The 57484-nt window shown below is 71.8% G+C and carries 47 protein-coding genes and 1 pseudogene (2 of these 48 only partly in view); 27 read left to right on the plus strand and 21 right to left on the minus strand.

Annotated elements, in window-relative coordinates; genetic code table 11:
- Positions 1-376 carry the final stretch of a Cof-type HAD-IIB family hydrolase gene (locus ABTZ17_RS01510; RefSeq protein WP_352193476.1) on the plus strand. 488 nt of this gene lie to the left of the window's left edge, so the window shows 376 of its 864 coding nt (coding positions 489-864); its start codon lies beyond the left edge, outside the window; the stop codon is at positions 374-376.
- 85 nt (positions 377-461) lie between these two features.
- Here the strand turns inward: ABTZ17_RS01510 and ABTZ17_RS01515 are convergent, their stop codons facing one another.
- The 4 genes from ABTZ17_RS01515 to ABTZ17_RS01530 all read right to left on the minus strand — a co-directional run bounded on the left by ABTZ17_RS01515 (position 462) and on the right by ABTZ17_RS01530 (position 8355).
- Positions 462-2177 (minus strand): GAF domain-containing sensor histidine kinase, encoded by a 1716-nt coding sequence (locus tag ABTZ17_RS01515; protein ID WP_352193477.1) that lies wholly within the window; start codon positions 2175-2177, stop codon positions 462-464.
- Positions 2178-2219: 42 nt separating this feature from the next.
- Positions 2220-5750: a thiol reductant ABC exporter subunit CydD gene (gene cydD / locus ABTZ17_RS01520; protein WP_352193478.1), complete on the minus strand. Its 3531-nt coding sequence runs from the start codon at positions 5748-5750 to the stop codon at positions 2220-2222.
- 79 nt (positions 5751-5829) lie between these two features.
- Entirely contained in the window at positions 5830-6831 is a 1002-nt protein-coding gene (gene cydB / locus ABTZ17_RS01525; protein ID WP_352193479.1) for a cytochrome d ubiquinol oxidase subunit II, read from the minus strand.
- Positions 6832-6849: 18 nt separating this feature from the next.
- Positions 6850-8355: a cytochrome ubiquinol oxidase subunit I gene (locus ABTZ17_RS01530; RefSeq protein ID WP_352193480.1), complete on the minus strand. Its 1506-nt coding sequence runs from the start codon at positions 8353-8355 to the stop codon at positions 6850-6852.
- A gap of 222 nt (positions 8356-8577) precedes the next feature.
- Between ABTZ17_RS01530 and ABTZ17_RS01535 the strand changes: the two genes are divergently transcribed.
- Complete coding sequence (locus ABTZ17_RS01535) at positions 8578-8946, plus strand: cyclophilin-like fold protein (RefSeq protein ID WP_352193481.1); 369 nt, start codon at positions 8578-8580, stop codon at positions 8944-8946.
- Between the two features lie 143 nt (positions 8947-9089).
- Here ABTZ17_RS01535 and hisC read toward each other — a convergent pair whose 3' ends face one another.
- Entirely contained in the window at positions 9090-10169 is a 1080-nt protein-coding gene (gene hisC / locus ABTZ17_RS01540; RefSeq protein WP_352193482.1) for a histidinol-phosphate transaminase, read from the minus strand.
- 348 nt (positions 10170-10517) lie between these two features.
- Here hisC and ABTZ17_RS01545 point away from each other — a divergent pair, with 348 nt between their 5' ends.
- The 3 genes from ABTZ17_RS01545 (at position 10518) to ABTZ17_RS01555 (ending at position 14182) form a co-directional block, all read left to right on the plus strand.
- The gene (locus tag ABTZ17_RS01545) at positions 10518-11630 is read left to right on the plus strand and encodes a LacI family DNA-binding transcriptional regulator (protein ID WP_352193483.1); all 1113 of its coding nucleotides are present in this window, start codon (positions 10518-10520) and stop codon (positions 11628-11630) included.
- Between the two features lie 181 nt (positions 11631-11811).
- Complete coding sequence (locus ABTZ17_RS01550) at positions 11812-13197, plus strand: metallophosphoesterase (RefSeq protein ID WP_352193534.1); 1386 nt, start codon at positions 11812-11814, stop codon at positions 13195-13197.
- Between the two features lie 148 nt (positions 13198-13345).
- Entirely contained in the window at positions 13346-14182 is an 837-nt protein-coding gene (locus ABTZ17_RS01555) for a hypothetical protein (protein WP_352193484.1), read from the plus strand.
- 190 nt (positions 14183-14372) lie between these two features.
- Here the strand turns inward: ABTZ17_RS01555 and thiC are convergent, their stop codons facing one another.
- Positions 14373-16160: a phosphomethylpyrimidine synthase ThiC gene (gene thiC / locus ABTZ17_RS01560; protein ID WP_352193485.1), complete on the minus strand. Its 1788-nt coding sequence runs from the start codon at positions 16158-16160 to the stop codon at positions 14373-14375.
- 212 nt (positions 16161-16372) lie between these two features.
- Here thiC and ABTZ17_RS01565 point away from each other — a divergent pair, with 212 nt between their 5' ends.
- A complete protein-coding gene (locus ABTZ17_RS01565) occupies positions 16373-18004 on the plus strand; it encodes a YibE/F family protein (RefSeq protein ID WP_352193486.1) in 1632 nt (543 codons plus the stop codon).
- A 40-nt stretch (positions 18005-18044) separates the two neighbouring features.
- Here the strand turns inward: ABTZ17_RS01565 and ABTZ17_RS01570 are convergent, their stop codons facing one another.
- The 4 genes from ABTZ17_RS01570 to ABTZ17_RS01585 form a co-directional block, all read right to left on the minus strand.
- The gene (locus tag ABTZ17_RS01570; RefSeq protein WP_352193487.1) at positions 18045-18494 is read right to left on the minus strand and encodes an SsgA family sporulation/cell division regulator; all 450 of its coding nucleotides are present in this window, start codon (positions 18492-18494) and stop codon (positions 18045-18047) included.
- A gap of 98 nt (positions 18495-18592) precedes the next feature.
- Positions 18593-19339, minus strand: a complete 747-nt coding sequence (locus ABTZ17_RS01575; protein ID WP_352193488.1) for an IclR family transcriptional regulator — start codon at positions 19337-19339, stop codon at positions 18593-18595.
- A 377-nt stretch (positions 19340-19716) separates the two neighbouring features.
- On the minus strand, positions 19717-19944 hold the full coding sequence (locus ABTZ17_RS01580) for a DUF5326 family protein (RefSeq protein WP_352193489.1): 228 nt from the start codon (positions 19942-19944) through the stop codon (positions 19717-19719).
- Between the two features lie 138 nt (positions 19945-20082).
- Complete coding sequence (locus ABTZ17_RS01585) at positions 20083-20403, minus strand: cupin domain-containing protein (protein ID WP_352193490.1); 321 nt, start codon at positions 20401-20403, stop codon at positions 20083-20085.
- Positions 20404-20506: 103 nt separating this feature from the next.
- On the opposite strand from ABTZ17_RS01585, the gene ABTZ17_RS01590 reads away from it, so the two are divergent.
- The 3 genes from ABTZ17_RS01590 (at position 20507) to ABTZ17_RS01600 (ending at position 22607) form a co-directional block, all read left to right on the plus strand.
- Entirely contained in the window at positions 20507-20887 is a 381-nt protein-coding gene (locus ABTZ17_RS01590) for a phage holin family protein (RefSeq protein WP_352193491.1), read from the plus strand.
- Positions 20888-20926: 39 nt separating this feature from the next.
- A complete protein-coding gene (locus ABTZ17_RS01595; protein ID WP_352193492.1) occupies positions 20927-22066 on the plus strand; it encodes a cystathionine gamma-lyase in 1140 nt (379 codons plus the stop codon).
- A 61-nt stretch (positions 22067-22127) separates the two neighbouring features.
- On the plus strand, positions 22128-22607 hold the full coding sequence (locus ABTZ17_RS01600; RefSeq protein ID WP_352193493.1) for an NUDIX domain-containing protein: 480 nt from the start codon (positions 22128-22130) through the stop codon (positions 22605-22607).
- A 43-nt stretch (positions 22608-22650) separates the two neighbouring features.
- On the opposite strand, the gene ABTZ17_RS01605 is transcribed toward ABTZ17_RS01600, so the two are convergent.
- A complete protein-coding gene (locus ABTZ17_RS01605; protein WP_502994573.1) occupies positions 22651-23988 on the minus strand; it encodes a globin domain-containing protein in 1338 nt (445 codons plus the stop codon).
- Between the two features lie 157 nt (positions 23989-24145).
- Complete coding sequence (locus ABTZ17_RS01610) at positions 24146-24805, minus strand: HAD family hydrolase (RefSeq protein WP_352193495.1); 660 nt, start codon at positions 24803-24805, stop codon at positions 24146-24148.
- Positions 24806-24997: 192 nt separating this feature from the next.
- Between ABTZ17_RS01610 and ABTZ17_RS01615 the strand changes: the two genes are divergently transcribed.
- Positions 24998-25891, plus strand: coding sequence for a GNAT family N-acetyltransferase (locus ABTZ17_RS01615; protein ID WP_352193496.1), 894 nt, complete (start codon positions 24998-25000; stop codon positions 25889-25891).
- A 93-nt stretch (positions 25892-25984) separates the two neighbouring features.
- Positions 25985-27157: a winged helix DNA-binding domain-containing protein gene (locus ABTZ17_RS01620; protein ID WP_352193497.1), complete on the plus strand. Its 1173-nt coding sequence runs from the start codon at positions 25985-25987 to the stop codon at positions 27155-27157.
- A gap of 71 nt (positions 27158-27228) precedes the next feature.
- Here ABTZ17_RS01620 and ABTZ17_RS01625 read toward each other — a convergent pair whose 3' ends face one another.
- Positions 27229-28623, minus strand: a complete 1395-nt coding sequence (locus ABTZ17_RS01625; protein ID WP_352193498.1) for a serine hydrolase domain-containing protein — start codon at positions 28621-28623, stop codon at positions 27229-27231.
- 225 nt (positions 28624-28848) lie between these two features.
- On the opposite strand from ABTZ17_RS01625, the gene ABTZ17_RS01630 reads away from it, so the two are divergent.
- Together ABTZ17_RS01630 and ABTZ17_RS01635 are read left to right on the plus strand one after the other, a co-directional pair.
- Complete coding sequence (locus ABTZ17_RS01630; RefSeq protein ID WP_352193499.1) at positions 28849-29217, plus strand: VOC family protein; 369 nt, start codon at positions 28849-28851, stop codon at positions 29215-29217.
- A 161-nt stretch (positions 29218-29378) separates the two neighbouring features.
- Entirely contained in the window at positions 29379-30707 is a 1329-nt protein-coding gene (locus tag ABTZ17_RS01635; protein ID WP_352193535.1) for a phosphatase PAP2 family protein, read from the plus strand.
- On the opposite strand, the gene dnaB is transcribed toward ABTZ17_RS01635, so the two are convergent.
- Complete coding sequence (gene dnaB, locus ABTZ17_RS01640; protein WP_352193500.1) at positions 30674-32149, minus strand: replicative DNA helicase; 1476 nt, start codon at positions 32147-32149, stop codon at positions 30674-30676. The genes ABTZ17_RS01635 and dnaB overlap by 34 nt on opposite strands.
- A gap of 424 nt (positions 32150-32573) precedes the next feature.
- Here dnaB and ABTZ17_RS01645 point away from each other — a divergent pair, with 424 nt between their 5' ends.
- Positions 32574-33914, plus strand: a complete 1341-nt coding sequence (locus ABTZ17_RS01645) for an MATE family efflux transporter (protein WP_352193501.1) — start codon at positions 32574-32576, stop codon at positions 33912-33914.
- A 124-nt stretch (positions 33915-34038) separates the two neighbouring features.
- Here ABTZ17_RS01645 and rplI read toward each other — a convergent pair whose 3' ends face one another.
- The 4 genes from rplI to rpsF form a co-directional block, all read right to left on the minus strand.
- The gene (rplI, locus tag ABTZ17_RS01650) at positions 34039-34485 is read right to left on the minus strand and encodes a 50S ribosomal protein L9 (RefSeq protein ID WP_352193502.1); all 447 of its coding nucleotides are present in this window, start codon (positions 34483-34485) and stop codon (positions 34039-34041) included.
- Between the two features lie 17 nt (positions 34486-34502).
- Positions 34503-34739 (minus strand): 30S ribosomal protein S18, encoded by a 237-nt coding sequence (gene rpsR, locus ABTZ17_RS01655; protein ID WP_005315025.1) that lies wholly within the window; start codon positions 34737-34739, stop codon positions 34503-34505.
- A gap of 43 nt (positions 34740-34782) precedes the next feature.
- Positions 34783-35391 (minus strand): single-stranded DNA-binding protein, encoded by a 609-nt coding sequence (locus tag ABTZ17_RS01660; protein ID WP_352193503.1) that lies wholly within the window; start codon positions 35389-35391, stop codon positions 34783-34785.
- 74 nt (positions 35392-35465) lie between these two features.
- Positions 35466-35756, minus strand: a complete 291-nt coding sequence (gene rpsF / locus ABTZ17_RS01665; protein WP_004950685.1) for a 30S ribosomal protein S6 — start codon at positions 35754-35756, stop codon at positions 35466-35468.
- A gap of 260 nt (positions 35757-36016) precedes the next feature.
- On the opposite strand from rpsF, the gene ABTZ17_RS01670 reads away from it, so the two are divergent.
- From ABTZ17_RS01670 to ABTZ17_RS01680, 3 genes are all read left to right on the plus strand, one after another.
- The gene (locus ABTZ17_RS01670; protein ID WP_352193504.1) at positions 36017-36331 is read left to right on the plus strand and encodes a hypothetical protein; all 315 of its coding nucleotides are present in this window, start codon (positions 36017-36019) and stop codon (positions 36329-36331) included.
- Positions 36332-36473: 142 nt separating this feature from the next.
- Positions 36474-37592 (plus strand): lipid II:glycine glycyltransferase FemX, encoded by a 1119-nt coding sequence (locus tag ABTZ17_RS01675; RefSeq protein ID WP_352193505.1) that lies wholly within the window; start codon positions 36474-36476, stop codon positions 37590-37592.
- A gap of 67 nt (positions 37593-37659) precedes the next feature.
- Complete coding sequence (locus ABTZ17_RS01680; protein ID WP_352193506.1) at positions 37660-38691, plus strand: alanine racemase; 1032 nt, start codon at positions 37660-37662, stop codon at positions 38689-38691.
- 37 nt (positions 38692-38728) lie between these two features.
- On the opposite strand, the gene ABTZ17_RS01685 is transcribed toward ABTZ17_RS01680, so the two are convergent.
- Both ABTZ17_RS01685 and ABTZ17_RS01690 read right to left on the minus strand, forming a co-directional pair.
- On the minus strand, positions 38729-40189 hold the full coding sequence (locus ABTZ17_RS01685; protein WP_352193507.1) for a glycosyltransferase family 87 protein: 1461 nt from the start codon (positions 40187-40189) through the stop codon (positions 38729-38731).
- 113 nt (positions 40190-40302) lie between these two features.
- Entirely contained in the window at positions 40303-42966 is a 2664-nt protein-coding gene (locus ABTZ17_RS01690) for a transglycosylase domain-containing protein (RefSeq protein WP_352193508.1), read from the minus strand.
- Between the two features lie 273 nt (positions 42967-43239).
- Between ABTZ17_RS01690 and ABTZ17_RS01695 the strand changes: the two are divergent.
- From ABTZ17_RS01695 to ABTZ17_RS01705, 3 genes and pseudogenes are all read left to right on the plus strand, one after another.
- Positions 43240-43839: pseudogene (locus tag ABTZ17_RS01695) on the plus strand (PadR family transcriptional regulator); the annotation flags it as partial.
- A 61-nt stretch (positions 43840-43900) separates the two neighbouring features.
- Complete coding sequence (locus ABTZ17_RS01700; RefSeq protein WP_352193510.1) at positions 43901-44983, plus strand: inositol-3-phosphate synthase; 1083 nt, start codon at positions 43901-43903, stop codon at positions 44981-44983.
- Positions 44984-45084: 101 nt separating this feature from the next.
- Positions 45085-46371 (plus strand): MFS transporter, encoded by a 1287-nt coding sequence (locus tag ABTZ17_RS01705; RefSeq protein WP_352193511.1) that lies wholly within the window; start codon positions 45085-45087, stop codon positions 46369-46371.
- A gap of 122 nt (positions 46372-46493) precedes the next feature.
- Here the strand turns inward: ABTZ17_RS01705 and ABTZ17_RS01710 are convergent, their stop codons facing one another.
- Complete coding sequence (locus ABTZ17_RS01710) at positions 46494-47939, minus strand: CCA tRNA nucleotidyltransferase (RefSeq protein WP_352193512.1); 1446 nt, start codon at positions 47937-47939, stop codon at positions 46494-46496.
- A 184-nt stretch (positions 47940-48123) separates the two neighbouring features.
- Here ABTZ17_RS01710 and ABTZ17_RS01715 point away from each other — a divergent pair, with 184 nt between their 5' ends.
- From ABTZ17_RS01715 to trxA, 7 genes are all read left to right on the plus strand, one after another.
- The gene (locus ABTZ17_RS01715) at positions 48124-50397 is read left to right on the plus strand and encodes a DUF6049 family protein (protein WP_352193513.1); all 2274 of its coding nucleotides are present in this window, start codon (positions 48124-48126) and stop codon (positions 50395-50397) included.
- 47 nt (positions 50398-50444) lie between these two features.
- Entirely contained in the window at positions 50445-52649 is a 2205-nt protein-coding gene (murJ, locus tag ABTZ17_RS01720; RefSeq protein ID WP_352193514.1) for a murein biosynthesis integral membrane protein MurJ, read from the plus strand.
- Positions 52650-52766: 117 nt separating this feature from the next.
- Positions 52767-54500 (plus strand): protein kinase family protein, encoded by a 1734-nt coding sequence (locus ABTZ17_RS01725; RefSeq protein WP_352193515.1) that lies wholly within the window; start codon positions 52767-52769, stop codon positions 54498-54500.
- A gap of 25 nt (positions 54501-54525) precedes the next feature.
- Entirely contained in the window at positions 54526-55215 is a 690-nt protein-coding gene (gene sigM, locus ABTZ17_RS01730) for an RNA polymerase sigma factor SigM (RefSeq protein WP_352193516.1), read from the plus strand.
- Positions 55216-55220: 5 nt separating this feature from the next.
- Positions 55221-56141 carry an RsmA family anti-sigma factor gene (locus tag ABTZ17_RS01735; RefSeq protein ID WP_352193517.1) on the plus strand — a complete coding sequence of 307 codons (921 nt, stop codon included), beginning with the start codon at positions 55221-55223 and terminating at the stop codon, positions 56139-56141.
- A 136-nt stretch (positions 56142-56277) separates the two neighbouring features.
- Entirely contained in the window at positions 56278-57237 is a 960-nt protein-coding gene (gene trxB, locus ABTZ17_RS01740; RefSeq protein WP_352193518.1) for a thioredoxin-disulfide reductase, read from the plus strand.
- Between the two features lie 40 nt (positions 57238-57277).
- A protein-coding gene (trxA, locus tag ABTZ17_RS01745; protein ID WP_352193519.1) for a thioredoxin crosses the window boundary here: on the plus strand, positions 57278-57484 show its 5' portion. 123 nt of this gene lie beyond the right edge of the window; 207 of the gene's 330 nt are visible here — the first part of the coding sequence; its start codon is at positions 57278-57280; its stop codon lies beyond the right edge, outside the window.

Below are 57484 nucleotides of genomic sequence, written 5' to 3' on the forward strand. Positions count from 1 at the left end.
GGTGCTGAAGCTCCTGGCGCACCACCCGGAGCTGTCCCCCGACGACTTCCTGGAGCTGGCCCGGTCCGCCGCCGGGGAGTTCGCCACGATCACCCGCTCCAGCCCGACCGCCCTGCTGGAGATCAGCGGCCCGGGGGTCTCCAAGGCCAGCACCCTGGCCCACTGCTGCGCGGAGCGCGGCATCTCCCCCGAGGAGGTCGTCGCCTTCGGGGACATGCCGAACGACGTGGAGATGCTGACCTGGGCGGGTACCTCGTACGCCATGGGCAACGCCCACCCGGCCGTGCTCGCCGCCGCCTCGGGTCGGACCGTGGCCAACAACGAAGACGGGGTCGCCGTGGTCATCGAGCAGATCCTCGCCGCCCGCACGGCCTGACCCCCAGCGGCTGACCCGCGCGCCCCGGCCCGCGGACCGCCCGGCGGACCGGCGCCGGGCCCGGCCCGCACCGCCCGGACGGGCCCTACAGCGGCGCCTCCCACACCAGGGTGGTGCCGCCGCCGTCCTCGCCCAGCCCCGGCCCGTACCAACTGGAGCCGCCCAGGGACTCGGCCCGCCGCTTGAGGTTCCGCAGGCCGCTGCGGCGACCGCCCTCGGGGATGCCCACCCCGTCGTCGGACACCTCCAGGCGCACCGCGGGCCGGCCGTCCGCGAGGGCCGCGGTGGCATCGAGCACCACCTCGATCCGGCCCGCCTCGGCGTGCCGGAAGGCATTGGACAGGGCCTCGCGCAGCGCCGCGATCAGGTTCTTGCCGACCAGCTCGCCCACCACGGCGTCCACGGCGCCCAGGAACCGGTGCGAGGGCTTGAAGCCCAGCGGCACCGCCGCCATGTTGATCTCCCGCAGGACGCGGGTCCGCAGGCCCGACGGGGCCTCCGCGGGCCCCTGTTGCAGGGCGAAGATCGCCGTGCGGATCTCCTGGATGGTCACGTCCAGCTCGTCCACGGCCTTGCCGACCCCGTCCCGCACCTCCGGAACGATGGACCGGCGCTGGGCCCCCTCCAGCATCATCCCGGTGGCGAACAGTCGCTGGATCACCAGGTCGTGCAGGTCGCGGGCGATCCGGTCGCGGTCCTCGAACACCGCCAGCCGCTCCCGGTCCCGCTGTGCCTCGGCCATCATCAGGGCCAGCGCCGCCTGGGAGGCGAACTGCGTGGCCAGGGTCCGCTCGGCCTCGCTGAAGGGGCGGGCGCCGCGGGCACGCGGGGTGACCAGGGCTCCCAGCACCCGGCCCCCGCTGTGCAGGGGCAGCATCATGCAGGGCCCGTAGCGGGCGGTGAGCCGTCCGAGCATGCGGGGATCGGTGGCGGCGTCGTCCACGAACAGCGGCTCGCCCTGCATGAGCCGGGCCACCACCGGGCTCTCGGCGGGGACGACCACCCCCAGGGAGGAAGCCGGGTCGTCCGAGGAGACCGCCACGATCTCCATCCCGCCCTCCTCGGCGGGCAGCATCACGATGCCGGCCGCCGAGTCCGCGAGGTGCCGCGCCTGCTCGGCGACGACCGACAGGGCGTCGTCGGCGTCCCCGCCCGAGAGCAGGGCGGTGGTCACCGCCACCGACCCGTCGATCCAGCGTTCGCGTTGGGTGGCCGCCTCGTAGAGCCGGGCGTTGCCGATGGCGATGCCGGCCTCGGTGGCCAGTACCCGGACCATGTGCACGTCGTAGTCGTTGAACTGCCCGCCGCCGTGCTTCTCCGCGAGGTACAGGTTGCCGAAGATCTCCCCCTGCACCCGGATGGGCACCCCGAGGAAGGTCTTCATCGGAGGGTGGTGCGCCGGGAAGCCCGCGGACCGCGGGTCCGCGGTCAGATCGGCCAGGCAGACCGGGTCCGGGTGCCGGATCAGGGCGCCGAGCAGGCCGCGCTTGCCGTCCGGCCGGTGCCCGATCAGCCGGGCCTGCTCGGCGCTGATCCCGTACGTGACGAAATCCGACAGGCCCCGGCCCTCGGTGTCGACCACTCCGATGGCCGCGTACCGGGCCCCGGCCAGCTCGGCGGCCGTCTCGCAGATCCGGTCGAGGGTGGAGTGCAGCTCCAGCCCGCTGCCCACCGACCGCATGGCCTCCAAGAGCTGTGGCACCCGGGCGGTGAGCTCGGTGGACAGCCCCTGGAGGCTCCTCGACGCCTGGGCGGCGGCGTCCAGCGGATCCGGGGACTCCTGCGACTCCTGCACTGACATGCCCTTGAGCCTAGTTAGTCCCTTTTACCAGGGAAAGTCGGCTCAGGAGGCGAGGGCCGGGGATTCGGCCGCCCGCTCCCGTTCCCGCATGTCCCGCAGCGGTCCCGGTACGGCCGCCAGCTCGGCGTACCCGCCGCGCTGGACCACCCGACCCCCGTCGAGGACCAGGACCTCGTCCACCGCCTCCAGACCCACCATCCGGTGCGTGATCAGCACGGTGGCGCGGCCTTCGGTGGCGGCCAGCAGGTCGGCGGTCAAGGCGTCTGCGGTCGCGGTGTCCAGGTGTTCTGCGGGCTCGTCGAGCACGAGCACCGGGAAGTCCGCGAGCAGGGCCCGGGCGAGGGCGAGCCGCTGGCGCTGACCGCCCGAGATCCGCTCCCCGTGTTCGCCGATCAGGGTGTCGAGCCCGTCCGGCAGCTCCTCGGCCCAGTCCAGGAGCCGGGCCCCGGCCAGGGCCCGACGCAGCTCCGCCTCGTCCGCTCCGGGGCGGGCCAGCAGCAGGTTCTCCCGGACCGAGCTGTCGAAGAGGTGGGCGTCCTGGGCGCAGAGCCCGACCAGGGCCCGTACGTCGTCCCCCGCGAGGGTGCTCGCGGGGGTGCCGGCGAGGCGGTAGGTGCCCTCCGCCGGGTCGAGGAAGCGCAGGAGCACTTGGGCCAGGGTGGTCTTGCCGGAGCCGGAGGGGCCGACGACGGCGATGCGGCGCCCGGCCTCCAGGGTGAGGTCCACGCCGGCCAGGGCGGGTGCCTCCTGGCCGGGGTGGCGGGCGGTGAGCCCGCGCAGCTCCAGGGGGAAGGGGTGCGCGGGGGCGGCGGCGGGGGTGGGGGGCTCGGTCACGGGGAGCGGGGTGTCGAGGACCTCGTGGACCCGCTCGGCGCTGCGCCGGACCCGTTGGCGGTACTGAACGGCGAGGGGGAGGCCCGCGACGGCCTCGAAGGCCGCGAGCGGGGTCAGGACCACCACGGCCAGGGCGACTCCGCGCAGCCGTCCGTCGTGGACGGCGGCGACGCCCGCGGCCGCGGACAGCACCACGGTGAGCCCGCAGACCAGGGCGGAGAGGCCGCTGCCGAGGCCGGTGGCGGCAGCGCCGCGGGAGGCGATGCGGGTGAGTTCGCGGTCGGCCCGCGCGGCCCGTTCGCGACGCTCCGGGAGGGCCCCGGCCACGGTCAGTTCGGCGGTGCCGGTGAGGAGGTCGGCGGTCCGGGTGGCCAGCAGGCCGCGTGCGGGGGCGAGCCGGCGTTCGGCCTGCCGGGCCACGGCCCCGCTGAGCAGAGGCACTCCGACGCCGGCGAGGAGCAGTCCGACGGCGAGGGCGGCGCCCGCCTCGGGCAGCAGCCAGGCGGTGAAGCCCACGGCTCCCGCGGAGACCAGGACCGCGGTGCCCACCGGGAGCAGCCAGCGCAGCCAGTAGTCCTGGAGGGCGTCGACGTCGGCGACCAGGCGGGAGAGGAGGTCTCCGCGCCGGGTGTGGCGCAGTCCGGCCGGGGCGATGCGCTCCAGGCGGCGGTAGACGGAGACCCGCAGGTCGGCGAGCATCCGCAGGACGGCGTCGTGGGAGACGAGGCGCTCCGCGTAGCGGAACACGGCCCGGCCGATGCCGAAGGCGCGGGTGGCCGTGACGGCCATCATCAGGTAGAGCACCGGGGGTTGTTCGGAGGCCCGGGAGATGAGCCAGCCGGAGACGGCCATGAGTCCGACGCTGCACCCGACCGCGAGGGAGCCGAGGAGCAGCCCCAGGCCGAAGCGGCCGCGGCGGGCCCGGCCGGTCTCGCGGACCCGGGCCAGGGCGCCTGCGGGGGCCGGTGCGGTGGTCGGGGTGGCCGGGGCCTCGTCCACGACGGGAGCACCGGCGGGACCGGGGCCGGTCGGGGTGCCGTACCGGGGGTCGGGGCGGCCGGGGCCGGTGAGGGGGGCCTGCCGTTCGGCGGGGAGGGCCCGGCCGGGGGCGAGGCGCACCACCCGGTCGGCGACCGCGAGCAGGGCGGGCCGGTGGACGACGAGGAGGACGGTGCGCCCCACGGCCAGTCGTCGGACGGCCTCGACGATGCCCGCTTCGGTCTCGCCGTCCAGGGCGGCGGTCGGCTCGTCCAGGAGGACGACCGGGCGGTCGGCGAGGAAGGCGCGGGCGAGGGCGAGGCGCTGGCGCTGGCCCGCGGAGAGTCCCAGTCCGCCCTCGCCGAGCTCGGTGGCGGCGCCGCGCGGCAGGTCCGCGACGAACTCGGCGGCTCCGGCCTCCCGCAGGGCGGCGGTCACGTCCTCGTCGTCGGCCTCGGGCCGGGCCAGCCGGACGTTCTCCGCGATGGTGCCCGCGAAGAGGTGGGGGCGCTGGGGGACCCAGGCGATCCGGCGCCGCCAGTCCGCGGGGGAGAGGTCGGCCAGTGCGGTGTCGCCGACCGACACCCGGCCCGTGGTCGGGGTCACGAAGCCGAGCAGGACGTGCAGGAGGGTGCTCTTGCCCGCTCCGCTGGGGCCGGTGAGGGCCGTGCAGGTGCCGGGTTCCAGGGTGAGCGAGACCGGGGCGAGGGCTTCGGTGCCGCGGCCGGGGTAGTGGACGGAGACCCCGTCCACCCGTACCGGCCAGGGTCCGTCCGGAACGGGTCGGGTGCCGGCGGGGGCCGGGTCCGGCGTCTCCAGGACCTCGAAGATCTCCTCGGCGGCCGCCAGTCCCTCGGCGGCGGCGTGGTACTGGGCGCCGACCTGGCGGAGCGGGAGGTACGCCTCCGGGGCCAGGATCAGGATGACGAGCCCGGTGTAGAGGTCCAGGTCCCCGTGGACCAGCCGCATGCCGATGGTGACGGCCACGAGGGCCACCGACAGGGTGGCCAGCAGTTCCAGGGCGAAGGAGGAGAGGAAGGCGATGCGCAGGGTGCGCAGGGTGGCCCGGCGGTAGTCGGCGGTGATGGCGCGGATGGACTCGGCCTGGGCCTTGGCCCGGCCGAAGACCTTGAGGGTGGGCAGGCCGGCCACCACGTCAAGGAAGTGGCCGGAGAGCCGGGAGAGCATCCGCCACTGCCGGTCCATCCGGGACTGGGTGGCCCAGCCGATGAGGACCATGAACAGCGGGATCAGCGGGAGGGTGCCCACGATGATGGCGGCGGAGACCCAGTCCTCGGTGACCACCCGGGCCAGCACCGCCACGGGGACCACCACGGCGAGGCCGAGTTGGGGGAGGTAGCGGGAGAAGTAGTCGTCGAGGGCGTCCACACCGCGGGTGGCCAGGGTGATCAGGGAGCCGGTGGAGCGGCTGCCGGGGTGGGCCGGTCCCAGGTCGGTGGCGCGGGCCAGGAGTCGGCCGCGGAGTTCGGACTTCACGGCGGCACTGGCGCGGTGGGCGGCCAGCTCGGTGAGCCAGGCCACCAGGGCGCGGCCCAGGGAGACGGCGACGAGGAGCAGCAGGGGGTCACGCAGGGCGGTGGTGTCCAGGTCCCGCTGGAAGGCTCCCACCACGATCTCGGCGATGAGCATGGCCTGGCCGACGACCAGCCCCGCCCCGAGGAGGCCGAGGACCACCACGGCGGCCAGGAAGCGGCGGGTGGAGCGGGCGTACCGGAGCAGACGCGGATCGATCGGTTTCACGTGAAACATGCCCCCTGGGCAGGGTCGGGCGTTCGGTCGGCCGGAGGCCCCGGGCGGACCCGGGGCGCTCCGGCGGCGCTCAGTGCGCCTCGGCGATGTGGTGGGTGCCGATGCGCTTGCGGAACACCCAGTAGGTCCAGCCCTGGTAGAGGAGGACGATCGGGGTGGCCACGCCCGCGCACCAGGTCATGATCTTGAGCGTGTAGGGGCTGGACGAGGCGTTGGTGACGGTGAGGTTCCAGGCGTCGTTCAGCGAGGAGGGCATGACGTTCGGGAAGAGCGTCAGGAACAGCATCGCGACCGCGGCCGCGATGGTGACCCCGGAGAGGGCGAAGGCCCAGCCCTCCCGGCCCTTGAGGTTGGTGGCGAGCGCCCCGAGCAGGGCGACCACCGCCACCACCATGGCGACCAGGCTCTTGCCGTCGCCCTTGGAGACCTGGGTCCAGATCAGGAAGACCAGCGCGAGCACGGCGGTGGCCGCGCCGAGCTTGAGGGCCAGGGCCCGCGAGCGGTCTCGGATCTCACCGACCGTCTTGAGCGAGGTGAAGACCGCGCCGTGGAAGGTGAACAGGGAGAGCGTGACCAGCCCGCCGAGGAGGGCGTAGGGGTTCAGCAGGTCGAAGAAGGTGCCGACGTACTCCTTGTCGGCGTCGATCTTGACCCCGCGGACGATGTTCGCGAAGGCCACGCCCCAGAGGAAGGCCGGGATCAGCGAGGTCCAGAAGATCGCGTGTTCCCAGTTGGTCTGCCAGTTCTCCTCCGGCCGCTTGGCCCGGTATTCGAAGGCCACGCCCCGGATGATCAGGCAGACCAGGATGATCAGCAGCGGCAGGTAGAACCCGGAGAACAGGGTGGCGTACCACTCGGGGAAGGCGGCGAAGGTGGCGCCGCCGGCGGTGAGCAGCCAGACCTCGTTGCCGTCCCAGACGGGCCCGATGGTGTTGATGAGGACCCGCTTCTCCTTGCGGTCCCGCGCCAGCAGCTTGGTCAGGACGCCGACGCCGAAGTCGAAGCCCTCCAGGAAGAAGTAGCCGATCCAGAGGACCGCGATGAGCACGAACCAGACGTTGGGGAGTTCCATGTGGCGTTCTCCTCGGCCTCAGTACGAGAAGGCCATGGGCCGGTCGGCGTCTTTGTCGTCGCCGCCGATCTTGGTGGGCGGGTTGAGATCGGACTCCGTGAGCTCGGGCGGTCCGGCCTTGACGTACTTCACGAGCAGCTTGACCTCGATCACCGCGAGGGTGGCGTAGAGCAGGGTGAAGACGGCCATGGAGGTGATGACCTCGCCCTGCGAGACACCGGGGGAGACGGCGTCCTTGGTGCGCAGGACTCCGTAGACCACCCAGGGCTGGCGGCCCATCTCGGTGAAGATCCAGCCCCAGGAGCTGGCGATCAGCGGGAAGCCGAGGGTCCACACGCCGAGCAGCCAGTACCAGCGGGTCAGGCGCGAGCCGAGGGGCTTCTTGAAGAGGACCAGGTGCGGTACCTCGTCCTCCCCGGTGCGCAGGCCCGGTGGCAGCATGAACTTCCTGCGGGTCAGCCACAGCCCCAGGAGTCCGATGGCGAGCGAGGCCATGCCGAAGCCGATCATCCAGCGGAAGCCCCAGTAGGCGACGGGGATGTTGGGCCGGTAGTCCCCGGGCCCGTACTTCTCCTGCTCGGCCTTGTTGACGTCGTTGATGCCGGGGACGAACGAGTCGAAGTCGTCGTTGGCGAGGAAGGACAGCAGGCCCGGAATCTCTATGGCCACCTTGTTGTGACCCTTGTCCACGTCCCCGTAGGCGAAGATCGAGAAGGGGGCGGGCGCCTCGCCGTCCCAGAGGGCCTCGGCGGCGGCCATCTTCATGGGCTGCTGCTTGAACATGACCTTGCCGAGCATGTCGCCGCTGATCGCGGTGAGGAGGCCGGCCACGGCCACCGTGACCAGGCCGACCCGCAGCGAGGTCCGCATCACCGTGATGTGCTTCTTGCGCATCAGGTGGAAGCAGGAGATGCCGACCATGAAGGCCCCGCCCGCGAGGAAGGCGGCCGTCAGGGTGTGGAAGACCTGGGTGAGGGTGGTGTTCTGGCTGAGCACGGCCCAGAAGTCGGTGAGCTCGGCGCGGCCGGACTCCTTGTTGATCCGGTAGCCGACCGGGTGCTGCATCCAGGAGTTCGCCGCCAGGATGAAGTAGGCGGAGAGGATGGTGCCGATCGACACCATCCAGATGCAGGCGAGGTGGACCTTCTTCGGCAGCTTGTCCCAGCCGAAGATCCACAGACCGATGAAGGTGGACTCGAAGAAGAAGGCGATGAGGGCCTCGAAGGCCAGCGGGGCGCCGAAGACGTCACCCACGAACCGCGAGTAGTCCGACCAGTTCATGCCGAACTGGAACTCCTGGACGATGCCGGTGACGACACCCATCGCGATGTTGATCAGGAAGAGCTTGCCCCAGAACTTCGTCGCCCTGAGGTACTTCTCCTTCCCGCTGCGCACCCACGCCGTCTGCAGACCGGCGGTCAGCGCCGCGAGCGAGATCGTCAGGGGCACGAAGAGGAAGTGGTAGACGGTGGTGATGCCGAACTGCCATCGCGCCAAGGTCTCCGGCGCCAAAGCTAGGTCCACGTCGTCTTCTCCTTCACATCGGCGTGGTCACATCGGCAGTTTGCCTGCTTCATCCAGGGCAATACGGGATGAAGCATGACACGCTTGTGAACGCGTTCACATTCACAAGCATTATGTCGTACCGGCTTTTCGATCTTCGAGGCGGGGTCCCCCTATCTCCTCCGCATCCACGGACAGGGGCACCCCTAGCCAAGGAATTCAACATCTTGTTGAATCCCGACCATGCAGATACGTATCTCCTGGCCCTCCGGCCATCTCACCGCCAGCCTCGGCGACACCCCCACCGCCTCGGCCCTGGCCGCTGCCCTCCCCCTGTCCGCCACCGCGCACACCTGGGGCGAGGAGGTGTACTTCGACACCGGGGTCTCCGTGGGCCTGGAGCCCGACGCCCGGCAGGTGGTCGAGCCGGGCACCGTGGCCTTCTGGACGGAGGGCGACGCCCTCGCCCTCCCCTACGGACCGACCCCCATCTCGCGCGGCGGCGAGAGCCGTCTGGCGAGCCCCTGCAACCTCCTCGGCTCCCTGGACGGCGACCCGCGCCTGCTCGCCACCGTCCGCGACGGGGACCCGATCCGCGTCGAACGCGCCTGACCCCGCCCCTCCTCCCCCTCCGTCCCTGGACCCGCACCACCCGCGTTCCCGCCGCGCCTCCCGCACGAGGTCCGGCCGGACACGACGAAGGGCCCGCCCCGCAGGACGGACCCTCCTCCTCGCGCCGCGGCTCACGCCACGGCTCACAGCTCCTTGCGGAACGCCTCCGCCGCGTGCAGGAACAGGTCGTTCGCCTCGGTCTCGCCGATCGTGACCCGCAGCCCCTCGCCCGCGAAGGGGCGCACCACGACCCCGGCCTTCTCACAGGCCGCCGCGAAGTCCAGGGTCCGCTCGCCCAGCCGCATCCAGACGAAGTTCGCCTGCGTGTCCGGCACCGTCCAGCCCTGCTTCAGCAGGGTCTCGTGGACCCGCGCGCGCTCGCCGACCAGGGAGCCGACCCGGCCCAGCAGCTCGTCCTCGGCCCGCAGCGAGGCCACGGCCGCGTCCTGCGCCAGCTGGCTGACACCGAAGGGGACGGCCGTCTTCCGCAGCGCCGCCGCCACCGGCTCGTGCGCCACGGCGAACCCGACCCGCAGCCCGGCCAGCCCGTACGCCTTGGAGAAGGTGCGCAGCACGGCGACGTTCGGCCGGTCCCGGTACAGCTCGATGCCGTCCGGCACGTCGGCGTCCCGGACGAACTCCCGGTACGCCTCGTCCAGCACCACGAGCACGTCGGAGGGGACCCGGTCCAGGAACCGCTCCAGCTCCGCCCGGCGCACCGCGGTGCCGGTGGGGTTGTTGGGGTTGCAGACGAAGATCAGGCGGGTCCGCTCGGTGATCGCCTCCGCCATCGCGTCCAGATCGTGCACGTCACCGGAGGTCAGCGGCACCTGCACGGAGGTCGCCCCGGAGATCTGGGTGATGATCGGGTACGCCTCGAAGGAACGCCAGGCGTACATGACCTCGTCGCCGGGGCCGGCCGTGGACTGGATCAGGGACTGGGCCACACCCACCGAGCCGGTGCCGGTCGCGACGTGCTCCACGGGCACCCCGAAGCGCTCCGCCAGCTCGTTGACCAGGCCGGTGCAGGCCATGTCGGGGTAGCGGTTGAAGTTCCCGGCCGCGGCCACCGCGCTCTCCAGCACGCCCGGCAGCGGGGGGTACGGGTTCTCGTTGGAGGACAGCTTGTAGGCCACCGGCCCCCCGGCGGCGGCCGGCTTGCCCGGCTTGTAGGTGGGGATGCCGTCCAGCTCGGCGCGCAGCTTCGGGCTCTTCTCGCTCACCGCAGGTCCTCCTCGACCGTTCCGCTCAACTCAATACTGCTCACCTTATGAGGATTCCGTCGCGCCGAGAATGGGTGCCGGAGGGAAAGAGGGGGCGTACGCATATATGCGCACGCCCCTGGCTCGCGCCGTGGCGCGCATCCCCCGTGAAGGTGAGTTGAGACCGGTTCGAGACCGGAGCACTTGGCATGCTCGTACCCATCGACAACTGACACCCCACGGCCGATCACCCAACTGGCCTTTATTTACAAGGCATTTGGGGGTGGCGAACCATGCAGAAACGTGCCTGTCAACGACTGCATATGCACACGGGCCTTCCCGGCCCCCGAGCCCTACTATCGGCTCGCCATGACAGCAGCAGGGAAGCATCAGGTGAGCCGGACGGAGACCCCCCGGCGGACCGGCCGGCAAGGACGGGCCGGTATCAGAGACGTGGCCGCGGCGGCCGGCGTCTCCATCACGACCGTCTCGGACGCGCTCAATGGCAAGGGGAGGCTGCCGGACGCCACCCGCCGCCACGTCCGCGAGGTGGCCGACCGGCTGGGCTACCGCCCCTCCGCCGCCGCCCGCACCCTCCGTACCGGCAAGTCCGGCCTCATCGGCCTGACCGTGACCACGTACGGGGATGAACCTTTCACCTTCACCGAATTCGCCTACTTCGCCGAGATGGCCAGAGCCGCCACCTCCGCCGCGCTCGCCCGCGGCTACGCCCTGGTCATCCTGCCCGCCACCTCCCGCCACGACGTCTGGTCCAACGTCGCCCTCGACGGCACCGTCGTGATCGACCCCTCCGACCACGATCCCGTGGTCACCGAGCTGGTCCGCCAGGGCCTCCCCGTGGTCTCCGACGGCCGCCCGGCGGGTTCCCTGCCGGTCACGGCCTGGGTGGACAACGACCACGAGGCGGCCGTCCTCGACCTCCTCGACCACCTGGCCGCCGCGGGCGCCCGCCGGATCGGCCTGCTCACCGGGACCACCACCGACACCTACACCCGGCTCTCCACCACCGCCTACCTCAACTGGTGCAAGCGCGTGGGCCAGGACCCGGTCTACGAGTCCTACCCCGCCCACGACCCGTGCGCGGGGGCCGTGGCCGCCGATCGGCTGCTGGCCCGCCCGGACCGCCCGGACGCGGTGTACGGCCTGTTCGACCCGAACGGCACCGACCTGCTCGCCGCCGCCCGCCGCTACGGGCTGCGCGTACCGGACGACCTCCTGCTCGTCTGCTGCAGCGAGTCGACGGTCTACGCCAACACCGAGCCCCCCATCACCACCCTCTCCCTGAAGCCGCGCCGCATCGGCACGGCCGTGGTCCAACTGCTCATCGACGCCATCGAGGGCGTGGACACCGGGCGCCCGGTCGAGCAGGTGATACCGACGGAACTCATCGTGCGGACCTCCTCGCAGCGCCGACAGCCCCGCACCACGGTGAGCCCGCCCCGCTCACCATCCCAGGACTGAGGCGAACAAACCGGGAGAAAGCACCGAGAACAGGCCGAGTCGGCTCGGGCCCGTCCAGGATTCACCACCCCTGGTGCGTCACAGAGCGCGAGCCGCATTCCTATGATGGGCGCACGACATCACGGACCCTCCGGTCAGGAGGGTCCGTGATGTGCGGCAGCGCGAGGTGGTGGAGGGGTCGATGACGCAGGGGGCCGGTCAGGGACCCGCGGTACGAACGGAAACGCTGCGGGACTTCCGCGTGCCCGCGGTCGAGCCCGCGCCGTACGGAGCCCCCAGCCCCGTGGCGTACGAGGACCACGCCGTCCTGCCGCACCAACACCCCGGCCCCGAGGCGGCACCGGCCCCGGTGACCGCCCACGAGCAGCCGCACGAACCGCCCCACGGTCACCCGCAGGGCCGTCCGCACCCGGCGCCCCACGAGGCCCCGTACCCCGGCGGCTACGAGCACCCCCACGCGAACCCGTACGGCGGCCCGCCCGACCCCCGGCAGGAACCCGCCGGGAGCGCGCCGGCCCCCGCGCCGGGCTTCGGAGCCGCGTACGAGGACCCCCGCCCGCACTCCCACGAGGCCGCCCACGGCGAGCCGCGTCCCGGCGGTGCCGGCGATTCCGGCGCGCCCGGCGAGTACGACGATTCGGACGAGCCCGAGGGCTACACCCCGACCCGCCGCGACCTGCCCGTCATAGGAGCGCGCGCCGGTGACACCGTCCAGGTCCAGCACGTCCCGGCCGACCGGCCCGGCGGCGGGCCCCTGTACGTGGTCGGCGACGTCCACGGCTACCTCGACGAACTCCTCACCGAGCTCCGCGCCCAGAACCTGATCGACGCGGACGGCCACTGGTCGGCCGGCAACGCCCGGCTCTGGTTCCTCGGCGACTTCACCGACCGGGGCCCCGACGGCATCGGCGTCATCGACCTCGTCATGCGGCTGTCCGCCGAGGCCGCGGCCTCCGGCGGCTACTGCAAGGCCCTCATGGGCAACCACGAGCTGCTGCTCATCGGCGCCAAGCGGTTCGGGGACACCCCCGTCTCCTCCGGCGCCGGCACCGCCACCTTCCAGGCCGCCTGGCTCCTCAACGGCGGCCAGCGCACCGACATGGAGCGCCTGGAGGACGTGCACCTCCAGTGGATGTCCCGGCTGGACGCGGCCGCCCTGGAGGACGGCCACCTGCTGCTGCACTCCGACACCACGGCCTACCTGGACTACGGCGACTCCATCGAGGACGTCAACGACCGGGTCCACGAACTGCTCAACCGGAACGACGCCAACGAGACCTGGGACCTGTTCCGGAAGTTCACCAAGCGCTTCGCCTTCCGCGACGAGGAGAGCGGCCCGGGCGCCGTCCGCGAACTGCTCTCCACCTACGGGGGCCATCGGATCGTGCACGGCCACAGCCCCATCCCGTACCTCCTCGGAGAGGTCGGCGGCGAGGACGACGAGGGCGGCGGCGGTCCGGTGGTCGAGGGCCCGCACGTCTACGCCGACGGCCTCGCCATCGCGATGGACGGCGGGGTCACCATGGCGGGCAAGCTGCTGGTCGTGCAACTTCCCCTGAGCGACTGAGCCTTCACGTTCCGGGGTATTTGAAGAATGCCCCTGTCACCGCGTGGCGTGGGCGCTCTACCATCGCTCTGTCCATAGCAGGCTCGCCTCCGTTTCCACCGTTTGTCCGGATCTACGCGGGCAAACCGGCCCGACGGAGTATCGGGGGATGCCCATGACAAGCGCTCCGCACCTGCTGAACGAGGACAAACCGGAGTTCGGACGCCTCCTCGACGAGGCATTGCGTACCGCGCACGAGCGACCGGAACTGTCCGCGGTCGGCGAAAGGCTCAATACCGAGCAATTGCGCACGATGGCCCTGAACGCCGGCGCGCTGCTGACGGCCGCCGCCTCGGCCGAGTACGAGCACTACGTGAAAGTACGGGCGGAATCCCGCGACGGGACCGCCGCCGTGCCCTTCCTGGAGACCGACGGGGAGGCGCACGGCGCGGGTGCCGGGGCCACCGCCGTGGTGGCGGTGCTCGCACCGGTGCTGGCGGGCACGGCCATGCTGATCTTCCTGTTGGTCGGCTACCTGCTCAAGCTCCTGGACCCGCCCCCGGCCTTCGCCGACACCATGCTGACGGCGGGCTGGTTCTTCGGGGCGCTGACCGCCGCCGCCATCCTCTGCGCCGCGATCGGGCTGCTCCTGACGGCCGTCCGCAACAGCGCCACCGAAGTGCCCGCGGACCGCGAGGAAACCGTGTCCGAGGAGATCCAGCGGGCCCGCGAGGCCTGGCGACACGCCCTCCTGGAGCGGGGCATCATGCCCTTCCTCCAGGACGCCCTCGCCGATCCCAGCGCCGACCCGAGCTCCACGGTCCCCCGGCGCCCGCCGGGACGACTGCCCCGGCCGGGCTACGAGAGCCCCGGTTTCACCAGCCCCGGCTCGCACTCCGGCAGTCAACGGCCGGGGTTCACCAGCCCGGCCTTCACGAGCCCCGACTTCGGCGGGCCCGCGGAGCGTTCCTCCGAGGAGGAGGGCCCGGCGACCGACCGGGACTGAGCGCGGCGCGTGTGGCGCAGCGCGTCTGGCGTGTGGCGCAGCGCGTCTGGCGTGTGGCGTGTGGCGTGTGGCGTGTGGCGTGTGGCGTGTGGCGTGTGGCGAAACGCGACGGACCGGTCGACGGCTCCCCCCAGAGGTCGTCGACCGGTCCCGTGCCGTGTCCGGCGGCCCCTCGGGCCGCCGGTGCGCGTCAGTCCGCCAGCGGCAGGTAGACGCGGCTGCCCTGCGCGGCGAACTCGGCCGACTTCTCGGCCATGCCCGCCGCGATCTCCTCGGCCTTCAGGTCCCCGCCGTGTTCGCGGCGGATGTCCTGGGAGATCTTCATCGAGCAGAACTTCGGACCGCACATGGAGCAGAAGTGCGCGGTCTTGGCGGGTTCGGCCGGCAGGGTCTCGTCGTGGAACTCGCGGGCCGTGTCCGGGTCGAGGGCCAGGTTGAACTGGTCCTCCCAGCGGAACTCGAAGCGGGCGTCGGAGAGGGCGTCGTCCCACTCCTGCGCGCCCGGGTGGCCCTTGGCCAGGTCCGCGGCGTGGGCGGCGATCTTGTAGGTGATCACGCCCGTCTTCACGTCGTCGCGGTTGGGCAGGCCCAGGTGCTCCTTGGGCGTGACGTAGCAGAGCATCGCCGTGCCCCACCAGGCGATCATGGCCGCGCCGATGCCCGAGGTGATGTGGTCGTAGGCGGGGGCCACGTCGGTGGTGAGCGGGCCGAGCGTGTAGAACGGCGCCTCCTCGCAGATCTCCTGCTGGAGGTCGATGTTCTCCTTGATCTTGTGCATCGGGACGTGGCCCGGGCCCTCGATCATGGTCTGCACGTTGTGCCGCTTGGCGATGGTGTTGAGCTCGCCGAGGGTCCGCAGCTCCGCGAACTGCGCCTCGTCGTTGGCGTCCGCGATGGAGCCCGGCCGCAGGCCGTCGCCCAGCGAGTACGTGACGTCGTACGCGGCGAGGATCTCGCAGAGCTCCTCGAAGTTCGTGTAGAGGAAGTTCTCCTTGTGGTGCGCGAGGCACCAGGCGGCCATGATCGAGCCGCCGCGGGAGACGATGCCGGTCTTGCGGCGCGCGGTCAGCGGGACGTACGGCAGCAGCACGCCGGCGTGGACGGTCATGTAGTCCACGCCCTGCTCGGCCTGCTCGATGACCGTGTCCTTGTAGATCTCCCAGGTCAGGTCCTCGGCGCGGCCGTCGACCTTCTCCAGGGCCTGGTACAGCGGCACGGTGCCGATCGGGACCGGGGAGTTGCGCAGCACCCACTCGCGGGTGGTGTGGATGTTGCGGCCGGTGGAGAGGTCCATGACCGTGTCGGCGCCCCAGCGGGTGGCCCAGGTCATCTTCTCCACCTCCTCCTCGATGGAGGAGGTGACGGCGGAGTTGCCGATGTTGGCGTTGACCTTCACCAGGAACCGCTTGCCGATGATCATCGGCTCGATCTCGGGGTGGTTCACGTTGGCGGGGAGCACCGCGCGGCCCGCGGCGATCTCCTCGCGGACCACCTCGGGGGAGACGTTCTCGCGGATGGCCACGTACTCCATCTCCGGGGTGGTCTCCCCCCGGCGGGCGTACGCGAGCTGGGTGACGGCCTGGCCCTGGCGGCCGCGACGGGGCTGCCGGGGGCGGCCGGGGAAGACCGCGTCGAGGTTCTTCAGACCCCCGCGCGGCGAGGTGTGCTTGATGCCGTCGTCCTCGGGACGGACCGGGCGGCCCGCGTACTCCTCGGTGTCCCCGCGCGCGATGATCCAGTTCTCGCGGAGCGGGGCCAGGCCCCGGCGGACGTCGGTGTCGATCTGCGGATCGGTGTAGGGGCCGGAGGTGTCGTACAGCGTCACATCGCGGCCGTTGGTGAGGTGGACCTGACGGACCGGCACCCGCAGGTCGGGGCGGGAGCCCGCGACGTAGCCCTTGTGCCAGCCCGGAGTGCGGGTCCCGGTGCCTTCGCCGTCCGTGCCGACGGCAGGCGTGCGTGCATCCTGAATGGTCATGTAGACCTATCTCCCTACGCCGGCATTACCCGGTAACAGGTTCGGCGGTCGACGCAGCCTCTTCCCGTACGCGTCTCGCGACGGTCGTACGGTGATCAGCGCCCTCTCAGCCCGGTGCTCCGAGCTCCCGCGTGTGCAAAGGTGCCCCCACGCTAGCGTCATCCAGGGCGCGCTGAACAGTGGCCCCCCTCATCTCTTGCGATGATCGGCCCGTGACCACCTCGCCGCATCCCCCCGAAGAGCCCCACCGCCCCCTCGGCGGCCCCGGGCACCAAGGACCCGACGACCGGCACGCGTACGACGGGTCGGGCGCACCCCTCGGGCACGGTGACCCCGGGGGAGACGGGCACGGGTACGGGCACGCGTACGAGCACGGGCACGACGGGCGAGGGCACGGGCACGACGACGGGCACGGGCACGAGGACGGGCACCGTCACGGTTCCGGCGGTCCCGAAGCCCCGCACGGGCAGGGCGGGAACAGGGGCGGACACGGGCACGGCGGGGGTGGGCACGGGGGGCACGGGCACTCCCACGGGCACTCCCACGGGCACGGTCCGGCGGCGCCCGGCTCCCGCCATCTGCGCAAGGTCATCGCGGCGGTGCTGATCCCCTTCGCCACCGCGGTCCTGGTCGGTCTGGTGGCCCTGTGGCCCGGGGGCGCCCCCGGCCACGAGCGCACCGGAGTGGGCTTCGACCGGCAGACCCAGCAGGGCAAGGTGGTCCGCCTGGAGTGGGTGGACTGCAAGGACGTCAACGCGGCCCAGGTACCGCCCACCGAGAACCCCACCACCCCGGAGGGCCGGGAGGCGCAGCGGGCCGGGCAGGGGCAGTGCGGAAAGGCGACCGTGGAGGTCGCGACCGGCCCGGACCGGGGCCGCACCTTCACGGAGATCGTGCAGCCGGGCGCGCCACGGCAGTTGAAGGACGGTCAGGAGGTGGTGGTGGCCTACGCCCCGGACGCCCCGAGGGACCTCCAGTACTCCGTCATCGACGTCAACCGCAAGCTCCCGCTGGCGCTGCTCGCGGGCATCTTCGCGCTGGCCGTGGTGCTGGTCGGGCGGCTGCGCGGGGTGTTCGCGCTGGTGGCCCTGGCGGTCAGCTTCGCGGTGCTGACCCTGTTCATCCTCCCGGCGATCCTGCAGGGCTCGAATCCGCTGCTGGTGGCGGTCGTCGGCGCGAGCGCCATCATGCTGATCGCCCTCTACATGTGCCACGGCCTGACGGCGCGGACCTCCGTGGCGGTCCTGGGCACGCTCGTCTCCCTGCTGCTGATCGGACTGCTCGGCTCCGTGTTCATCGGCTGGGCCTTCCTCAGCGGGAACACCGACGACAACACCGGGCTGATCCACGGGCTCTACCCGAACATCGACATGAGCGGTCTGCTGCTGGCCGGCGTCATCATCGGATCCCTGGGCGTGCTCGACGACGTGACGGTCACCCAGACCTCCGCCGTGTGGGAACTCCACCAGGCCGACCCGTCGATGGGGCCGCGCGCGCTGTACAAGGCGGGCATCCGGATCGGCCGGGACCACATCGCCTCGGTGGTGAACACCCTGGTGCTGGCCTACGCCGGTGCCGCGCTGCCGCTGCTCCTGCTGTTCTCGATCGCGCAGAGCAGCGTGGGCTCGGTGGCCAACAGCGAGCTGGTCGCGGAGGAGATCGTGCGGACCCTCATCGGCTCGATCGGCCTGGTGGCCTCGGTGCCGGTGACCACGGCCCTGGCGGCGCTGGTGGTCTCCGCCGACCGACCGGCCGAGGCGGGCGGCGCCGGTACCCCGGCGGGGGCCGCCGCGGGCGCCGGGCGGGCGGGCCGCGGCGGTCGGGGCCGGCGCCGCAAGCGGTGACCGGGTCCGGTCGAACGGACGGCGAGCCGGTCCGCCGGAGTCAGCCCGCGTTCCGCTCGTTCTGCCGGGGGGCCGAGAGGATCCGGCCGAGGGCGTCCTCGAGGTTCTGCTCGAAGTCCCCGAGGTCACGCTCCTGGCCGAGGGGGACGAGCCGGTCGGTCCGGTCGAGGAAGGCGACCAGCGGCGCGGCCCCGGCCCGGAACAGGGCGCGGTCGGCGCCGACCTGGAGCCGGATGTGCACGTCGGAGAGCTCGTCGGGGGCGGTGGGCGCGATGTGCACGTCACCGTCACCGCAGGGCTTGTTGATCCCGTCGAGCAGCAGCTCCCGGCCGAACACCCAGGTCACGGGGGCGTCTCCGGGGAGGTGGAAGGTCAGACGGACCGCGTACGGGTCGAGGACCTCGTACCGGAGCTCGACCGGGATGCGGAAGGAGAGCTCCTCGGAGACGAGGAAGCTCATCATGACCTCTGCCTGTACGGACTCGCTCATTGCCTACCCCGCTGTCAGTAGAAGTGGCCAAGAATGATCCCCCATGGCGCTCTTGACAATCGTGGTGGAAGCGGCAGCAGATCACAAGGAGTGAGTTTTCAGATACTGATAGAGATCGAGAGGGTGCTCAACAGCGCGCCTACTTCACTCCGTAGCCGTTCTACTACAGAGAGCAACCGATCCTCTTGGCCCACGGGAAGGGAAATGGCCACCGCGGCGGGATCCTCACCGGCCACGAGGGGAAGGGCCGCGCACACCGTACCGAGTGCGTACTCCTGGCGTTCGATGACCGGTCCGTGCCGTGCGTCGCGCGCGATCCGCTCCTCCAGGGCGCGCAGGTCCCGCACCGTGTAGGGGGTGAGGGCACCGACGGGGTGCCGGTCGTAGTGGTCCCGCCGGGAGGACTCGTCGAGTTGGCCCAGCAGGCACCGGCCCACCGCGTGGGAGTGGGCGGTGGCGCGGAAGTCCGCCCACTCCCGGACGGCGGGGGTGTCGGGGCTGTCGGAGACCCCGAGCACCTCGATCTCCCCGGCCCGGTACACCGCGAAGTAGACCGGGGCGCCCACCGCTTCGCGCAACGCGTCGAGGGAGTCCCGGACCATGCTGCGACGTTTCTGCTGCCGTCCGCCGTCCGCCAGTCGCCCGGCCGCCTCGCCGAGCAGGAACACTCCGCTCTCACGGCGCAGATAGCCCTCGTGGGTGAGGGTGCGGAGCAGGTGGTACGCCGTCGGGAGCGGGAGCCCGGCCTCGCGGGCCAGTTGTTTGGCCGGTGCGCCGTCCCGGTGCGCCCCGGCGGCCTCCAGCAGTCGCAGCGCCCGCTGCACCGAACCGATCAGGGTCGGCATGGCGGCATTGTGGACCGATGACAACGGGGCACCCCCAGCCGTGGCGATGGGCCAGCGGGACGGCCCGCCCGTGGGGCCCGCCCCGCCCCGGAGGCCGCCCTCCGGAGCCTTGGGCACCCGGAGCCGGCGTCACCACGGGTCGGCGCGGTGCGTGCGGGAGGTACACCTCAGGTGGACCACAGAGGGTGCCACCTTATCGGGGGGACACGCCCCGCCAGGGGGTCGGAAAGCCGAGGATCCCCCGGGCGGCTCAATCCGCCGACCGGAGGACCGGGGGTGCGCCGGGCCCGTCCCGCGTGGGTGACGGAGCCCCGGCGGCGGGGTCCCCGCGCCGCATCACCAGGGCCGGGGCCGGAGGCCGGCGGGGGCCGCGACCCCTACCAGCCGGACCCCGAGCTCTTCGAGTCCGCGCCCCCGAACTTCTTCACGAGGAACACCAGACCGCCGACGAGGGCCGCGAACAGCAGCACGTTGAAGGCGAACGAGATGAGCGAGCTCAGGATCGAGGTGATCACACCGCCGAACACGAAGAGCGCGATCAGCGGAATGGCGACCCACTTCACCCACCACGGCATGCCCGCCAGCGTTTCCCGAATGCCTTCCATGGCCCTACCTCTTTCTCGTCCCGGTCCTGATTCCTGTCTTTCAGGTGGCCGTCTGCCTCCGATGCTAGGAGGCGCGGAAGCGGAACGGGGGCCCTCGATCCCTTGGAACGCCCTGATCCGACCCCTAGGGGAAACGGCTCAGGAACCCTCAGGCGGGGAGAAGACGACGAGCACCTTCAGGTCCTCGCTGATGTGGTGGAACCGGTGCGGCACCCCGGCCGGGACGTAGACCACGCTGCCGCGGGCCACCGTGGTGGTCTCCTCCCCGACGGTGATGGCCGCCCGGCCGCTGACCACGAAGTACACCTCGTCCTGCCGGTGGGGCTGCTGCGGGTCGGTGCCGCCGGCGTCCAGCGCGTACAGCCCGACGGACATGTGCCGCTCGCGCAGGAACTGGAGGTACGCGCCCTCATTGGCGGCCCGTTCCGCTTCCAGTTCTTCCAGCCGGAAAACCTTCATCTCTGCCGTGCCCCTCGCGTTCTGTGCCGATGCTCTGCCGGTGGTTCCGGTTCCGCTGTTCCGCCGATGCCGCCGGCGGGAGTTCTCTGCAACGATCAGACACATGACGAATTTCCTAGTCAAGACGCTCGCCAATGCCGCGGCCCTGGCCGTGGCGATCTGGCTGATCGGTGACATCACCCTCGACGAGCACGGCGGCACCGGGCAGCGGGCCCTCACCCTCATTCTCGTGGCCCTCGTCTTCGGTCTCGTGAACGTCCTGGTGAAGCCGGTGGTGAAACTCCTCTCGCTGCCGCTCTTCGTGCTCACCCTCGGTCTGTTCACCCTGGTCGTGAACGCGCTGATGCTGCTGCTGACCTCGTGGATCTCGGGGAAGCTCGATCTCAACTTCCACGTGGACGGATTCTGGACCGCCGTGCTCGGCGGCCTGATCATCTCCATCGTGTCCTGGGCCGTGAACCTGGCCCTGCCCGACCGCAACTGACGTCCCGCACCGCGCGGTGCGCACCGGAGAGGACCACACGTGAACGACCAGCCCTGGGGCGACGGCACCCGGGCGGTACGGGCCGGACTGCCCGAACCCGTCAAGAACGAACCCACCCTGCCCGGACCGGTGTTCGCGGCCCACTTCCACCTCCCCGGCGAGGTCGAGGGCCCGTACACCTACGGCCGCGACACCAATCCCACCTGGACCCTGCTGGAAGCCGCCATCGGCGAGCTCGAAGCCCCCGGTGACGAGGCGGCCGGGACGGTGGTCTTCGCCTCCGGCATGGCCGCGGTCACCGCGGTGCTCCTCTCCCAGGCCCGCGCGGGGGACACCGTGGTCCTCCCCGACGACGGCTACCAGGCCCTCCCCCTCGTCCGTGCCCAGCTGGAGGCGTACGGGGTCCGGGTGCGGACCGCGCCCACCGGCTCCGACGCGCAGCTCGCCGAGCTCGACGGGGCCCGGCTGCTCTGGCTGGAGACCCCGTCCAACCCCGGCCTCGACGTCTGTGACGTCCGGCGGCTCGCCGAAGCGGCGCGGGCGGGCGGCACCCTGGTCGCGGTGGACAACACCCTGGCCGGTCCGCTGGGCCAGCGCCCCCTCGAACTGGGCGCGGACTTCTCCGTGGCCAGCGGCACCAAGGGACTGACCGGCCACGGGGACCTGTTGCTCGGCTACGTGGTCTGCCGCACCCCCGAGCTGACCGAGCGGGTCCGGCTCTGGCGGAAGGTGGTCGGGGCCGTCCCCGGTCCGATGGAGGCCTGGCTGGCCCACCGCTCCCTCGCCACCCTGCAGCTGCGCTCGCAACGCCAGTGCGCCAACGCCCTGGCCCTCGCCGAGGCCCTGTCGGCCCGGCCCGAGGTCACCGGCCTGCGCCACCCCGGTCTGCCCTCCGACCCCTCCCACGCCACTGCGGCCCGGCAGATGCGCTCCTTCGGGCAGGTGGTCTCCTTCACGTTGCCCGACCGCGCGTACGCCGAACGCTTCCTGGAGGCCCTGCGCCTGGTCGAGGACGCCACCAGCTTCGGTGGGGTCCGCTCCACCGCCGAGCGGCGCGGCCGCTGGGGCGGGGACGCCGTCCCGGAGGGGTTCATCCGCTTCTCGGCGGGCGCCGAGGACACCGAGGACCTGGTGGCCGACGTGCTGCGGGCCCTGGACCTGGTCGCGGTGGGCCGGTGACCGGAAGACCACCCCGCCCGGGGGGCGTTTCAGAAGGGGAGTACCGGGCCACTCTTCTCCCATGACCGAACGTCCTGTGGTCAAGCGCACCGCCCGTGCCATCCTGCTCGACGGCGGCGACCTCATCCTGATCAAGCGGACCAAGCCCGGGGTGGATCCGTACTGGGTCACCCCCGGCGGCGGCGTGGAACCTTCCGACGCCACCGTCGTCGACGCCCTGCACCGCGAGGTCCACGAGGAACTCGGCGCGAAGATCACCGATGTCGTGCCCTGTTTCGTGGACACCGTGGAGCACATCGCGGAGGGGGGTGTCACCGGGGTCAAGGTGCAGCACTTCTTCGTGTGCCGCCTGGAGTCCATGAACCTCGCCCTGCGGCACGGGCCCGAGGTGGACGAGCCCACCGGCGAGTACGAGATCGTCCGGGTGCCGTTCAGTCGGGTGGGCATCGCCGCCGTGCACCTGGTGCCGCTCTCCCTGCGGCACTACCTCGACGGCAACATCGAGGGTGTCCGCGCGATGCACGCCTCCGACCTGGGCTGAAGCGCGGTGGGGTCCGACCGGCGCCGGTCGGGCCCCCTCCCGCTCAGCCGGCGCCCGCGCCCACCAGCTCCTCCACGGCGTCGTGCCGGATCCGCTCGCGGGGAATGCCGATCCGCTCCAGCGCGTCCACCCCGCTGCGGATCATCCCGGGCGGCCCCGACAGGAAGGCGTCGTAGCTGCTCCACGGCCCGTGCTCGCCGATCGCCTGGGGCAGTTGGCCGGTGAGCCCGTTCGAGACCACCGGGCGCACCGACAGCCACGGGTGCGCCTTCTGGAGCCCGAGCAGGGTGTCGATGTCGTACAGGTCCGGATCGCTGCGCGCCCCGTAGAAGACCTCGACGGGACGGCGTTCCCCGTGTTCGGCCACGTCCTCGATCAGCGCTTTGATGGGGGCGATGCCCGTCCCGCCGCCCAGGCAGAGCATGCCGTTCTCGGTGGTGTGGTCCACCACCATCGAGCCGGCCGGGGGGCCCAGGCGCAGCACGTCGCCCGGTCGGGCGTGCCGGACCAGGGCGTTCGAGACCCAGCCCGCGGGAACGGCCTTGACGTGGAAGGAGAGCAGCCCGTCCGCGCGGGGGGCGGAGGCGAAGGAGTAGTGCCGCCAGACCCGAGGCCACCAGGGGGTCTCCAGGCTGGTGTACTGCCCGGCGACGAAGGGGTACGGCTGGTCCGGGCGGACGGTGACCACGGCGACGTCCCGGGTCCGCAGGTCGTGGGAGACCACCTCGGCCTGCCACCAGGGCGGGCTGTGCCGCTCCTGTTCGGCCGCCGCGTCGATCATGATCTGGGAGATCGCGGTGTAGGCCCGCACCCAGGCGGCCTCCGCCTCGGGGCCCCAGGTGTCGCGGGCGTACCGGGAGAGGGCTCCGATCAGGGCCTCGCCCACCGCCGGGTAGTGCTCGGGGCGCGTGCCGTACTTGCGATGGCCCCCGCCCAGCCGGCGCAGGTACGGGGCGAGCACCTCGGGCCGGTCGATGTGTTCGGCGGCGGTGAGGAGCGCCTTCAGCAACCGGTCCCGCTGCACGTCCATGGCGGCGGGGAACATCCCGCGCAGATCCGGGTGTCCGGTGAAGACGAGCGCGTAGAAGTACGAGGTCACCTGGTCCGCTATGGGGGCGATCTCGGCGAGGGTGCGGCGCACCAGCAGGGCGTCGGGGGAGGGCTCCGCGGTGTCCGGAACGCTCCGGAGGACCTCCTCCGCGGCCGGTGCCACCGTGAGGGCCACCCGGGGGTCGGGCCGTTCGGGGGCGGGCTGCGGGACGGGCTCCGCCGGAGCGGCCGGCACCGGGACCCAGCCGCCGGGAACGGGCCTGCCGGCCGCCGGTCCCACCGGGCGTATCGGGGTCAGGCGTCTGGCCGGTTTGGCGGGCGGAGCGTCCATGCGGTGCCTCGCTTCGAACATCTCGGTGGTCGGCGCCCGGCACGGATACGGATCCGCGCTTCCGGGTTTTCGCAGCATGGCACCCGGTGCACAGGAGTCGTGGCAAAAGCGAGGAATTCGGGGCTCCGGGCCCTGTTCCCCGTTAGGATCCGGCACCTCACCGGTTTCCGGAGGCAAACTCCCGACGGGCCGCCAGGCCGAGGGCGTGGGCATCGCGCAGGTCACGGCCCTCGTAGACCCGGGTGGCGGTGGCCGCCAGGGAGGGCCGGGCGTTGACCGCCACGGAGACCGGCACGGCCTCGAAGAGCAGGGCGTCGGTACTCGAATCCCCGTACGCCACGCAGTCGGCCCGGGTGAGCCCGAAGCGGGTGCACAGCCGGTCGGCCACCTCGACCTTGCCCGCCGGGGTGAGGATGCCCGAGACGTCCAAGGGCCCGGTGGCGAAGGGCACGGCCGGGAACACCGAGCCGTGGGCGGCGTCGGCCCCCCAGTCCAGCAACAGCTCGACGAAGAAGGACGGGGACAGCGAGATCACGGCGCAGTGCTCCCCGGCCTGCCGGATCTCCTGCCAGACCTCGCGGATCCCCGCCAACCAGGGGGAGCCGTCGAAGGCGGCGCGGACGTGCTCCGGGGTGAGCTCGCGCCAGAGCACGTGCAGCCGCCGGGCGAACTCGGGCGGTCCGATCCGGCGGGCGGAGAACTGTCTTTCCAGCTCGGCGATCTCGGAGTCCAGGCCCAGCTGCCGGGAGATCTCGACCGGCGAGGCCGAGCCGTACATCAGGGTCCCGTCCAGATCGAACAGGTGGAGAGAGGTCATGGCATTCGAGGCTAGTGCCATGTTTCACGTGAAACGGAGCCGCCGACGGAACCGGCCGCGAGGAGACCGCTGTTTCACGTGAAACCGACCGGGTGTTCCCCGGACCACCGGAACGGAAAGCTTCGGTGGACAGCCGGAGTGGATGCCGAAACCGGCTGGACGCCGGCTCCCCGCTTCATCCAGGCTGGCCCCGTGCCCTCATCTCACCTCGCCTCCCTGACCATCCGGCCGCTGACCATCGAGGATGTCCCTCGGTGCGCCGACCTCTCCGAGGACCGGGGGTGGCCGCGGGAGGACCACAAGTGGGGCCTGCTGCTGAGCGCGGGCACCGGATACGGCATCGACGCCCCCGACGGCCAGGGCCTCGCGGCCTGCTGCGTCGTCACCTCCTACGGGCACAGTCCGCGCTCCCCGGAGCTGACGGCCATCGGGATGGTGTTGGTCGCGGAACGCTACGCCCGCCAGGGGCTGGGCCGACGGCTGATGACCGAGGTCTGCGAGGAACTGGCCCCGGCCCCCGTCACCCTCCACGCCACGCCCAACGGGCTCCCCCTGTACGAGGAACTGGGGTTCGAGACCGTCGGCCGGGCCGAGATGGTGCGCGGCCGCTTCCGGCCGCTGCCCGGAGATCCCGCACCGTTCTCCGACACCGGACCCCGGATCCGCCCGGCGGTGGCCGGCGACCTGCCCGCCCTGCTGCGCCTGGACCACGAGGTCTTCGGGACCGACCGCACCCACCTGATCACCCGGCTCCCTTCCTTCGCCGACCGGCTTCTGGTGGCCGAGGACGCCGCCGGGGCCCTGACCGGCTTCGCCGCCGCCTGGCCCAACATGGACACCCACGTGGTGGGCCCGCTGATCGCCGCGGACACCTCGGTGGCCCGGGCCCTGGTGGCCGCGCTCGCCGCCGGCACCGACCGGCCGCTCCGCACCGACGTCGACGTCCGCCACGAGGAGCTGCTGGCCTGGCTCCGGGCCCGCGGGTTGGAGACCATCGCCTTCAACGCCGTGATGACCCACCGGACCCCCGGCCTCCCCGGGGACTGGACCCGCCGCTTCGCCCCGCTCACCGTCGCCGCGGGCTGAGCGGCCGGTCGGTGCCGGCGGGCTGAGCCGGCGGGCGGAGGCGAGTGCCGCTCGGAGCGCTCCGCTGTCGGCGCCCCGCCCTACGATCCCGGCATGAGCAGCCTTCCCCGGATCAGTACGGCCGACCGGCGCGACCGGCTCGGCACCCGTCATCGGTTGGCCCCCTCGGCCCGGGCCGGGAGCGCGGCGGAAGCCGCCGATTCCGTGCTGGCCCTGCACGCCACGGACGCGGCCACGGTCTTCCTGTCGGTACGGGCCCGGACCGGCGGGCTGCCCGTCCCCGCCATCGAGGAGGAGTTCTACGAGCGGGTGGCGGTGGTGCGGCTGCTGAGCATGCGCAACACCCTCTTCGCGGTCTCCGTGGACCGGGCCCCGCTGGTGGACTCCTCCACCGCTCGGGCCATCGCCGCGAAGGAACGCCGCACCCTCCTCAAGCACCTGGCGGAAGACGGTCAGGGACTGGACGCGGACTGGCTGGCCGGGGCCGAGGGGTCCGTCCTGGACGCACTGGCCTCACTCGGCCCGACCAGCGGCAACCGCCTGTCCGCAGCGGTGCCCGTGCTCCGGCAGAAGATCACCGTCAGCCCCGGCGGGAAGTGGGAGACCGTCCAGGGCGTGGCCACCCGCGTGCTGCGGGTCCTCGCGGCCGAAGGCCGGATCCGCCGGGACAGGCCCCACGGCACCTGGACCTCCAGCCAGTTCCGTTGGACCCCCCACGCACCCTGGCCGGAGCTCCCCGCGGCCACGGCGCGCACGGAACTGGCCCGGCTCTGGCTCGACGCGTACGGACCCGCCACCGAGGCCGACCTGAAGTGGTGGACCGGCTGGACCCTCACCCAGGCCCGCGCGGCCCTCGCCGGGATCGGTGCCGAGCCGGTGCTGCTCGACGACGGCGGCACGGCCCTGGTGTCCCCCGGCGACACCGGCCCCGTGGCCGCCCCGGAGCCCTGGGCCGCCTTCCTGCCGGGTCTGGACCCGAGCGCCATGGGCTGGGCCGACCGCTCCTTCCACCTGGACCCCGCCCACCGTCCGCCCCTCTTCGACCGGGCGGGCAACATCGGGCCGACCGTCTGGTGGAACGGCGAGATCATCGGCGGATGGGCCCAGCGCCCGGACGGCGAGATCGTGTGGCGCCTCCTCGCCGACCGCGGCGAAGAGGCCGCGACGGCCGTCGCCGAGGAGGCCGCACGGCTCCGGGGCTGGATGGACGGGGCCCGGGTCACCCCCCGGTTCCGCACCCCGCTGGAGCGGGAGCTCACCGGCTGACCCCGGGCCCCGGCCCCGTATTTCGGGGTTCGGGACGCGGGGGGCGGGGCCCGGAACGCGGGAGGCGGGCGCTACCCCCGGGTCCCGTCCAGGCCCCGCCAACCCTCCGGGTCCGTGCCGCCGGGGATCGGGGCCGCCGGGTCGTAGGGCTCCCGGGTGTAGACGAACGAGCCCAGGTCCAGGTGGCCGACCGAGCCGTCCGGTCGGCGCACCGCCCGGAGCACCTCTCCCGCGTAGTAGCCGGAGACGCCCGTCCATGTGCCGTCCGGTCCGGGGAGGAACCGGGCGGAACGGCCGGTGCCGCCCACCGGTCCCAGCTCCAGCTCCCCGCCGGGCAGCAGGCGGAGCAGCTGCGGAGCGGTCCCCCAGTACCAGGGGCCGGTGAGCGCCACCAGTTCCGGATCGGCCTCGGCCATGGGCAGCGGGCGCCAGGGCTCGGGGATCCGGGGCTCGGCCTCCGCCACGATGCGCAGCAGGTCGGCGGCCGTCCCCGCGGCCGGCAGGCCCGAGGTGCAGTTGGCGAGGACCACGGCGGCCAGGTCCTCGGCCTCGTCCAGCCAGAGCCCCGCGAGGAAGCCGGGCAGGGAGCCGGTGTGTCCGGCCAGCCGACGGCCGCCGTCGTTCAGCAGCTGGACGCCCAGCCCGTATCCGGCCTCGGCGGAGCCGGGCTCCGGCGGGGAGGCGGCCGTCCGCATCTCGCGGACGGTGGCGGCGCTCAGCACCCGCTCGTCGCCGCGGGCCAGGAACACGGCGAACCGGGCGAGGTCAGCGGTGGTCGACCACAGCACCCCGGCGGGGGCCATCACGCCCAGGTCCTCCAGGGGTTCGGGCATCATCACGTCCGCCCAGGGGTGCACGGCCCAGCCGCCCGCGTGCGGGGCCCGCGGTTCGACGGTGGTGCGGTGCAGGCCGAGCGGCTCCAGCACCTCGGCCCGCAGGGCCTCGGCCCAGGGGCGCCCGCGAAGGGCCTCCACCAGCGAACCGAGCAGGGTGTAGCCGGGGTTGGAGTAGTGGTGGCGCCGGCCGGGTTCGTGCCGGAAGGGCCGCTCCCCCAGGACCTCGGGGAGGCCGGACAAGAGGGCGCCGGGGCTGCGCTCCCACCAGGGGCCTGGGGTCTCGGCGGCCAGTCCGCCGCTGTGGCAGAGCAGTTGGAGGACCGTCACGTCACCCGCGCCGGTGCCGGGGAGGTGCTTCTCCAAGGGGTCGGAGAGGTCGAGGAGACCTTCGTCCCGCAGGCGGAGCACGAGCACGGCCGTGAAGGTCTTGGTGAGGGATCCGATGCGGTACTGCACGTCGCCGTCCGGGGCGTGACCGTCCACGCAGGAGCGGGCGCCCTCCCAGACGGTGCGGTCGCCCCGCACCACGGCGGCCACGACGGAGGGCGCGCGGCCCTCGCGCTGGGCGACGGCGATCCGGTGCAGCAGGGCCCGTCGGGTCGTCGGCAGGAGTTCTTGGTCCGAGGTCATCCCCGAAGCTTCGCACCGGGGCGGGGCGGGCGCCGAGCCGCCGTTCCCGCCGGTTCCCCCACCGGCCCGGCCGTCGCGCTACCGTCGCCCCCCGCCGTCGCACCTCCGTCGGAGCCCGCCCCCACCCCGCGCGGAATCGTGTGGGCCGTCTGGGGGAGGATCGTCGTACCACGCCCATGACGGGGCGCTCCGCGGGCCGGGGTGCCGGAACGGACCGGAGGTGCCATGTCCTCGCGGATGAAGCTCAGCGCCGTCACCCTCGACTGCCCCGACCCCCTGGCCCTGTGCGCCTTCTACCAGGCGGCCACGGGCCTGGCCCCCCACCCGGACTCGGACGCCGGGTTCGCCGGGCTCCGGGGCGAGGGCGGCCTGCTCATCGGCTTCCAGCGGGTCGCCGGGCACCGGCCCCCGACCTGGCCCGAGCCCGAGGTCCCGCAGCAGCTGCACCTGTGCTTCGACGTCCCGGACCTGGACGCCGCCGAGGCCCGGCTGCTGGAGCTCGGCGCGGCCCGGCCCGCGCACCAGCCGGAGCCGGGGAAGTGGCGGGTCCTCACCGATCCGGCGGGCCACCCCTTCTGCATCGTCACCGCCTGAGCGGCGGCGCTCCGGCCCGGCTCCGGCCCGGCGGGGGCGCGGACCGTACCGACCGATCCCCTCCTCACCCATCGGCCAGAACCTTGACTTCGACTTCTTCGCGGGCCGCCGGCCCGACCGGCGGGGCGCCGGCGGCCACGTGGTGGCGTCGCCCGCAGGCCCTGCTCTGGGCCTCGGCGGGCGCCGTGGCCCTCGCCTTCCTGATCGTGCTGGAACTGACCGCGCGCCGGCACGGCCTGCGCGGGCCGCTGAGCACCCAGGCCCGGGAGTTCGTCCTCGCCCCCAAGTCCGGCGCGCTGCTGTACACCAGCCTCGCGATGACGATGACCGTGCTCACCTGGCGGCAGCGGTTCCTCGCCGCGGGCGTCGCGGTCGGCATCGACCTGGTGTTCTTCGCGGTCCGGTTCTCCCTCGACCCGGGGCCTCTCGGGCCGCGGCTGATGCCGGGCAACGGGGCCCTGTGGGTGCTCGTGGGCTGCGGGGTGCTGGCGCTGACCCGGCGCACCGGCCCGGAGCGGATCCTGCTGCTCAAGGGGGTCGGGCTGGGTCTGCTGCTGGTGGCGGCCCGCAAGACCGGGGACACCTGGCTCCTGATCACCTCGAAGACCCGCCCGATGGTGCTGGACCAGTACGTGGCCACCGCCGACCACGCGCTGGGCGATCCGTCCTGGCTGGCGGGTCGGCTGCTGCGGGCCACGGGGCCGGTGGGCAGCACGGTCCTGGACGTGGTCTACGGGCAGCTCGCGGTGGCGGCCGTGCTCGTCTCCCTCTACCAGCTGCGCCGGGTGGCCGCCGAGCGGTCCTTCCCGACCCACTACCTGGTGCGGACCTTCCTGGTGATCGGGCTCCTCGGCCCCGGCATCTACATGATCTATCCGGTGGTCGGCCCGGTGTACGCCTACGGGCCGGACGGCGGCGCCTGGGCGCTGGCGGACCTGTGGCCGAACACCCCGCCGGTACCGGGCACCCCGCTGCCCATGCCCTTCGACGGGATCACCCCGCGCAACTGCATGCCCAGCCTGCACACCGCCTGGGCCCTCGCGATCTTCATCCACACCCGGAAGGGGCCGCGGGCGCTGCGGTTCTTCGGCACGTTCTGGCTGGTCGCGACCTTGGGCGCCACCCTCGGCTTCGGCTACCACTACGGCGCCGACATCATCGCGGGCGTCGTGTTCACGCTGACCATCGAGGCGGGGCTGCGGGCCGCGGCCCGCGGCTGGGACCGGCGGGCCGGCCTGCTCGTGGCGCACGGCACCGCCGTCTTCGCGGCACTGCTGCTCGCGTACCGGTTCCTGCCGGTGGAGATGGCCGCCCGGCCCTGGCTGTTCGGACCGCTGATGCTGCTGGCCACGGGCTCCGTCATCGCGGGGTACGTGCTGGTCACCCGGGCCTGGGACCGGGAGGCGGCGGCCGGGGCCGGGCGGGTGCCCGGGCCCCGGGACGGGTCCGGGGCCGATCAGGTGTTGGCCATGTCCACGAAGCGGGAGTAGTGGCCCTGGAAGGCGACGGTGATGGTGGCGGTGGGGCCGTTTCGGTGCTTGGCCACGATCAGGTCGGCCTCGCCGGCGCGCGGTGACTCCTTCTCGTAGGCGTCCTCGCGGTGGAGCAGGATGACCATGTCGGCGTCCTGCTCGATCGATCCCGATTCACGCAGGTCGGAGACCATCGGCTTCTTGTCGGTGCGCTGTTCGGGGCCACGGTTCAGCTGGGACAGGGCGATGACCGGGACCTCCAGCTCCTTGGCGAGGAGCTTGAGGTTTCGGGACATGTCCGAGACCTCCTGCTGACGGCTCTCGGGCCGCCGGGAGCCACCGGACTGCATCAGCTGGAGGTAGTCGATGACCACGAGCTGGAGGTCGTTGCGCTGCTTGAGCCGCCGGCACTTGGCGCGGATCTCCATCATCGACAGGTTGGGGGAGTCGTCGATGTAGAGCGGGGCGTTGGAGACGTCCGGCATCCGGCGGGCCAGCCGGGTCCAGTCGTCGTCGGTCATGGTGCCGGAGCGCATGTGGTGCAGGGCCACCCGGGCCTCCGCGGACAGCAGGCGCATGGCGATCTCGTTGCGCCCCATTTCCAGGGAGAAGATCACGCTCGGCAGGTTGTTCTTGATGGAGCAGGCCCGGGCGAAGTCCAGCGCCAGGGTGGACTTGCCCATCGCGGGACGGGCCGCGATGACGATCATCTGGCCGGGGTGCAGGCCGTTGGTGAGCGAGTCCAGGTCGGTGAAGCCGGTGGGGACGCCGGACATCTGGCCGCTGCGGGAGCCGATGGCCTCGATCTCGTCGAGGGCCCCCTCCATGATGTCGCCGAGGGGCATGTAGTCCTCGGAGGTGCGCTGCTCGGTGACGGCGTAGATCTCGGCCTGGGCCTTGTTGACGATCTCGTCGACGTCGCCGTCGGCCGCGTAGCCCATCTGCGTGATCTTGGTGCCCGCGGAGACCAGGCGGCGCAGCACGGCCCGCTCGTGGACGATCTCGGCGTAGTACTCGGCGTTGGCCGCGGTGGGCACCGACTGGACCAGGGTGTGCAGGTAGGCGGCCCCGCCCACCTTGCTGATCTCGCCGCGGCGGGTGAGCTCGGCGCCGACGGTGATCGGGTCGGCGGGCTCGCCCTTCGCGTACAGGTCGAGGATGGCCTGGTAGATCACCTCGTGGGAGGGCCGGTAGAAGTCGTGGCCCTTGAGGACCTCGACCACGTCCGCGATGGCGTCCTTGGAGAGCAGCATGCCGCCGAGGACGGACTGCTCGGCGTCCAGGTCCTGCGGGGGCACCCGCTCGAAGCCGCCGCCCTCCCAGCCGCCGCCCTCGCCCTCGTCGCGGTCCTCGCTGCGGCGCCCGCCGGAGCCCTCGCTGCGCCGGGGCCGGGACACGGGCAGCCGGTCGCCCGGGCCGGACTCGGCCCAGGGGTCGTCCATGGGCTCCGAAATGCTCACCGGGCCGCCTCCTCCAGTCCGCCGTGCGGACCTCGCCGTGTCACTCTTTCTACGACACGGCTCCGACACTTGGGGGCCCCGCCGCCGTCATCGGCGCGTCGGGTCGCCGGTCCACGGTAGGGCCGCGGGCACCTTCAGCCAATCTGGTTATCCACAGGCTGTGTGGATGACGGGCCCAATGCTGTGGGTAACTCCCCGGGATCTGTGTACGGACCGGGGGACGGCACTGTGGACAAAATCTCAACACCCCCTACCCCACCCCACCTGACCTGCAATTTCTCCATCCACGCGCTGTGGGTGAGAAAAAGTTCTGCACAGGGACCACACTGCCTGCGAACGGCGCCCGAACGAGCTGCCGAGCGCGCTCGAAGTAATGGTCACAAGGCCCTTGTAGCCATTACCTGTGGAAGACTAGATTGAGCACATGACACAGGCCCCCGCGAGACCGAAGAAGGCCACCGGCCGGCAGCACGACCGCGAGATCCTCGCCCTCGCCGTCCCCGCCTTCGCGGCGCTCGTCGCCGAGCCGCTCTTCGTGATGGCCGACAGCGCCATCGTGGGGCACCTCGGCACCTCCCAGCTCGCGGGACTCGGCGTGGCCGCGGCCCTCCTCGCCACCGCCGTCAGCGGCTTCGTGTTCCTCGCCTACGCCACCACCGCGGCCGTGGCCCGACGCGTGGGCGCGGGCGACCTGCCCGCCGCCATCCGCCAGGGCATGGACGGCATCTGGCTGGCCCTGCTCCTGGGCATCGCCGTCATCGCGGTGACCCTGCCCACGGCCCCCGCCTTGGTCGGCCTCTTCGGCGCCTCCGACACCGCCGCCCCGTACGCCGTCACCTACCTCAAGATCTCGGCCCTGGGCATCCCCGCCATGCTGATGGTCCTCGCGGCCACCGGCGTGCTCCGCGGCCTCCAGGACACCCGCACGCCGCTCTACGTGGCCGTCGGCGGCTTCGTCGCCAACGGCGTGCTGAACGTCGCCCTGGTCTACGGGGCCGGTCTCGGCATCGCCGGATCGGCCTGGGGCACGGTCATCGCCCAGTTCGGCATGGCCCTCGCCTACCTGATCGTCGTGGTCCGCGGGGCCCGGCGGCACGGGGCATCGCTCCGCCCCGACGCGGCCGGGATCCGGGCCTGCGCCCAGGCCGGGGCCCCGCTCCTGGTCCGGACCCTGTCCCTACGGGCCATCCTCATGATCGCGACGGCCGTCGCGGCCCGCCTCGGGGACGCCGATGTCGCCGCCCACCAGATCCTGCTCTCGCTGTGGAGCCTGCTCGCCTTCGCCCTGGACGCCATCGCCATCGCCGGGCAGGCCATCATCGGCCGCTACCTGGGCGCGGAGGACACCGAGGGGGCCCGGGCGGTCTGCCGCCGCATGGTGCAGTGGGGCATCGGCTCCGGGCTGGTCCTCGGACTGCTGGTGGTCCTGGCTCGCCCGCTCTTCATCCCCCTGTTCACGGACGACCCCGCCGTCGAGGCCGCCCTGCTGCCCTCCCTGCTCGTGGTCGCCCTCGCCCAGCCGATCTGCGGGATCGTCTTCGTGCTCGACGGGGTCCTGATGGGTGCCGGGGACGGTCCCTACCTGGCCTGGGCCATGCTGGCCACCCTCGCCGTCTTCGCCCCGGTCGCCCTGCTGGTGCCCAGCCTCGGCGGCGGCCTCACGGCCCTGTGGTGGGCCATGACCCTGATGATGGCGGTCCGGATGGCCACCCTCCAGCTGCGCGCCCGGTCGGGCCGCTGGCTGATCACGGGGGCCACCCGCTGAGTCTCCGTTTCACGTGAAACAGCCGGACTGTTTCACGTGAAACGCCAGGTCCGTTTCACGTGAAACGGCCCGGCACATGACGAAGGGCCGCACCCCGGAGGGTGCGGCCCTTCATGCGCAGCACTTAGGCGGCGACGACCTCGACGGCCACGTTCGCGGCGACCTCGGCGTGCAGACGCACGGAGACCTGGTACGAACCGAGGGTCTTGATCGGAGCAGCCAGCTCGACGCGGCGCTTGTCGACCTTCGGACCACCGGAAGCCTCGATCGCCGAAGCGATGTCGGCCGGGGTCACGGAGCCGAAGAGGCGGCCGGCGTCACCCGAGCGGGTGGCCAGACGGACCTTCGTGCTCTCGAGCTTGGCCTTGAACTCGTTGGCCTGCTCGATGGTCGCGATCTCGTGGATCTTGCGGGCGCGGCGGATCTGCGCCACGTCCTTCTCGCCACCCTTGGTCCAGCGGATCGCGAAACCACGCGGGACCAGGTAGTTGCGAGCGTAGCCGTCCTTGACGTCGACGACGTCGCCGGCGCCACCGAGGCCGGACACCTCGTGGGTCAGGATGATCTTCATTAGTCGGTCACCCTTCCTTAGCGCGCGGTGGACGTGTAGGGCAGCAGCGCCATCTCACGGCTGTTCTTGACGGCCGTGGCGACGTCACGCTGGTGCTGCGTGCAGTTGCCGGTCACGCGACGGGCACGGATCTTGCCGCGGTCGGAAATGAACTTCCGCAGCATGTTCGTGTCCTTGTAGTCCACGTACGCGGTCTTGTCCTTGCAGAACGCGCAGACCTTCTTCTTAGGCTTGCGCACAGGCGGCTTCGCCATGGTGTTTCTCCTGTGTGATCAAGAAGTGGGGGAACGGGCTGCCCTAGAAGGGCGGCTCGTCCGAGTAGCCGCCGCCGGAGCCGCCGGAGCTTCCGCCCCAGCCGCCACCGCCGCCACCCTGCTGCTGGCCACCGGCCGGCGCGCTGGAGGCCCAGGGGTCGTCGGAGGGAGCTCCGCCGCCCTGCTGCTGGCCGCCGCCGCTGGGGGCTCCGCCCCAGCCGCCGCCACCGGCGCCGCCGCCCTGCTGGCCGCCGCCACCGCCGCCGTAGCCACCCTGGCCGCCGCGACCGGTGGTCTTGGTGACCTTGGCCGTGGCGTTGCGGAGGCTGGGGCCGACTTCCTCGACGTCCAGCTCGAAGACCGTGCGCTTGACTCCGTCACGGTCGTCGTACGAGCGCTGGCGGAGCCGGCCCTGGACGACGACGCGCATACCGCGCTGGAGCGACTCGGCGACGTTCTCCGCCGCCTGGCGCCAGACCGAGCAGGTCAGGAACAGGCTCTCGCCGTCCTTCCACTCATTGGTCTGACGGTCGAAGGTGCGCGGGGTGGACGCGACGCGGAACTTCGCGACGGCCGCCCCGGAGGGGGTGAAGCGCAGCTCGGGGTCGTCGACGAGATTGCCGACGACCGTGATGACGGTCTCGCCTGCCATGGATGAACCTCTCGGCGGGGATTGCTGGCTGCTGGTGCTTGGCTACTCGAACCCGGAGACTTCTGAGCGGAAGCTCAGTGGGTCTCGGGGCGGAGGACCTTGGTCCGGAGGACCGACTCGTTCAGGTTCATCTGGCGGTCGAGCTCCTTGACGACCGCAGGCTCGGCCTGCAGGTCGATGACCGAGTAGATGCCCTCGGGCTTCTTCTTGATCTCGTAAGCGAGCCGACGACGGCCCCAGGTGTCGACCTTCTCCACCTTTCCGTTGCCCTCACGGACGACGGAGAGGAAGTTCTCGATCAGGGGGGAGACAGCGCGCTCCTCCAGATCGGGGTCGAGGATGACCATCACCTCGTAGTGACGCATGTGGAACCCACCTCCTTTGGACTCAGCGGCCACGGTCGTTCCGTGGCAGGAGGGTCGTGATGCGTGCCGCGCCGTGGCTGAGAGCAGACACAGCGCAGACCGTACAGAGTACCTGCTCCCGTCCTTCCGGTTGAAATCCGGCGGCCAGGGGCCACAATCTGTAGGCATCGGGTGTGTGCGGTGCTATGCCCGGCAGAGCCGGTCCCGACCGGTTCCGGACAGGCCCCGCGGCACGACTCTCCTCCGTCGGGAGGTGCCTCATGGCACAGGCAATGCGTCCGCAGTCCCCCATCTCCCTGCTGTCCACCGACGGCAAGCCGCATCCCCTCCAGGACACGCTGCTCGCCGTGACCCTGGTCCTCGGCGCCGTGGCGTTCGTCACGGGATTCTTCGACCACCTGCACCTGCTGAGCTCCTGGACCGGCCTCGTCGGGATCCTGACCGGGGCCTACGGCCAGTTCATCTCGGAGACGACACGCGAGCGCTTCGGGCTGATCATCGGGCTCGGTGCCTCGGCCGTCGGCTTCTTCCTGGGCATGGCCCACGGCGGCCTCTTCGGCGGCGTCCTGGGCTGACCGCGGGCTGCGGGGGCATCTCCCCGGCACGGTGCAGGACGGGCCGCGGACGGTTCCGCGGCCCGTCCCCCAGATGGGTGCCGCCCTTGTCCCAGTAGGCTTCGCGCCATACCCAGCGAAGCCGCCGGAGGAGACACCCCGCATGAGCCTGTCCCTGAGGACCATCAGCCGAGAGCAGCATCTGGCCTACATCCAGAGCCTGCCCTCGGCGAGCCACTGCCAGGTCCCGGCGTGGGCCGACGTCAAGAACGAGTGGCGCCACGAGAGCCTCGGCTGGTTCGACGGCTCCGGTGAACTCGTCGGCGCCGCGCTGGTGTTGTACCGCCAGCTGCCCAAGGTGAAGCGGTACCTGGCGTACCTCCCCGAAGGCCCCGTCATCAACTGGTACGCGCCCAATCTGGAGGAGTGGCTCCAGCCGATGCTGGCCCACCTGAAGCACCAGGGCGCCTTCACCGTGAAGATGGGTCCGCCGGTCGTCATCCGCCGCTGGAACGCCACCGCCATCAAGGCCGGCATCCAGGACCCCGAGGTGAAGCGACTGCGCGACGTGGAGGCCTCCTTCATCGAGCCGCGGGCCTTCGAGGTCTCCGACAAGCTGCGTCGGATGGGCTGGCAGCAGGGCGAGGACGGCGGCGCCGGCTTCGGTGACGTGCAGCCCCGCTACGTCTTCCAGGTCCCGCTGGCCAACCGCTCCCTGGACGACGTCCTCAAGGGCTTCAACCAGCTGTGGCGCCGGAACATCAAGAAGGCCGAGAAGGCCGGCGTCGAGGTGGTCCAAGGCGGTTACGAGGACCTGCCCACCTGGCAGCACCTGTACGAGATCACGGCCGAGCGCGACAAGTTCCGCCCGCGCCCGCTCAGCTACTTCCAGCGCCAGTGGACGGCCCTCAACTCCGAGGACCCGAACCGGATGCGCCTGTACATCGCCAAGCACGAGGGCGAGGCCCTCGCCGCCGCCACGATGCTGACGGTCGGCCAGCACGTCTGGTACTCCTACGGCGCCTCCGCCAACCACAAGCGCGAGGTCCGCCCCTCGAACGCGATGCAGTGGCGGATGCTCCGCGACTCCTACGCGCTCGGCGCCGGCGTCTACGACCTGCGCGGCATCAGTGACACCCTGGACGAGAACGACCACCTGTTCGGTCTGATCCAGTTCAAGGTCGGCACCGGCGGCGAGGCCGTCGAGTACGTCGGCGAGTGGGACTTCCCGCTCAACAAGCTGCTGCACAAGGCGCTCGACATCTACATGTCGCGTCGCTGAGTCCCGCGGCTGCCCGCCCGCACCACCCCTTCCGCAACCGTTCCCCGAGAGAGGCTCCGTACCGGTCATGGCGCTCACGCTCTACGTCGACACCGCGCGCTGGCGTGCGCACCAGAAGCACGTTCTGGACCAGTTCCCTGGGATGATCCCGGTCTGCAAGGGCAACGGCTACGGGTTCGGCCACGAGCGCCTCGCCGAGGAGGCCACCCGGCTGGGCGCCGACGTGCTGGCGGTCGGCACCACCTACGAGGCCGCGCGGATCAAGGACATGTTCAGCGGTGACCTGCTGGTCCTCACCCCGTTCCGGCGGGGCGAGGAGCCGGTGCCGCTGCCGGACCGAGTGATCCGGTCGGTGTCGTCGGTGGACGGGGTGCGCGCCCTGGTCGGCGTGCGGGTGGTCATCGAGTGCATGAGCTCGATGAAGCGCCACGGCGTGTCCGAGCAGGACCTGGGCATGCTCGCCGCGGCCATCGAGGACGTCCGGCTGGAGGGCTTCGCCCTGCACCTGCCGCTGGACCGCCCGGACGGCTCGGACGCCGTGGAGGAGGTCATCGGCTGGATGGACCGGCTGCGCGCGGCCCGGCTGCCGCTGCACACCATGTTCGTCAGCCACCTGCGGGCGGAGGAGCTGGTCCGGCTCCAGCAGCAGTTCCCGCAGACCCGGTTCCGGGCCCGGATCGGCACCCGGCTGTGGCTGGGCGACCACGAGGCCACGGAGTACCGGGGCTCGGTCCTGGACGTCACCCGGGTCGCCAAGGGCGACCGCTTCGGCTACCGCCAGCAGAAGGCCGCCTCCGACGGCTGGCTGGTCGTGGTCGCCGGTGGCACCTCGCACGGGGTGGGCCTGGAGGCGCCCAAGGCGCTGCACGGGGTGATGCCCCGGGCCAAGGGCGTGGCGCGGGCGGGTCTGGCGACGGTCAACCGCAACCTGTCGCCCTTCGTGTGGGCGGGCAAGCAGCGCTGGTTCGCCGAGCCCCCGCACATGCAGGTCTCGATCCTCTTCGTGCCCGCCGACGCCACCGAGCCCACGGTGGGCGACGAGCTGGTGGCGCACCTGCGGCACACCACCACGCAGTTCGACCGGTCCGCGGACCGCTGAGCCCGTCGTGCCCGCCGCGGGTCGGCGGGCCCGGGGGTCACGGCCGGGGCGGTACGCCCCAGCCCACCCGCTGGTCCTCCGGGGGCGCCGCGATCCGCGGCGCCCTCGCCGCGTCCCCGAGCACGAACACGTCCGGGGCGCCGTCGAGGACCCCGCCGGAGGGGTCGTCGGAACCGTCCCGCCGGACCGGGTCCCGGTCCGGGTAGAGGATGTCGCGGACCACCACGGCGCACAGGTAGAGCGTGGCGAGCAGGTGGGCGGCGATGGCCAGCTGGTAGCCCTCCACCGGCAGGCCCTGGTGCTTGTCCCCGCTGGTGGTGTAGGCGAGGTACATCCAGATGCCGAGGAAGTAGACGACCTCACCGGCCTGCCAGACGAGGAAGTCCCGCCAGCGGGGCCGGGCCAGGGCGGCGAGGGGGATCAGCCAGAGCACGTACTGCGGCGAGTAGACCTTGTTGGTCAGGATGAAGACGGCCACCACGAGGAAGGCCAGCTGGGCGAGCCGGGGCCGCCGGGGGGCGGTCAGGGCCAGCAGTCCGATGCCCCCGCACAGCAGCAGCGTCAGCAGCGTGGCGTAGGTGTTGGCGTTCTCCAGAGGGTTCCCGGAGCGCTGGGAGACGATCAGCCAGAAGGACCCGAAGTCGACGGGGCGTTCCTGGCTGAAGGTGTAGAAGCGCTTCCACCCGTCCGGCGCCAGCCACATCACCGGCAGGTTGACCACCAGCCAAGCGGCCACGGCCCCGCCGAGCGCGGTGCCGTACTCCCGCCACTTGCCGGCCCGCCAGCACAGCACGAGCAGTGGGCCGAGGATCAGCACCGGGTACAGCTTGGCGGCGGTGGCCAGTCCGATGAGGATGCCGAAGGGCAGGGCCCGGCCGCGGGACCACATCAGCAGCGCGGCCGCGGTGAGGGCGACGGCGAGCAGGTCCCAGTTGATGGTGGCGTTGAGGGCGAAGGCCGGTGCCAGGGCCACCAGCAGGGCGTCCCAGGGCCGGCGGCGGTGCGTGCGGGCCACGCAGACCGCGATGACGGCGGCGCAGACCATCAGGAGCCCGGCGTTGACCATCCAGTACACCTGTTCGCGGTGCTGCATGGAGCCCCCGTGCGGGGTGAACCAGGAGGCGAACTCCATGAACAGGCCCGTCAGCACCGGGTACTCCAGGTACTGCATGTCCCCGGCGATCCGGTCGAAGTACGGGGTGAGGTCGTCGGCGAAGCCGCGGGCCGCGTACAGGTGCGGGATGTCGGAGTAGCAGGCGTGGGTGTACTGCGATCCCGCCCCGCGGAACCAGGCCCAGTCGTAGCAGGGCAGCTTCTGGACCATGCCCAGCGCGAACATGCCCAGCGCGGTCAGCACCACCACCCGGACGGGGGTCAGCCAGTGGCCGCCGGTCCGGGCCCGCTTGCCGAGCGGGCCGCCGAACAGCTCGCTGCCCGCGGCCGCGACCTCGTCCTCGCGCGTGGGCAGGACGGGGCCGTCCTCTCGCACCTTCGTCATGGGCACATCCTGCCGTACGGGAGCGGGAACGCGGCGGGGGCCGCCGCACCTGGATGCGACGGCCCCCGGGCCGTTCGGGAGGGCGGGACCGGCCCCCGGCCGGTCCCCGCGGGTCAGCCGTCGTCCCCGCCGCCCCCGGGGCCGCCGAAGAGGCCGCCGTCGGTGCTGCCGCCCCGGCCGCCGGCGCCGCCGCCGCTGGCGCCGGGCCTGCCGCTGGGGCTGGGCGAGGGGCTCGGGCTGGTCCCGCCGGTCACGCCGCCGTCGCTGACGCCACCGTTGTCGGTGCCCACGCTGGTGCCCGCGTCCGCCCCGCCGTCGCCGTTGCAGTCCCACTGCCAGGGCTTGCAGGAGGGCTTGCCGCCCTTGGACGGGGTCGGGCTGGGGCTCTTCGACGGGGTGGACGGGCTGGGCGAGGGCTCCGGGGACTCCTCGATCGAGGGGGAGGGGCTCGGGGTCGGCGCGCCGTCGGCGTCGGCGTCCACGCCGATCTCCTCGGCCTCCGGGAAGTCCTTCTCCGGGGTGCCCTTCACGGCGTCGATCATGTAGTTGACCCAGATCTCGGCCGGGATGTCACCACCGTGGATGGAGGGCACGCCGCCGGTGCCGTTCATCGAGAGGAGTTCCTTCGAGGACGGGTCCGAGCGGAACAGCGTGACGGCCGTGGAGAGCTGCGGGGTGTAGCCCACGAACCAGGCCGACTTGTTCTTGTCGGTGGTACCGGTCTTGCCCGCGGCGGGCCGCCCCAGCTTCTTGGCCTTGGTGCCGGTGCCGTTCTGCACCACGTTCTCCAGCACCTTGGTGATGTTGTCGGCGATGGAGTTGTCCATGGCCTTCTGGGCCGCGGGGGCCTCGAAGCCGGGCTGTTCCATGCCGTCCTTGAGCACCTTGGTCACGGAGAAGGGCTCGTAGTGGGTGCCGGAGGCGGCGAAGGTGGCGTAGGAGTCGGCCATGCGGATGGCCGAGGGGGTGGAGGTGCCCAGGGCGAACGAGGCGTCGTTGTTCTTGTTCATCGACTCGTCGAGGATGCCGGTGGCCTTGGCCACCGACCGCACCTTGTCGTGGCCGACGTCGAAGACCAGCTGGGCGAAGGGGGTGTTGATGGACTTCTCCATCGCCTCGTGCAGGGTGACGAAGCCGTACGCCTTCGGGTTCTCGTTCTTTTGCCGGAAGACGCGGCCGTCCGCGTACCGCAGCGGCTGACCGTCGCGGTTCTTGATGACGGTGAGGTCGTTGCCGTTGTACTTGCTGTCCGCCGAGAGGCCCTCGCCGTCGGAGTTGTCCGTGCCGTACTCCATGGCCGCGGCCAGGACGTACGGCTTCCAGGTCGAGCCGACCGGGACGCCGATGGTGTTGGCGTTGTTGGAGAAGTGGTTCTTGTCGTAGCCCGCGCCGCCGTACAGGGCCACGATGGCCCCGTTCGCCGGGTTGACGGAGGCCGCGCCGAACTGGACGTGCTTGTCCTTCTCGGGGCGCTCCTTCTCGTCCAGGAACTCCTCGCGGGTCTTGTCCACGGCCCGTGCGAGGGCGTCCACCTTGGGTTTCTCGAAGGTGGTGTAGATCTGGTAGCCGCCGCGGTCGAGCTCCTCCGGCGTGAGGTCCAGCTTCTTCATCACGTACTGCTTGGCCGTCTCGACCAGGTAACCGGTCTGTCCGGCGAGCGAGAGGGCCTGCGCGGGCGGCTGGAGCTTGGGGAAGGTCCTGTACTTGTCCCGCTCCGCCTGGTCCATCTTCCCGATCTTGACCTGACGGTCCAGGACCCAGGCCCAGCGTTCCGTCGCCCGCCGGGTGTTGTCCTTGGCATTGGCGGCCTCGCCGATGCCGCCGTCCGGGTTGTACAGGTTCGGGCCCTTGAGGAGCTGGGCGAGGAAGGCGCTCTCGGAGGGGTCGAGCTCCTGGCAGTCCTTCTTGAAGTAGGCCTGGGAGGCGGCCTGGCAGCCGTAGGCGTTGCGGCCGAAGTACGCGGTGTTCAGATAGCCCTGCATGATCTCGGGCTTTTCCTTGGTCGCGCCGACCTTTATCGAGATGAAGAGCTCGGTGACCTTGCGCTTGAGGGTCTGCTCCGAGTCCAGGTAGGTGTTCTTCACGAACTGCTGGGTGATCGTGGAACCGCCCTGGGTGTCCCCACCGGTCACCATGTTGAACATGGCGCGGCCGATGCCCATGGGGTCGACGCCCTTGTCCGTCTCGAAGGAGGCGTTCTCCGCCGCGATCACCGCGTTCTGGAGGGAGCGCGGGATCTCCTCGATCTGCACGATCTGGCGGTTGCGCTCGCCCCCGACCGCAGCCATCTGCTCCTTGTCGGCCCAGTAGAAGACGTTGTTCTGGGCGATGGCCGCGCGCTTCTCGTCCGGCGCGTTGACGAGGGCGAGGGCCAGGCCGGCGCCCACGGTCAGCACGGCGGTGAAGCCGAGGGCGGTGCCGCCCACCAGCTTCCAGCTCGGCACGAACCGCTTCCACCCGTCCTTCTCGGCACGGGGGTAGTTGATGAAGCGGCCCTCGGCGCTCCCGCCCGCCTGCGAACCGCCCTTGCGGCGGCCGCCGCGCTGCGCGGCCCGGCGGGCCTCGGCGCGGCCGCCGTAGGAGGCGTCCTCACCGTAGGACTGCTGCCCGTAGGGGTCCTGCCCGTGGAGCGGGCGGCCGTACGGGTCCGTGGGGGAGCCGGGAGGTACCTCGGGTCCGCCCGCTCCCCGGCGACCCGGGCGCTGCTGTGCGGCACGGCGGGCCGCTGCTCGTCCACCGCCCTGTGACTGCGGCGGTTTACGACGGTGCTCGCTCATCGAACGAATACTCCTCGGGCAGGCGAGTGCGCCTGAAGCGGCAGGGTGAGTTCCGGTCCCCCCGGTGTCATCCCGCACAGCCTACGCAGGCTCAAAACCCACTCAGCGCCGAAGTTCACCCCAAAACAGGCAACTTGCTTCCTACGAATTGGTGATGTGACGCCGGTCACCATGTCCGGCCTTGTCGCGGGAAGACGCGCGTTCTATCGTCTGGATGTATCGAGTCGATACATCAGCTCGGCATAAGGGACGGACAGGGGGAGGAGGCGGCCGGTGAGCAGACGCTCCGGGATCCTGGAGTTCGCCGTTCTCGGCCTTCTGCGCGAGTCCCCCATGCACGGGTACGAGCTGCGGAAGCGGCTCAACACCTCGCTGGGAGTGTTCCGGGCGTTCAGCTACGGGACCCTGTACCCCTGCCTCAAGACTCTCGTGGCCAGCGGATGGTTGATCGAGGAGCCGGGAAGCGCTCCGGAGGAGGCGCTCGCCGCGTCACTCTCCGGGCGGCGGGCCAAGATCGTCTACCGGTTGACGCCCGCGGGCAAGGAGCACTTCGAGGAGCTCCTGTCCCACACCGGGCCGGACACCTGGGAGGACGAGTCCTTCGCCGCCCGCTTCGCCTTCTTCGGGCAGACCGAGCGCGAGGTGCGCATGCGGGTGCTCGAAGGCCGGCGGAGCCGGCTGGAGGAGCGCCTGGAGAAGATGCGGGCCTCACTGGCCCGCACCCGGGAACGCCTCGACGACTACACGCTCGAGCTGCAGCGGCACGGCATGGAGTCCGTGGAGCGCGAGGTGCGCTGGCTGAACGAGCTCATCGAGAGCGAGCGGGCGGGACGGGACCTGAAACGGTCCGGCCCGTCCGACGACACTGCAAAGTGAGGGCCCGCGCGAGCGGATCCTCAACCGGAACACTGAAAACTGACAGGGAGCAACCGGAATGGGTTCGGTTCGCGTAGCCATCGTCGGCGTGGGCAACTGCGCCACGTCGCTGGTACAGGGTGTCGAGTACTACAAGGACGCCGACCCGGCGGCCAAGGTGCCGGGCCTGATGCACGTCCAGTTCGGCGACTACCACGTCGGTGACGTCGAGTTCGTTGCCGCCTTCGACGTCGACGCGAAGAAGGTCGGCCTCGACCTCTCGGACGCCATCGGTGCCAGCGAGAACAACACCATCAAGATCTGCGACGTCCCGCACTCGGGCGTCACGGTCCAGCGCGGTCACACGCTCGACGGTCTCGGCAAGTACTACCGCGAAACCATCGAGGAGTCCGCCGAGGCCCCGGTCGACGTGGTCCAGGTCCTCAAGGACAAGCAGGTCGACGTCCTGATCTGCTACCTGCCCGTCGGTTCCGAGCAGGCCGCGAAGTTCTACGCGCAGGCCGCCATCGACGCCAAGGTCGCCTTCGTCAACGCCCTCCCGGTCTTCATCGCCGGCACCAAGGAGTGGGCGGACAAGTTCACCGAGGCCGGTGTCCCGATCGTCGGCGACGACATCAAGTCCCAGGTGGGCGCCACCATCACGCACCGCGTGATGGCGAAGCTCTTCGAGGACCGCGGCGTCCGCCTTGAGCGCACCATGCAGCTCAACGTCGGCGGCAACATGGACTTCAAGAACATGCTGGAGCGCGACCGCCTCGAGTCGAAGAAGATCTCGAAGACCCAGGCCGTCACCTCGCAGATCCCGGACCGTGAGCTGGGCGAGAAGAACGTCCACATCGGCCCGTCGGACTACGTCGCGTGGCTCGACGACCGCAAGTGGGCGTACGTCCGCCTTGAGGGCCGCGCCTTCGGTGACGTCCCGCTGAACCTCGAGTACAAGCTCGAGGTCTGGGACTCCCCGAACTCCGCCGGTGTCATCATCGACGCCCTGCGCGCCGCGAAGATCGCCAAGGACCGGGGCATCGGTGGCCCGATCCTCTCCGCGTCCTCGTACTTCATGAAGTCGCCGCCGGTGCAGTACTTCGACGACGAGGCCCTGGAGAACGTCGAGAAGTTCATCAAGGGCGAGGTCGAGCGCTAAGACGCCGGCGGGACCGGGTCTCCCGGTCTTCGACCGTTCTTCCGCAGAGGGTCCCCGGGCAATCGCCCCGGGGGCCCTCTGCGTGTGTGACCCTTGCCCACATGCCTGTCGTACGTGATCTGCGCGTACTCCTGCGCCTGAGGGACTTCCGCCGCCTGCTCGCCGTGCGACTGCTCTCCCAGTCGGCGGACGGGGTCTACCAGGTGGCCCTCGCCACCCACGTGGTGTTCTCCCCGGAGAAGCAGACCTCCCCCGCCGCCATCGCCTCGGCCATGGCGGTACTGCTCCTGCCGTACTCCCTCGTCGGCCCGTTCGCGGGGGTACTGCTGGACCGGTGGCGCCGCCGACAGGTCTTCCTCTACGGCAACCTCGTCCGGGCCGTCCTGGCCTGCGGTACCGCCGCCCTCCTGCTGGCCTCCGTGCCCGACTGGCTGTTCTACGCCTCCGCCCTCTCGGTCACCGCCGTCAACCGCTTCGTGCTGGCCGGCCTCTCGGCCGCGCTGCCCCGGGTCGTCGACGAACGGCGGCTGGTGACGGCCAACGCCCTCTCGCCCACCGCGGGGACCCTCGCCGCCACCGCGGGCGGCGGGCTGGCCTTCCTCGTCCGCTTCCTCTCGGGCGAGTCGGACGCTCCCGTGGTCCTGCTGGGCGCGGCCCTCTACCTCGCGGGCGCCCTGGCCTCGCTCCGGCTCTCCGTTGATCTCCTCGGCCCGGACCGTCACGAGCGGCAGGACCACCCCCGGCTCGGAGAGGCCCTGGCGCTCACCGCACGGGGCATGGCCGCGGGCCTGGGGCACCTCCGGGAGCGTCGGGAGGCGGCCCGCGCGCTGACGGCCATGACGGTGATGCGGTTCTGCTACGGGGCCCTGACCGTCATGCTGCTGATGCTGTGCCGCTACGCCTGGACCGATTCGGAGTCCGAGGGACTGGCCCTGCTCGGCCTGGCGGTGGGGGTGTCCGGGGCCGGGTTCTTCGCCGCCGCCCTGGTGACCCCCGCGGCCGTGCGGCGCTGGGGCACCCTGCGCTGGATGGCCATGGGGGCCGCCGCGGCGGCGGTGCTCGTACCGGCCCTGGGCGCGCCCTTCGCCCCGGGGCCGATGCTGGTGGCGGCCTTCCTGCTGGGTCTGGTCACCCAGGGGGCGAAGATCGCCACGGACACCGAGGTGCAGTTCCGGGTGGACGACGCCTTCCGGGGCCGGGTCTTCTCGGTCTACGACGTGCTCTTCAACGTGGCCTTCGTGGCCGCGGCCGCCGTCTCCGCCTGGCTGCTCCCGGCGGACGGCCGGTCGGTGCCCCTGCTGCTGGGGGTGGCCCTGCTCTACGGAGCGGTGGCGGTGGTGCTCCGACGTACGGGAGGGGCGGTGTTTCACGTGAAACACCGCCCCTGAACGCTCCCCGGACCGGGGCACCCGCCGTGGGCGCCCCGGCCGGATGTTTCACGTGAAACACGCGCCCGCTGCCGGCCGGGCCCGGCGGGACCAGCCCTGTTCGGGGCCGGGCCCCGGCGAGGTCAGCCCTGCTCGGCCGCCCACCACTCCTTGAGGGCCTCGGCAGCGGCCTCGTGCCCCATGGGGCCGTTCTCCAGGCGCAGCTCCAGCAGGAACTTGTACGCCTTGCCGATGACCGGGCCGGGGCTCACGTCGAGGACCTTCATGATCTCGTTGCCGTCGAGGTCGGGCCGGATCGAGTCCAGCTCCTCCTGCTCCTTGAGCTGTTCGATCCGCTCCTCCAGGCCGTCGTAGGCCCGGGAGAGTGCGTTGGCCTTGCGCTTGTTCCGGGTGGTGCAGTCCGAGCGGGTCAGCTTGTGGAGACGGTCGAGCAGCGGACCGGCGTCGCGCACGTAGCGGCGCACCGCGGAATCGGTCCACTCTCCGGTCCCGTACCCGTGGAAGCGCAGGTGCAGCTCCACCAGCCGCGAGACGTCCTTGATCATCTCGTTGGAGAACTTCAGCGCGGTCATGCGCTTCTTGGTCATCTTGGCCCCCACCACCTCGTGGTGGTGGAAGGAGACCCGGCCGTCGCTCTCGAACCGGCGGGTCCGGGGCTTGCCGATGTCGTGGAGCAGGGCGGCCCAGCGGAGGACCAGGTCCGGGCCGTCCTCCTCCAGGTCGATGGCCTGCTCCAGCACGATCAGGGAGTGGTCGTACACGTCCTTGTGCCGGTGGTGCTCGTCGCTCTCCAGGCGGAGGGCGGGCAGCTCCGGCAGGACGCGGTCCGCCAGCCCGGTGTCCACGAGCAGGGCCAGGCCCTGGCGGGGGGCGGCCGACAGGATCAGTTTGTTCAGTTCGGTCTGGACCCGCTCGGCGGACACGATCTCGATGCGATCGGCCATGTCCGTCATCGCGGTGACCACCTCGGGGGCCACGCGGAAGTCCAGCTGGGCCGCGAACCGGGCGGCGCGCAGCATCCGCAGCGGGTCGTCGGAGAAGGACTCCTCCGGGGTGCCGGGAGTGCGGAGCACCCGGGCCGCCAAGTCCTCCAGGCCGCCGTGGGGGTCCACGAACTCCTTCTGCGGCAGGGCCAGGGCCATGGCGTTGACCGTGAAGTCGCGCCGGACCAGGTCCTCCTCGATGGAGTCGCCGTAGGAGACCTCGGGCTTGCGGGAGGTCCGGTCGTAGGCCTCGGACCGGTAGGTGGTGACCTCGATCTGGAAGCCGTCCTTCTGGGCCCCCACGGTGCCGAAGGCGATGCCGACGTCCCAGACGGAGTCGGCCCAGCCGCGGACCAGCCCGAGGACGTCCTCGGGTCGGGCGTCGGTGGTGAAGTCCAGGTCGTTGCCGAGTCGGCCGAGGAGCGCGTCCCGCACGGAGCCTCCGACCAGGGCCAGGCTGAAGCCCGCCTCCTGGAACCGGCGGGCGAGGTCGTCCGCGACAGGGGCGACGCGCAGGAGCTCGCTCACTGCGCGCTGCTGCACCTGACTGAGGGTGGCGGGGGTGTCTTCGTTGGCGTTCGGCACAACAGAAGAGGGTACGTGCCCGGCCCGGCCGGGGCTTCCCCGTTGTTCCCGGGCCCCGGGCACCGGATCCCACCGGGCGTGGCCGATCATGTGGAGCAGTCCGCGGCACTCCGGCACAGCGGGCCTCGTTACCATGCGTGGACGCAGAACCGACGACCACTGACACGACGAGGGACGGGCGAGCGTGGCCGAGGCGGCAGATTTCCAGGGGGTAGCCCCCGCTCCTGCCCGCCGCTGGCTGCGGCGGGCGGTCGTCCTGCTGGCCGGGACGCCGATAATGGCCGGCCTGGTCTACGTGCAGAACGGCACCGTGGCCCAGGCCGCACCGCAGTCGGACGCGTCCACGGTCGACGTCTCGCTGAATTCGCTGACCCCCAGCGCCCCGGTGAAGGGCGACACGCTGACCATCTCCGGCACGGTGGTGAACCGGGGCGCGGAGACCGTCACGGACGCCCACGTGGCCCTGCGGGTCGGACCGCCGCTCAACGAGCGCTCCGCGATCGACGACGTGGCGGAGCGGACCGCGTTCCGCCCCGGGACCGACCCTTCGGAGATCGACTCCGACTACGCCGTGAAGCTTCCCGAGCTGGCCTCCAAGGTGGCCCAGCCCTTCACCCTCCAGGTCCCGGTGAGCAAGCTGGAGCTGGACGAGGACGGGGTCTACCAGCTGGGCGTCTCGGTGTCCGGGGAGACCGAGAGCCGCCAGTGGGACCAGGTGCTGGGCATCCAGCGGACCTTCCTGCCCTGGCAGCCTGAGGCCGCGTCGAAGCGGGCCCGGTTCAGCTACGTGTGGCCGCTGATCTCCCGGGTCCACCTGACCGCGGAGACCGGCTCCGACGAGACCCAGACCCCGATCTTCGGGAACGACCTCCTGGCGGCCGAGCTGGGCACCGGCGGGCGACTGGAGCAGATGGTCTCCCTGGGCAGCGGCCTGCCGGTGACCTGGGTGATCGACCCCGACCTGCTGGCCACCGTGGAGGCCATGGCCCGCGGCTACCAGGTGCGCACCGAGGACGGGACGACCGTGCCGGGCCGGAACCAGGACGTGGCACGGAACTGGCTGAACGCGCTCCAGACGGCCGTCAAGGGCAAGAAGGTCGTGGCCCTGCCGTTCGCCGACCCCGATCTCGCCTCGCTCGCGCACCGTGGGAAGGACGTCCCCGGGTCCCTGGGGCGGCTGCGGCCCGCGACGGAGAAGGCCCGGGAGGCGGTGGAGACCATCCTGCACGTCACTCCCTCCACCGACTTCTCCTGGCCGGTGGACGGGGCCGTGGACCCCTCGATCGTGAGCGTGGCCACCTCCGCCGGGGCGCACAACGTGCTGGCGCGCAGCGACAGCTTCCGGGAGACGGGCGGCCTGGGGTACACGCCGTCGGCCCCGCGCCCCATCGGGGCCGGGCGGACCGCGGTGGTGGCGGACGCCCGCCTGTCCACGGCCTTCCAGGGCGACATGCTCCAGGCCGGACAGGTCACCCTCGCGGTGCAGGAGTTCCTGGCGCAGAGCCTGGCGATGAACCTCCAGGACGCGGACGGCCAGCGGAGCTTCGTCGTCGCGCCGCAGCGCATGCCGAGCGTCAGCCAGGCCCAGAGCATGGCCGCGGCCATCCAGGTCCTCCAGGCGGGGCGGTGGAGCACGCCGGTGGACCTGGAGACGGCCGCGAAGGCGCAGCCCGATCCCGGGGCCACCACGATGGTGCCGGGCGCCGGCCAGTATCCGCAGGCCCTGCGCAAGCAGGAGCTCTCGCAGGAGGCCTTCCAGCAGATCCGCGGCAGCCAGGGCACGCTGGACGACTTCAAGGTGGTGCTGTCCAAGCCGGAGCGGGTGGAGGTGCCCTTCGGGAACGCCTTCGACCGGGAGATGTCCACGTCCTGGCGGGGCCGGGCCGCCGCGGGCGCGGAGTACCGCTCCCAGGTCCACGAGTACCTGGTCAAGCTCACCGAACGGGTGCAACTGATCCCGAAGACGGACGTCACCCTCTCCGGTCACAGCGCCACCATTCCGGTGACGGTGCAGAACAGCCTGGTCCAGGACGTGGACGGGCTGGTGCTCAGGCTCCGCTCCAGCAACCCCACCCGTCTGATGATCGGCGACTCCGGTGAGGCCCAGCAGGACGTGACCGTGCAGGGCGGCCACAGCCAGTCGGTGAAGTTCACGGCGAACGCCACCGCGAGCGGCCCCGTCGAGGTCATCGCGCAGCTCTACACCAAGGACGGGGTCCGCTACGGCAACGAGCGCCGCTTCACGGTGGACGCCACGGAGATCACCCCCACGGTGATGCTCGTCATCGCCGGCGGCATGCTGCTGCTGGTGCTCGCGGGCATCAAGATGTACGCCAGTCGCAAGCGCGCTGCGGGCCGTGCGGCCGCGGACGAGAGCCCGCAGCCGAGTGACCCGGCCCCGGACACCGCATCCGAAAGCGGTGACGAGCCCGGCCCGGGTGAGACAGTGGACCGTTGAGCGATGCCGTGGCCGGTCGGGCCTGGGGACGATGAGGTGGGGTTTCGATGAACGCGCCGTACGACGGTGACCGCGCGCAGGGCACGGGCGGCGCCGTGCCCGCGCAGGACGCGGTTCCGGGTGCGCCGGTGCACGGGCAGGTACCGCCGCCCGCAGCTCCGCAGCCGGACCCGTATGTCGATGCCGCCTATCACCACGACCCGTACCGGGCCCACGACCTGTCGGCCCAGGATCCGGTGACCGAGGCGCTCTACGACCGGGCCGCGCACCCGCCGCCCCCGCCGGGCACCTTCGTGGAGCCGGGCCCCCTCTACGAGCGTCCGGCCGCCGCCCCGTACTCCCCGGACCCCCGGCTGTGGGCGCAGACCCCCGCGCCGGAGCCGGACGGGCCCTCGCGGCACCTGCCGTACGGGGACAACGCCACGACCACGCAGTTCGTGGGCGTCGACTCGCTGGTGACCGGTGCCTCCGAGCAGCGCCCGGAGCCGGACGCCTTCGCCCACCTCTACCGGGACCAGCAGGCGGCCGCTCCCGCGCCCGTCCCGCCGGCCCCGCGGACCCCGCCGCCCCCGGCTCCCGACGCCCCGGTGGCCCGGCCGGCACCCGCGAAGCCCGCGGGTCGGGCCTCGAGCCTGCTGAAGTCCTCCGCCCTGATGGCGGCCGGGACGATCGTCTCCCGCATCACCGGTTTCCTGCGGACCCTGGTGATCGCCGCCGCGATCGGTGTGGGCACGCTCAACGACACCTACCAGGTCGCCAACACCCTGCCGACGATGATCTACGTGCTCGTCGGCGGCGGCGCCCTCAACGCCGTGTTCATCCCCCAGCTCGTGCGGGCGATGAAGAACGACGAGGACGGCGGGGACGCCTACGCCAACCGGCTGCTGACCCTCGTGGTCGTACTGCTGGCCGGTGTCACCACCATCTGCGTGCTGGCCGCCCCGCTGTTCATCCGGATGATGTCCACGAAGATCGCGGCGGATCCCGAGCAGATGGAGGTGGCGGTCGCCTTCGCCCGCTACTGCCTGCCGACGATGTTCTTCATGGGCGTCCACGTGGTGCTGGGTCAGATCCTCAACGCCCGGGGCCGGTTCGGCGCCATGATGTGGACCCCCGTCCTCAACAACATCGTGGTCATCGCCACCTTCGGCGCCTTCATCTGGGCCTTCGGCGGATTCACCAGCTCCGGGGTCACCCCGGAGAACGTGACCGCGGAGGGCGTCCGACTGCTCGGCATCGGCACCCTGCTGGGCCTGACGGTCCAGGCCCTGGCGATGCTCCCGTACCTGAAGGAGGCCGGTTTCCGGCCCCGGCTGCGGTTCGACTGGAAGGGCCACGGGCTCGGCAAGGCGGCCCGACTGGCGAAGTGGACCTTCTTCTTCGTCCTCGCCAACCAGATCGGCCTGGTGGTCGTCACCCAGCTCGCCACCTGGGCCGGCGCGGTGGCGGAGAAGCAGGGCCACCCGGGCACCGGCATCACCGCCTACAACTACGCGTTGCTGCTCTGGCAGATGCCGCAGGCAATCATCACCGTCTCCGTGATGACCGCCGTACTGCCGCGGATCTCCCGCTCCGCGCACGACGGTGACGCCGCGGCGGTCCGCGACGACATCTCCTACGGGCTGCGCACCTCGGCCGTGGCGATCGTGCCCTGCTCGTTCGCCTTCCTGGCGCTCGGCGTGCCCATGGCCACGCTGCTGTACGCCGGTTCGGGCTCCGGCGCCCAGAACATCGGCTACGTGCTGATGGCCTTCGGCCTGGGCCTCATCCCGTACTCCGTGCAGTACGTGGTCCTCCGCGGGTTCTACGCCTACGAGGACACCCGGACGCCCTTCTACAACACCGTCATCGTCGCCTCGGTGAACGCCCTGGGCGCCGCGATCGCCTTCCTGGTGCTGCCGGCCCGCTGGGCCGTGGTCGGCATGGCCGTGGCCTACGGGCTCGGCTACGCCGTGGGCGTGGGCGTGGCCTGGCGCCGACTGCGTACCCGGCTCGGCGGCGACCTGGACGGCTCGCACGTGATCCGTACCTATGCGCGACTGGCCGGGGCCTGCGTCCCGGCGGCCGCGCTGGGCGGTGCCGCCGCCTACGGCGTCACCCGACTGCTGGGCAGCGGGGTCACCGGTTCCCTCGCATCGCTGGTCGCGGGCGGTGTCGTCCTGATGGCCGTGTTCCTCGTGGCCGCCAAGCGGATGCGGATCGAGGAGCTGAACTCGATGGTCGGCATGGTGCGCGGACGACTCGGGCGCTGATCCGCACAACCATCGTCCGCCGCCGCGTGTCGTGCATAGCGTCGGACTGTGGGCACAATTGGCATGGCTTCGCAGACTGGCCGACAGCGTGCAACGGATGGGGAGGCAGGAACGACGGTGGCGGAACGTAGCACGGCTGCCGTCGACGTGGCCGACAACAGCGGTGACGAGCCGCTGACCGCCAAGGCGGACAAGGCCGCGGCCGACGGGGCGGCACAGACCCAGCAGGCCCGGACAGCCCAGCAGCAGACGGACGCGCCCATGAGCGAGCCGGAAGGCGAACGCAGGACTTCCCCCTCCGGCTCCGCACCGGAACTGCACAGCGGGCACAAGCTCGCCAGACGCTATCGGCTGGAGGAGTGCGTCACCCGTCTGGACGGATTCAGCAGCTGGCGCGCGATGGACGAGAAGCTGCGGCGGGCCGTCGGCGTCCACCTGCTTCCCGCCGACCACCCCCGGGCCCGGTCGGTCCTGGCCGCCGCCCGCTCCGCCGCCCTCCTCGGCGACCCCCGGTTCGTCCAGGTCCTCGACGCCGTCGAGGAGAACGACCTCGTCTACGTCGTCCACGAGTGGCTGCCCGACGCCACCGAACTGACGACCGTCCTCGCCACGGGCCCGCTGGAGGCCCACGAGGCCTACCAGTTGGTCAGCCAGGTCTCCCAGGCGATGACCGCGGCCCACCGCGAGGGCCTGGCCCACCTGCGGCTCACCCCCGGCGCCATACTGCGCACCTCCACCGGCCAGTACCGGATCCGCGGTCTGGCCGTGAACGCCGCTCTGCGCGGCATCACCAGCACCTCCCCGCAACGCACGGACACCGAGGCCATCGGCGCCCTGCTCTACGCCTCATTGACCCAGCGCTGGCCGTACGAGAACGACGCGCACGGGCTGACCGGCCTCCCGAAGGGCGTGGGGTTGATCGCCCCCGACCAGGTCCGCGCCGGCGTGCACCGCGGGCTCGGCGAGCTCGCGATGCGGGCCCTGGCGAACGACGGGGCCACCGCCTCCCGGCAGGAGCCTCCGTGCACCACGCCGGAGGAGCTCGCCAAGGCCGTGGCGGCCATGCCGCGGATCCGGCCCCCGGAGCCCGCCTTCACGGCGCCGCCGGAGTACCAGCACACCACCTACCAGCAGGGCAGCTACGGGCGCACGCAGCAGGTGCGGATCCCCGTTCCGCCGCTGGCCCCGCCGCCCCCGCCGCTCCAGAGCCGCACCGGGCGGGCCATCAAGTGGGGCGTGGCCGCCCTCCTCATCACCGCCCTCGGGCTGGGCAGCTGGCAGCTCGCCGACGCCCTGATCGAGCGCAGCAGCGGCGGATCCGACAACACCGGGACCCAGCAGACCGAAGGCGACGACGCCCCCAAGAAGAAGAGCCCGGTCACGCTGCCGGTGGAGGCGGCCCAGGAGTACTACCCGGACGGCAACCCGCAGGACGCCGGTGACGTGAGCAGCAGCCACGACGGGGACTCCGGGACCTTCTGGAAGACCAAGACGTTCATAGACGGTCCGCGTCTGGCCCCGTACAAGGAGGGCGTCGGCATCGTCTACGACCTCGGGACCGAGAAGGAGGTCTCCGCGGCCTCCCTCGCGCTGCGCTACGGCGGCGACCACACCACGGCCGCCGTGTACGCCGCGGACTCCCTCTCCCCCTCGGGCACGGTCGGCGACATGAAACAGATCGCCACCGGGACCACCTCGTCGAAGAACCTGAGCATGACGGCCAAGGCCCCGGTGAAGACCCGGTACGTTCTGCTCTGGATCACCGATGTCCCCCGTTCCGCGGGGGACGGAGAGAGCGGTTCGGGCACCGGATACAAGCAGGGCATCTCCGACGTGAGATTCTCCGGCTGACCGGACGCGCAGGAGGGGGCCCGCGTTGGACCACGCACCGACCGGCGACGTCAGCGACCAGGAGCTCCTGGACCGCCACGTCGCCGGTGACCCTGATGCCTTCAACGAACTGGTCCGGCGGCACCGGGACCGGCTCTGGGCGGTGGCGCTGCGGACCCTCGGGGACCGGGAGGAGGCCGCGGACGCCGTCCAGGACGCCCTGGTCTCCGCCTACCGGGCCGCCCACGGCTTCCGCGGGCAGTCGGCCGTCACCACCTGGCTGCACCGCATCACGGTGAACGCCTGCCTGGACCGCGCCCGCAAGGCTGCCGTGCGCCGCACCTCCCCGCTGGAGGACACCGAGCGGCTGGAGCGGCTCCTGGAGCCCCACGAATCGGCCGAGGCCCCCGCCGAGCGCCAGGACCTCCACCGCGAGCTCCTGGCCGCCCTGAGGACCCTCCCCGCCGAACAGCGGGCCGCGCTGGTCCTGGTCGACATGCAGGGCTACCCGGTCGCGGAGGCCGCGCGGATCCTCGACGTCCCCACGGGCACGGTGAAGAGCCGCTGCGCACGGGGCCGGGCCAGACTCCTCCCGATGCTCACTCATCTGCGCGGTGACAGCGGGGATAACAGTGACGCGGACCGGGGAAGGAACCGGACGCAGGGGACACCCGTCCCACCAGCAGCAGAACCCAGGGACCCAGATGCTGTGAAGGGCGGAGGTGGGCGAGCGTGAGTTCCATGACCGACACGGTCCGGCACCCGGACGTCGCGGAGATCTCCGACCTGACCGAGGGATTGCTCTCCCCGGCGCGGACCACCGAGGTGCGCGACCACCTCACCGGCTGCGCCCTGTGCTCGGACGTCCGCGCCTCCCTGGAGGAGATCCGCGGGCTGCTGGGGACCCTGCCCGGGCCCCAGCGGATGCCCGGGGACATCGTGGGCCGGATCGACGCGGCCCTGGCCGCCGAGGCCCTGCTCAGCGCCACCGCGCCCGAGGACCGCGCTCCCGCCACGGACTCCGGACCGGACGCGGACGATGTTTCACGTGAAACGGCGCCCCGGCGTCAGACCGCCCGCAAGGCCCCCGACCGCCCCGCCGGCACGGCGAACGGCTCCCACGGCCCCGGGCGCACCCGCCGCCGCAGGTACTACTCCTTGCTGGGCGCCGCCGCCCTGTGCGTGGGGATCCTGGGAGGCGGGGGCCTGCTCCTCCGCCTGGTCGACGGTGGGTCGGCCGACATGAAGAAGGCCGCCACCGCCCCCGCGACCGGAACCCACCAGGAGTTCACCCAGGACGGACTGGGCACCGCGGTGCGGGACCTGCTCGGCGGGGACGCCCCCGAGGCGGGGGTGGACCGGGGTGCCAAGACCGAACCGCAGGCGGACACCTTCGGCGAAGCGAGCGTTTCGGGCCCCAAGGTCCGCTCGGCCTCTCCGAGCGAGGTGCCCACCTGCGTGACGGCCGGCACCGGCCGCACCGACTCCCTCCTCGCCTTCGAGCGGGGCACCTACCAGGGCCGGGACGCCTTCCTCCTCGTCCTCCCGCACAGCGGGGACAGCGGGCGGGCCGACGCCTATGTGGTGGACGCCTCGTGTGCGGATTCCACGGCCGGGAAGCCCGGCTCGGTGCTGCTGAAGAGCACGTACCCGCGGCCCTGAGGACGCCACGGTGCCCGGCTGCCGGTCACGGCGGCGGTCCGGGAATGCTCGCGCCGTAGGATCCGTTGGGTGGGGTGAGACCAAGCACCGGCCCCCCGGTTGTCAGCAGGCTGTCCGTAGAGACGAGGAAGTACCCGTGAGCGACGTCCGTAACGTGATCATCATCGGCTCTGGGCCGGCCGGTTACACCGCCGCCCTGTACACCGCGCGCGCCTCGCTCAAGCCCCTCGTCTTCGAGGGTGCCGTCACCGCGGGCGGTGCGCTGATGAACACCACCGAGGTGGAGAACTTCCCCGGGTTCCGTGACGGGATCATGGGCCCGGACCTCATGGACAACATGCGCGCCCAGGCCGAGCGCTTCGGTGCCGAGCTGGTTCCGGACGACGTGGTCTCCGTGGACCTCACCGGTGAGATCAAGACCGTGACCGACACCGCGGGCACCGTGCACCGCGCGAAGGCCGTGATCGTGACCACCGGTTCCCAGCACCGCAAGCTCGGACTCCCCAACGAGGACGCGCTCTCCGGCCGCGGTGTCTCCTGGTGCGCGACCTGCGACGGGTTCTTCTTCAAGGACCAGGACATCGCCGTGGTCGGCGGTGGTGACACGGCCATGGAGGAGGCGACCTTCCTGTCCCGCTTCGCCAAGTCCGTCACGATCGTGCACCGCCGCGACTCCCTGCGCGCCTCCAAGGCCATGCAGGACCGCGCCTTCGCCGACCCGAAGATCAAGTTCGCCTGGGACAGCGAGGTCGCCGAGATCCACGGTGACGCGAAGCTGTCCGGTCTGACCCTGCGCAACACCAAGACCGGCGAGACCTCCGAGCTGCCCGTCACCGGCCTGTTCATCGCCGTGGGCCACGACCCGCGGACCGAACTGTTCAAGGGCCAGCTGGAGCTCGACGACGAGGGCTACCTGAAGGTGGCCGCGCCGTCGACCCGCACCAACCGCACCGGCGTCTTCGGCGCCGGCGACGTGGTCGACCACACCTACCGCCAGGCGATCACCGCCGCGGGCACCGGCTGCTCCGCTGCTCTGGACGCCGAGCGCTTCCTCGCGGCCCTCTCGGACGCGGAGACCGCGGCCGCGGCCGTCTGAACCACCCCACCCATTCCCCCGCAGTAAGAAGGAGGCCGCTGTGGCCGGCACCCTCAAGAACGTGACCGACGCTTCGTTCGAGGAGGACGTCCTCAACAGCACCAAGCCCGTCCTCGTGGACTTCTGGGCGGCCTGGTGCGGCCCGTGCCGTCAGATCGCCCCCTCCCTGGAGGCCATCGCGGCGGAGCACGGCGACCAGATCGAGATCGTCAAGCTCAACATCGACGAGAACCCGGCCACCGCCGCG

The organism is Streptomyces sp. NPDC097619, assembly GCF_040302735.1.
In the GTDB taxonomy this organism is placed as follows: domain Bacteria; phylum Actinomycetota; class Actinomycetes; order Streptomycetales; family Streptomycetaceae; genus Streptomyces.

Bases quoted from the DNA above. Each gene is read 5' to 3' on its own strand.
- ABTZ17_RS01550 (WP_352193534.1), top strand. From the start codon at position 11,812: ATGACGCAGGGGGCCGGTCAGGGACCCGCGGTACGAACGGAAACGCTG.
- ABTZ17_RS01585 (WP_352193490.1), bottom strand. From the start codon at position 20,403: ATGAAGGTTTTCCGGCTGGAAGAACTGGAAGCGGAACGGGCCGCCAAT.
- ABTZ17_RS01680 (WP_352193506.1), top strand. From the start codon at position 37,660: ATGGCGCTCACGCTCTACGTCGACACCGCGCGCTGGCGTGCGCACCAG.
- ABTZ17_RS01625 (WP_352193498.1), bottom strand. From the start codon at position 28,623: ATGACCTCGGACCAAGAACTCCTGCCGACGACCCGACGGGCCCTGCTG.
- rpsR (WP_005315025.1), bottom strand. From the start codon at position 34,739: ATGGCGAAGCCGCCTGTGCGCAAGCCTAAGAAGAAGGTCTGCGCGTTC.
- murJ (WP_352193514.1), top strand. From the start codon at position 50,445: ATGAACGCGCCGTACGACGGTGACCGCGCGCAGGGCACGGGCGGCGCC.
- ABTZ17_RS01735 (WP_352193517.1), top strand. From the start codon at position 55,221: ATGACCGACACGGTCCGGCACCCGGACGTCGCGGAGATCTCCGACCTG.
- ABTZ17_RS01645 (WP_352193501.1), top strand. From the start codon at position 32,574: ATGACACAGGCCCCCGCGAGACCGAAGAAGGCCACCGGCCGGCAGCAC.
- ABTZ17_RS01575 (WP_352193488.1), bottom strand. From the start codon at position 19,339: ATGCCGACCCTGATCGGTTCGGTGCAGCGGGCGCTGCGACTGCTGGAG.
- ABTZ17_RS01630 (WP_352193499.1), top strand. From the start codon at position 28,849: ATGTCCTCGCGGATGAAGCTCAGCGCCGTCACCCTCGACTGCCCCGAC.
- ABTZ17_RS01590 (WP_352193491.1), top strand. From the start codon at position 20,507: ATGACGAATTTCCTAGTCAAGACGCTCGCCAATGCCGCGGCCCTGGCC.
- cydB (WP_352193479.1), bottom strand. From the start codon at position 6,831: ATGGAACTCCCCAACGTCTGGTTCGTGCTCATCGCGGTCCTCTGGATC.
- ABTZ17_RS01535 (WP_352193481.1), top strand. From the start codon at position 8,578: ATGCAGATACGTATCTCCTGGCCCTCCGGCCATCTCACCGCCAGCCTC.
- ABTZ17_RS01690 (WP_352193508.1), bottom strand. From the start codon at position 42,966: ATGAGCGAGCACCGTCGTAAACCGCCGCAGTCACAGGGCGGTGGACGA.
- ABTZ17_RS01570 (WP_352193487.1), bottom strand. From the start codon at position 18,494: ATGAGCGAGTCCGTACAGGCAGAGGTCATGATGAGCTTCCTCGTCTCC.
- ABTZ17_RS01555 (WP_352193484.1), top strand. From the start codon at position 13,346: ATGCCCATGACAAGCGCTCCGCACCTGCTGAACGAGGACAAACCGGAG.
- ABTZ17_RS01600 (WP_352193493.1), top strand. From the start codon at position 22,128: ATGACCGAACGTCCTGTGGTCAAGCGCACCGCCCGTGCCATCCTGCTC.
- ABTZ17_RS01660 (WP_352193503.1), bottom strand. From the start codon at position 35,391: ATGGCAGGCGAGACCGTCATCACGGTCGTCGGCAATCTCGTCGACGAC.
- ABTZ17_RS01545 (WP_352193483.1), top strand. From the start codon at position 10,518: ATGACAGCAGCAGGGAAGCATCAGGTGAGCCGGACGGAGACCCCCCGG.
- ABTZ17_RS01580 (WP_352193489.1), bottom strand. From the start codon at position 19,944: ATGGAAGGCATTCGGGAAACGCTGGCGGGCATGCCGTGGTGGGTGAAG.
- ABTZ17_RS01675 (WP_352193505.1), top strand. From the start codon at position 36,474: ATGAGCCTGTCCCTGAGGACCATCAGCCGAGAGCAGCATCTGGCCTAC.
- ABTZ17_RS01610 (WP_352193495.1), bottom strand. From the start codon at position 24,805: ATGACCTCTCTCCACCTGTTCGATCTGGACGGGACCCTGATGTACGGC.
- ABTZ17_RS01620 (WP_352193497.1), top strand. From the start codon at position 25,985: ATGAGCAGCCTTCCCCGGATCAGTACGGCCGACCGGCGCGACCGGCTC.
- ABTZ17_RS01605 (WP_502994573.1), bottom strand. From the start codon at position 23,988: ATGGACGCTCCGCCCGCCAAACCGGCCAGACGCCTGACCCCGATACGC.
- rplI (WP_352193502.1), bottom strand. From the start codon at position 34,485: ATGAAGATCATCCTGACCCACGAGGTGTCCGGCCTCGGTGGCGCCGGC.
- thiC (WP_352193485.1), bottom strand. From the start codon at position 16,160: ATGACCATTCAGGATGCACGCACGCCTGCCGTCGGCACGGACGGCGAA.
- ABTZ17_RS01705 (WP_352193511.1), top strand. From the start codon at position 45,085: ATGCCTGTCGTACGTGATCTGCGCGTACTCCTGCGCCTGAGGGACTTC.
- ABTZ17_RS01515 (WP_352193477.1), bottom strand. From the start codon at position 2,177: ATGTCAGTGCAGGAGTCGCAGGAGTCCCCGGATCCGCTGGACGCCGCC.
- ABTZ17_RS01685 (WP_352193507.1), bottom strand. From the start codon at position 40,189: ATGACGAAGGTGCGAGAGGACGGCCCCGTCCTGCCCACGCGCGAGGAC.
- ABTZ17_RS01700 (WP_352193510.1), top strand. From the start codon at position 43,901: ATGGGTTCGGTTCGCGTAGCCATCGTCGGCGTGGGCAACTGCGCCACG.
- ABTZ17_RS01670 (WP_352193504.1), top strand. From the start codon at position 36,017: ATGGCACAGGCAATGCGTCCGCAGTCCCCCATCTCCCTGCTGTCCACC.
- rpsF (WP_004950685.1), bottom strand. From the start codon at position 35,756: ATGCGTCACTACGAGGTGATGGTCATCCTCGACCCCGATCTGGAGGAG.